General features: G+C 73.3%; 50 protein-coding genes and 1 pseudogene (2 of these 51 only partly in view). 27 read left to right on the forward strand and 24 right to left on the reverse strand.

All coding sequences use genetic code 11. The features are described 5' to 3' along the window. Positions 1-203 carry the 3' portion of an SPFH domain-containing protein gene (locus ABZ937_RS06980; protein WP_361686653.1) on the forward strand. It extends 1,285 nt beyond the left edge of the window, so the window shows 203 of its 1,488 coding nt (coding positions 1,286-1,488); its start codon lies beyond the left edge, outside the window; its stop codon occupies positions 201-203. A gap of 30 nt (positions 204-233) precedes the next feature. On the opposite strand, the gene ABZ937_RS06985 is transcribed toward ABZ937_RS06980, so the two are convergent. The 3 genes from ABZ937_RS06985 to ABZ937_RS06995 form a co-directional block, all read right to left on the reverse strand. Then, positions 234-1,814: a hypothetical protein gene (locus ABZ937_RS06985; RefSeq protein ID WP_361686656.1), complete on the reverse strand. Its 1,581-nt coding sequence runs from the start codon at positions 1,812-1,814 to the stop codon at positions 234-236. A 62-nt stretch (positions 1,815-1,876) separates the two neighbouring features. Next, entirely contained in the window at positions 1,877-2,305 is a 429-nt protein-coding gene (locus ABZ937_RS06990; RefSeq protein ID WP_361686659.1) for a hypothetical protein, read from the reverse strand. Positions 2,306-2,365: 60 nt separating this feature from the next. Next, positions 2,366-3,037, reverse strand: a complete 672-nt coding sequence (locus ABZ937_RS06995) for a helix-turn-helix domain-containing protein (RefSeq protein WP_361686662.1) — start codon at positions 3,035-3,037, stop codon at positions 2,366-2,368. Positions 3,038-3,155: 118 nt separating this feature from the next. Here ABZ937_RS06995 and ABZ937_RS07000 point away from each other — a divergent pair, with 118 nt between their 5' ends. Then, the gene (locus ABZ937_RS07000) at positions 3,156-3,602 is read left to right on the forward strand and encodes a hypothetical protein (protein ID WP_361686665.1); all 447 of its coding nucleotides are present in this window, start codon (positions 3,156-3,158) and stop codon (positions 3,600-3,602) included. A 48-nt stretch (positions 3,603-3,650) separates the two neighbouring features. Then, on the forward strand, positions 3,651-4,097 hold the full coding sequence (locus ABZ937_RS07005; RefSeq protein WP_361686668.1) for a type II toxin-antitoxin system PemK/MazF family toxin: 447 nt from the start codon (positions 3,651-3,653) through the stop codon (positions 4,095-4,097). Here ABZ937_RS07005 and ABZ937_RS07010 read toward each other — a convergent pair. Beyond that, a complete protein-coding gene (locus tag ABZ937_RS07010; RefSeq protein WP_361686671.1) occupies positions 4,082-4,927 on the reverse strand; it encodes a TIGR02452 family protein in 846 nt (281 codons plus the stop codon). The two genes, ABZ937_RS07005 and ABZ937_RS07010, sit on opposite strands and share 16 nt — an antisense overlap. A gap of 270 nt (positions 4,928-5,197) precedes the next feature. Here ABZ937_RS07010 and egtA point away from each other — a divergent pair, with 270 nt between their 5' ends. From egtA to egtD, 4 genes are read left to right on the forward strand one after another with little or no spacing between them, the layout of a single operon-like run. Then, positions 5,198-6,541, forward strand: a complete 1,344-nt coding sequence (gene egtA / locus ABZ937_RS07015; RefSeq protein WP_361686674.1) for an ergothioneine biosynthesis glutamate--cysteine ligase EgtA — start codon at positions 5,198-5,200, stop codon at positions 6,539-6,541. Continuing rightward, positions 6,538-7,872, forward strand: coding sequence for an ergothioneine biosynthesis protein EgtB (egtB, locus tag ABZ937_RS07020; RefSeq protein ID WP_361686677.1), 1,335 nt, complete (start codon positions 6,538-6,540; stop codon positions 7,870-7,872). Before egtA ends, egtB begins: the two co-directional genes overlap by 4 nt. Then, positions 7,872-8,651 (forward strand): ergothioneine biosynthesis protein EgtC, encoded by a 780-nt coding sequence (egtC, locus tag ABZ937_RS07025; RefSeq protein ID WP_361686680.1) that lies wholly within the window; start codon positions 7,872-7,874, stop codon positions 8,649-8,651. The genes egtB and egtC overlap by 1 nt, the downstream gene beginning before the upstream one ends. Further along, positions 8,648-9,610 carry an L-histidine N(alpha)-methyltransferase gene (gene egtD / locus ABZ937_RS07030; protein WP_361686683.1) on the forward strand — a complete coding sequence of 321 codons (963 nt, stop codon included), beginning with the start codon at positions 8,648-8,650 and terminating at the stop codon, positions 9,608-9,610. The genes egtC and egtD overlap by 4 nt, the downstream gene beginning before the upstream one ends. Before the next feature lie 15 nt (positions 9,611-9,625). Here egtD and ABZ937_RS07035 read toward each other — a convergent pair whose 3' ends face one another. Beyond that, on the reverse strand, positions 9,626-10,882 hold the full coding sequence (locus ABZ937_RS07035; protein ID WP_361686686.1) for an extracellular solute-binding protein: 1,257 nt from the start codon (positions 10,880-10,882) through the stop codon (positions 9,626-9,628). A 210-nt stretch (positions 10,883-11,092) separates the two neighbouring features. Between ABZ937_RS07035 and ABZ937_RS07040 the strand changes: the two genes are divergently transcribed. After that, complete coding sequence (locus tag ABZ937_RS07040) at positions 11,093-11,308, forward strand: dodecin (RefSeq protein ID WP_361686689.1); 216 nt, start codon at positions 11,093-11,095, stop codon at positions 11,306-11,308. Positions 11,309-11,320: 12 nt separating this feature from the next. Here the strand turns inward: ABZ937_RS07040 and ABZ937_RS07045 are convergent, their stop codons facing one another. After that, positions 11,321-11,812 carry a hypothetical protein gene (locus tag ABZ937_RS07045; protein ID WP_361686692.1) on the reverse strand — a complete coding sequence of 164 codons (492 nt, stop codon included), beginning with the start codon at positions 11,810-11,812 and terminating at the stop codon, positions 11,321-11,323. A 228-nt stretch (positions 11,813-12,040) separates the two neighbouring features. Here ABZ937_RS07045 and ABZ937_RS07050 point away from each other — a divergent pair, with 228 nt between their 5' ends. The 7 genes from ABZ937_RS07050 to ABZ937_RS07080 all read left to right on the forward strand — a co-directional run bounded on the left by ABZ937_RS07050 (position 12,041) and on the right by ABZ937_RS07080 (position 22,610). Beyond that, on the forward strand, positions 12,041-13,042 hold the full coding sequence (locus ABZ937_RS07050; protein WP_361686695.1) for an LLM class flavin-dependent oxidoreductase: 1,002 nt from the start codon (positions 12,041-12,043) through the stop codon (positions 13,040-13,042). 74 nt (positions 13,043-13,116) lie between these two features. After that, positions 13,117-13,314 (forward strand): antitoxin, encoded by a 198-nt coding sequence (locus ABZ937_RS07055; protein ID WP_361686698.1) that lies wholly within the window; start codon positions 13,117-13,119, stop codon positions 13,312-13,314. 29 nt (positions 13,315-13,343) lie between these two features. Next, a complete protein-coding gene (locus ABZ937_RS07060) occupies positions 13,344-15,674 on the forward strand; it encodes an excinuclease ABC subunit UvrA (protein WP_361686701.1) in 2,331 nt (776 codons plus the stop codon). 95 nt (positions 15,675-15,769) lie between these two features. Then, positions 15,770-16,165, forward strand: a complete 396-nt coding sequence (locus ABZ937_RS07065; protein ID WP_361686704.1) for a CU044_2847 family protein — start codon at positions 15,770-15,772, stop codon at positions 16,163-16,165. A gap of 3 nt (positions 16,166-16,168) precedes the next feature. Beyond that, on the forward strand, positions 16,169-18,319 hold the full coding sequence (locus ABZ937_RS07070; RefSeq protein WP_361686707.1) for a trypsin-like peptidase domain-containing protein: 2,151 nt from the start codon (positions 16,169-16,171) through the stop codon (positions 18,317-18,319). Further along, complete coding sequence (locus ABZ937_RS07075; RefSeq protein ID WP_361686710.1) at positions 18,316-19,266, forward strand: MoxR family ATPase; 951 nt, start codon at positions 18,316-18,318, stop codon at positions 19,264-19,266. Before ABZ937_RS07070 ends, ABZ937_RS07075 begins: the two co-directional genes overlap by 4 nt. After that, positions 19,263-22,610 carry an SAV_2336 N-terminal domain-related protein gene (locus ABZ937_RS07080; RefSeq protein WP_361686712.1) on the forward strand — a complete coding sequence of 1,116 codons (3,348 nt, stop codon included), beginning with the start codon at positions 19,263-19,265 and terminating at the stop codon, positions 22,608-22,610. Before ABZ937_RS07075 ends, ABZ937_RS07080 begins: the two co-directional genes overlap by 4 nt. Here ABZ937_RS07080 and ABZ937_RS07085 read toward each other — a convergent pair. The 6 genes from ABZ937_RS07085 to ABZ937_RS07110 all read right to left on the reverse strand — a co-directional run bounded on the left by ABZ937_RS07085 (position 22,524) and on the right by ABZ937_RS07110 (position 28,826). After that, entirely contained in the window at positions 22,524-23,420 is an 897-nt protein-coding gene (locus ABZ937_RS07085) for a lysophospholipid acyltransferase family protein (RefSeq protein ID WP_361686715.1), read from the reverse strand. The genes ABZ937_RS07080 and ABZ937_RS07085 overlap by 87 nt on opposite strands. Next, a complete protein-coding gene (locus tag ABZ937_RS07090; RefSeq protein ID WP_361686718.1) occupies positions 23,420-24,190 on the reverse strand; it encodes a GNAT family N-acyltransferase in 771 nt (256 codons plus the stop codon). Before ABZ937_RS07090 ends, ABZ937_RS07085 begins: the two co-directional genes overlap by 1 nt. 141 nt (positions 24,191-24,331) lie before the next feature. Next, positions 24,332-25,360: a hypothetical protein gene (locus ABZ937_RS07095; protein WP_361686721.1), complete on the reverse strand. Its 1,029-nt coding sequence runs from the start codon at positions 25,358-25,360 to the stop codon at positions 24,332-24,334. A 97-nt stretch (positions 25,361-25,457) separates the two neighbouring features. Beyond that, on the reverse strand, positions 25,458-26,207 hold the full coding sequence (locus tag ABZ937_RS07100) for a succinate dehydrogenase/fumarate reductase iron-sulfur subunit (RefSeq protein WP_361686724.1): 750 nt from the start codon (positions 26,205-26,207) through the stop codon (positions 25,458-25,460). Beyond that, the gene (locus ABZ937_RS07105; RefSeq protein WP_361686727.1) at positions 26,204-28,153 is read right to left on the reverse strand and encodes a fumarate reductase/succinate dehydrogenase flavoprotein subunit; all 1,950 of its coding nucleotides are present in this window, start codon (positions 28,151-28,153) and stop codon (positions 26,204-26,206) included. Before ABZ937_RS07105 ends, ABZ937_RS07100 begins: the two co-directional genes overlap by 4 nt. A 1-nt stretch (position 28,154) precedes the next feature. Then, positions 28,155-28,826, reverse strand: a complete 672-nt coding sequence (locus tag ABZ937_RS07110; protein ID WP_361687045.1) for a succinate dehydrogenase — start codon at positions 28,824-28,826, stop codon at positions 28,155-28,157. A gap of 120 nt (positions 28,827-28,946) precedes the next feature. On the opposite strand from ABZ937_RS07110, the gene ABZ937_RS07115 reads away from it, so the two are divergent. Beyond that, entirely contained in the window at positions 28,947-29,828 is an 882-nt protein-coding gene (locus ABZ937_RS07115) for a LysR substrate-binding domain-containing protein (RefSeq protein ID WP_361686730.1), read from the forward strand. A gap of 123 nt (positions 29,829-29,951) precedes the next feature. Here the strand turns inward: ABZ937_RS07115 and ABZ937_RS07120 are convergent, their stop codons facing one another. The 4 genes from ABZ937_RS07120 to ABZ937_RS07135 all read right to left on the reverse strand — a co-directional run bounded on the left by ABZ937_RS07120 (position 29,952) and on the right by ABZ937_RS07135 (position 34,835). After that, positions 29,952-32,096: an EAL domain-containing protein gene (locus ABZ937_RS07120; protein WP_361686733.1), complete on the reverse strand. Its 2,145-nt coding sequence runs from the start codon at positions 32,094-32,096 to the stop codon at positions 29,952-29,954. Continuing rightward, positions 32,093-32,905: an SAM-dependent methyltransferase gene (locus ABZ937_RS07125; RefSeq protein WP_361686735.1), complete on the reverse strand. Its 813-nt coding sequence runs from the start codon at positions 32,903-32,905 to the stop codon at positions 32,093-32,095. The genes ABZ937_RS07120 and ABZ937_RS07125 overlap by 4 nt, the downstream gene beginning before the upstream one ends. A 273-nt stretch (positions 32,906-33,178) precedes the next feature. After that, a complete protein-coding gene (locus ABZ937_RS07130; protein WP_361687048.1) occupies positions 33,179-34,144 on the reverse strand; it encodes an SCO0930 family lipoprotein in 966 nt (321 codons plus the stop codon). Positions 34,145-34,574: 430 nt separating this feature from the next. Continuing rightward, on the reverse strand, positions 34,575-34,835 hold the full coding sequence (locus ABZ937_RS07135) for a hypothetical protein (protein WP_361686738.1): 261 nt from the start codon (positions 34,833-34,835) through the stop codon (positions 34,575-34,577). 64 nt (positions 34,836-34,899) lie between these two features. On the opposite strand from ABZ937_RS07135, the gene ABZ937_RS07140 reads away from it, so the two are divergent. Then, on the forward strand, positions 34,900-35,028 hold the full coding sequence (locus ABZ937_RS07140) for a hypothetical protein (protein ID WP_361687060.1): 129 nt from the start codon (positions 34,900-34,902) through the stop codon (positions 35,026-35,028). Positions 35,029-35,060: 32 nt separating this feature from the next. Further along, positions 35,061-35,825 carry a hypothetical protein gene (locus ABZ937_RS07145; protein WP_361686741.1) on the forward strand — a complete coding sequence of 255 codons (765 nt, stop codon included), beginning with the start codon at positions 35,061-35,063 and terminating at the stop codon, positions 35,823-35,825. A gap of 147 nt (positions 35,826-35,972) precedes the next feature. Here ABZ937_RS07145 and ABZ937_RS07150 read toward each other — a convergent pair whose 3' ends face one another. Continuing rightward, complete coding sequence (locus tag ABZ937_RS07150; RefSeq protein ID WP_361686744.1) at positions 35,973-36,866, reverse strand: hypothetical protein; 894 nt, start codon at positions 36,864-36,866, stop codon at positions 35,973-35,975. Between the two features lie 332 nt (positions 36,867-37,198). Here ABZ937_RS07150 and ABZ937_RS07155 point away from each other — a divergent pair, with 332 nt between their 5' ends. After that, a complete protein-coding gene (locus ABZ937_RS07155) occupies positions 37,199-37,870 on the forward strand; it encodes a class F sortase (RefSeq protein WP_361686747.1) in 672 nt (223 codons plus the stop codon). A gap of 66 nt (positions 37,871-37,936) precedes the next feature. On the opposite strand, the gene ABZ937_RS07160 is transcribed toward ABZ937_RS07155, so the two are convergent. After that, positions 37,937-38,773 (reverse strand): polysaccharide deacetylase family protein, encoded by an 837-nt coding sequence (locus ABZ937_RS07160; RefSeq protein WP_361686750.1) that lies wholly within the window; start codon positions 38,771-38,773, stop codon positions 37,937-37,939. A 91-nt stretch (positions 38,774-38,864) separates the two neighbouring features. Then, positions 38,865-42,143, reverse strand: a complete 3,279-nt coding sequence (gene lysX, locus ABZ937_RS07165) for a bifunctional lysylphosphatidylglycerol synthetase/lysine--tRNA ligase LysX (RefSeq protein WP_361686753.1) — start codon at positions 42,141-42,143, stop codon at positions 38,865-38,867. Between the two features lie 88 nt (positions 42,144-42,231). On the opposite strand from lysX, the gene ABZ937_RS07170 reads away from it, so the two are divergent. Beyond that, positions 42,232-42,708, forward strand: a complete 477-nt coding sequence (locus tag ABZ937_RS07170; protein WP_361686756.1) for a universal stress protein — start codon at positions 42,232-42,234, stop codon at positions 42,706-42,708. On the opposite strand, the gene ABZ937_RS07175 is transcribed toward ABZ937_RS07170, so the two are convergent. Beyond that, a complete protein-coding gene (locus ABZ937_RS07175; protein WP_361686759.1) occupies positions 42,644-43,888 on the reverse strand; it encodes an MFS transporter in 1,245 nt (414 codons plus the stop codon). The genes ABZ937_RS07170 and ABZ937_RS07175 overlap by 65 nt on opposite strands. Positions 43,889-43,980: 92 nt before the next feature. Between ABZ937_RS07175 and ABZ937_RS07180 the strand changes: the two are divergent. Beyond that, positions 43,981-44,820: pseudogene (locus tag ABZ937_RS07180) on the forward strand (LysR family transcriptional regulator); the annotation flags it as partial. 51 nt (positions 44,821-44,871) lie between these two features. After that, positions 44,872-46,296 (forward strand): amino acid permease, encoded by a 1,425-nt coding sequence (locus ABZ937_RS07185; protein WP_361686762.1) that lies wholly within the window; start codon positions 44,872-44,874, stop codon positions 46,294-46,296. A gap of 11 nt (positions 46,297-46,307) precedes the next feature. On the opposite strand, the gene ABZ937_RS07190 is transcribed toward ABZ937_RS07185, so the two are convergent. After that, entirely contained in the window at positions 46,308-47,462 is a 1,155-nt protein-coding gene (locus ABZ937_RS07190; RefSeq protein ID WP_361686765.1) for a CapA family protein, read from the reverse strand. A 216-nt stretch (positions 47,463-47,678) separates the two neighbouring features. Between ABZ937_RS07190 and ABZ937_RS07195 the strand changes: the two genes are divergently transcribed. From ABZ937_RS07195 to ABZ937_RS07210, 4 genes are all read left to right on the forward strand, one after another. Further along, positions 47,679-48,227: a sigma-70 family RNA polymerase sigma factor gene (locus tag ABZ937_RS07195; protein ID WP_361686768.1), complete on the forward strand. Its 549-nt coding sequence runs from the start codon at positions 47,679-47,681 to the stop codon at positions 48,225-48,227. Positions 48,228-48,371: 144 nt separating this feature from the next. Then, complete coding sequence (locus ABZ937_RS07200) at positions 48,372-48,887, forward strand: hypothetical protein (RefSeq protein WP_361686771.1); 516 nt, start codon at positions 48,372-48,374, stop codon at positions 48,885-48,887. 151 nt (positions 48,888-49,038) lie between these two features. Then, positions 49,039-49,692 (forward strand): zf-HC2 domain-containing protein, encoded by a 654-nt coding sequence (locus tag ABZ937_RS07205; protein ID WP_361686774.1) that lies wholly within the window; start codon positions 49,039-49,041, stop codon positions 49,690-49,692. Between the two features lie 78 nt (positions 49,693-49,770). Then, complete coding sequence (locus ABZ937_RS07210) at positions 49,771-50,349, forward strand: hypothetical protein (protein ID WP_361686777.1); 579 nt, start codon at positions 49,771-49,773, stop codon at positions 50,347-50,349. A gap of 9 nt (positions 50,350-50,358) precedes the next feature. Here ABZ937_RS07210 and ABZ937_RS07215 read toward each other — a convergent pair whose 3' ends face one another. From ABZ937_RS07215 to ABZ937_RS07225, 3 genes are all read right to left on the reverse strand, one after another. Next, positions 50,359-51,222: a DNA-formamidopyrimidine glycosylase family protein gene (locus tag ABZ937_RS07215; RefSeq protein WP_361686780.1), complete on the reverse strand. Its 864-nt coding sequence runs from the start codon at positions 51,220-51,222 to the stop codon at positions 50,359-50,361. Between the two features lie 49 nt (positions 51,223-51,271). Next, complete coding sequence (locus tag ABZ937_RS07220) at positions 51,272-53,335, reverse strand: SpoIIE family protein phosphatase (protein ID WP_361686783.1); 2,064 nt, start codon at positions 53,333-53,335, stop codon at positions 51,272-51,274. 76 nt (positions 53,336-53,411) lie between these two features. Continuing rightward, on the reverse strand, positions 53,412-54,953 hold the full coding sequence (locus ABZ937_RS07225; RefSeq protein ID WP_361686786.1) for a DUF6777 domain-containing protein: 1,542 nt from the start codon (positions 54,951-54,953) through the stop codon (positions 53,412-53,414). Positions 54,954-55,080: 127 nt separating this feature from the next. Between ABZ937_RS07225 and ABZ937_RS07230 the strand changes: the two genes are divergently transcribed. Beyond that, positions 55,081-56,227, forward strand: partial view of a lipase maturation factor family protein gene (locus ABZ937_RS07230; protein ID WP_361687051.1) — the 5' portion only. It continues 275 nt past the right edge of the window; 1,147 of the gene's 1,422 nt are visible here — the first part of the coding sequence; the start codon lies at positions 55,081-55,083; the stop codon falls past the right edge of the window.

Genomic DNA, 56,227 nt, shown 5'->3' on the forward strand with positions numbered 1-56,227 from the left:
ACATGGTGCTCCTCAACGGTGCCGACGGCATGGGCGAGTTGTTCGCCAAGGCGCTCACCATGGGCGGCACGGGCCTGGGCCTCGCCCGCAAGCTGCTCGCCACGACGGGAGACAACGGGCAGGCACTGAACGGCACTTCACCCTCCCCGAACGGGGTGGCGGCTCCGCCGCCGCAGAAGGTGACGGTGGATCAGGAGAGCTGACAGCGACCGGTTCCGTGCGGCCGGGGTCCCTCACCAGGGACCCCGGCCGTGCGTCCGCACGAGCCGGTCGACCGTGCCCCGCTCCAGCGCCGGGTTCGCGGCGGCGGCGTGGGCGAGTTCCGGGTCGGCGAGGAGTTCCGCCAGCCGGGGCGCGGGGAGGTTCGGGTGGCGGGCCAGGGCCGCCCGGACCTCGGGGTCGGGGTCCCTGGTGAGCCGCTCGACGACGGCCGGCCCGGTCTCCGGGTCCCGTGCGGTCAGGGCGCGGACCCGGGGGTCGGCGTGCGCGGCGAGGCGGGCGAGCCCGGTGCGCGGGAAGTCGGGCCGGGTGGGCAGGCGGTCGCGTTCGTCGCCGGTGTACTCCAGGAAGCAGCGCAGGAGGAGTGCCGCCGGGGCGTCCGGGTGGTTGTGGGCGAGCAGGACGCGGACGCCGAGGTCGTCGTCCTCCGCCAGGCGGGCCACCAGGTCGGCCGGAAGCGTGTGCTCCCGCGCGGCTCGCCGGCGCAGCATCGGGTGCCCGGAGAGCGCGTCCCGGCGGACGTCGGCGGGGTCGCGGGGCTCCTGGGGCGCCGGGCGGAAGCCGAACCGGCCGTCCGGCGGCACCCGGTAGTCGATGCGGGCGCGTTCCTCCTCGCTGAACGCGGGGTGGACGGAGACGGCCAGCCGTACCTGCGGGTCGGGGTCCGTCGCGAGGGTACGGCGCTCGTCGGGACCGAGGTCCGGGTGGCGGGCCACCGCCCGGCGCACGTGCGGTTCGGGGTCGGCGACGAGGGCTCGGCGCTCGGCCGGCCGCAGGTCGGCGCGGCCCGCGATCCGCTCGCGTGTCCTGGGGTCCGGGTCGGCGGCGAGGAGGACCACCGCGTCGGGCGGGAGTGTGGGGTTGAGGGCGATCGTCGCCCTCTCGTCCGGGTGGGCCGGTGCGGTGAGGACGCCCTCCACGACGGCTTCGCTGAGGGCCCGGTTGAGCAGGATGTCGGTGCGGCCGTGGCAGGGCCGCGGGGGCAGCTGGGTCTCCACCCACGCCGGGTCCTCCCACCGCGCCAGCTCCTGGGCCCGCTCGCGCACGCTCGTGTCCGGGTCCGCCAGCAGCGCGGCCCTCCGCTCGGCGGGGAGCGAGCCCCAGGAGCCGACGCCCCAGCGGCGTACCGCGGCGACCGGGTGCGTGGGCATCGACCGGATCAGCTGCCAGGACATCTGCTGCCAGAAGCCGGTCGAGCCGAGCGGCTCCTCACCGTCGTACGTGGTGATCATGCGGACGACGGTGTCGTCGGGCAGTGGCCTGGGCCGGTGCGGGAGGGGCACGCGGGGGCCTTCGGTGAGGTGGCACCGGACGATCCAGTCGGGATCGTCGACCAGCCGGGCCCGCTGGGCGGGGTCGACATGGGGGTTGACGGCGAGGAAGCCGCGGGTGCGCGCGTCGGGATGCGCGACCACGGCGTCCACCACGGCGGCCGGCAGATCGCGGTCCCGGCACAGCACCATGCGTACGGCGAGCGGGGCCTCGGCGAGCAGCCGCAGCAGGATGTCCTGAGTCACGGCCGGGTTGAGCGCGAGTCCGGCCAGCCGGCGTGTCGGCAGGTCGGCTTCCTCCCAGATCTGTGCGGGTGTCGGCATGTCCCGTGATCCCCCCGTGTGCGAACCGCCCTCGCGGCCCCCCGGGGGCCGACCTTAAGGGATCACACCGTGAGCAGGCGGGTTCCCAGGGCGATCAGGGTGCCGGCCTTGAGGATCTCCAGCGCCACGTACCACAGATGGCCGCGCGAGCGGGGCAGGTCCTCGCCCGCGAGGACGCGGTCCGACCTGCGGTTGAGGGCGGGGCGGACGACAATCAGCTGGGTGAGGAGGAGCACCGCCACCGCGGCGGTCGGCGCGGCGATCCCGGCCGGGGCGTCCCCCAGGGCGACCGCGGTGACCACGGCGACGGCCAGGACGGCCTCGACGGTGTTCAGCGCGCGGAACACCAGCCGCCCGATGCCCAGGCCGAGGGGGATCGTCACGCCCGGGGCGCGGAACTTCAGCGGGGCCTCCAGGAAGGAGATCGCCAGCACCATCCCGAGCCAGACGAAGGTGACCGCCGTGGCGGTGGCGGCGGAGGTGGCGTTCATCGACGCGGCCCTTTCTCCGCCGGGGCGGCGGATTCGTATCCGCTGACGGATCCAGGCGGTTCAGCCGGCCGCTGCGCCGGCCAGGTGGGCGACGCAGGAGTCGGGTGTGGCGAACGGTTCCAGTTCCGTGGCCGTCAGCGGCGCGCCCAGCTTCGCCAACGCGCCCTGGATCAGGCCCAGGTGGAGGGAGCACACCAAGGTGCCCTGCTCCTCGGCGAGTTCGAGGAAGGGGCAGTGCCGCAGCCGGATCCGCTCCGGCGGCCGGCCGGGCTCGCCGGCGCCTTCCGGCCTCGGTTCGAAGCCCAGGCCGTCGAGCAGGGCGAGCAGCCCGGCCACCGACCGCTCGGGCGTCGCCGGCTCGTACGGCGGGAGCGGGTCCACCAGGAAGCGCCCCCAGGCACGGCCCGTCTCCCGGGCCTCCGCCCGCGCCTCGGCCGGGTCGGCGGCGGCCCACCGGCTGAGCAGCATGCGGGCGAGCAGCCGGTAGTCGCGCAGGCCGCCGCGGTCCATGCCGGGACGGACGCTGTAGACGGTGCGGGGCCGGCCGGGTCCCGAGGGTGCCTCGGCCCGGCGCTCCACCAGGCCGTCGGCGACCAGGGCGTCCAGATGGAAGCGCACGGTGTTGGGATGGAGTCCCATCCGCTCGGCAGCCTCGGCGACCCCGAGCGGCGAGGGCGCGGCACGCAGCGCGTCCAGCACCTCCCGGCGGCGCGGACTCTCCCGCGTGGTCACGTCCGGCACACCTGACCCCCTCCCGAACGGTCCCATTTTCACGAATCCTACATGTACTAATTGTAAACTGGGTGGGCACTGTGGGGCTTGCAACGCATGAGCCGAGGGGGAACACCAGATGACGTCGCCGTCCGCGACCGACACCGGACCGGCCGACCGCGCGGCGGGAGGCCCGCGCGTCCTGTGCGACACGCGCGCGCTCGCCGAGGCACCGCGGGTGCCGGGCGGGGTGCTGTGGAAGCTGGCCGAGAGCGGACGCCAACTCGACGCGAACGTCGTGCGGGTGGCCCCGGGCGGGCGGATCCCGGCCCACACCGAGGCCCAGTTGGACGTGCTGGTGCCCGTCGTCGCCGGGGACGGCACGCTCGGCGAGGGCTCCTCGGGCGCGGTGGAGCCGCTCGCGGAGGGCTCCCTGGTCTGGCTGCCGCACGGCGCGCCCCGCAGCATCACCGCCGGTGCGGCGGGCCTGACGTACCTGACCGTGCACGGCCGGCGCCCCGGCATGCGGATCGGCGCGCACCCGGACACCGCGCCCGGCCGGCACCCCGGCGGGACGCCGGAGTAACGCACCCGTACGGGACGCGGGTTGCGCGGACCACTAGGGTGTGCCCCCGTGATCACGTCCACCGAAGAGAACGTCCCCGGCCGACAGGGCCCCCACGCCACCACCGAGGCCGACCCGCGCGAGGTCGGCCGGGTGCGCACCGAGTACTCCCCTGCCCACGACGGCGACCCGGACCCCGGGGAGATCGTGTGGACCTGGGTGCCGTTCGAGGAGAACGACGGCCGGGGCAAGGACCGCCCGGTGCTGGTCGTGGCCCGGGAGGCGGCCGGCACCTTCCTCGCCGTGCAGCTCTCCAGCAAGCGGCACGCCGGCGACCGGGACTGGGTGGCGATCGGCAGCGGACCGTGGGACCGGTCGGGCCGGGACTCCTGGGTGGACGTGGACCGTGTGCTGCGCCTGCACGAGCAGGGCATGCGCCGGGAGGCGTGCGCGCTGGACCGCATGCGGTTCAACCTGGTCCGGCAGCGGCTGCACGAACGCTACGGCTGGACCTGACCGGCCCCCGCCGCCGCGGACTCGGGGAACGCCCGTACGAACGCCTGCCGCACCACGGCTCCCGGTGTCCGGTCCAGCACCCCGAACACCACGTGCTCGAACGATCCCGCGAACCTGCCGCCGGGTCCCAGCAACGCCCGGAAGGCGCCCGCGACCTGCGCCGGGTCGTTCTGGAAGACACCGCAGCCCCAGGCGCCGAGCACCAGTCGCCGGTAGCCGTGGGCCGCGGCCGTCTCCAGCACCCGCTCGGCCCGTACCGCCAGGGCGCCGGGCAGGCCGGCGGCCCGCTCCGGTGCCGTACGCCGGACCACGCCCGCGTTCGGGGCGGCGGCCGTCAGGAAGCCCGCGAGGTACGGCTCGGCGAGCAGCCGGCCCCGGTCGTCGCGGAAGACGGGGACGGCCGGGGAATGGATGACCCGGTCGGTGTAGAACGGGTCGCGTTCGGCGCGGTGGTGGTCGTAGAAGGCGCGGGCCGCCAGCAGGCAGGTGTGCAGCGCGGAGGCGCGGCACAGGGCCTCCTCCTGGGCCTGCGCGCCGTTCAGGTATCCGCCGCCCGGGTTCCGGGCCGAGGCGAAGTTCAGGACGGCGACGGGGGCGTTCGCCAGCCGGCGGGCCGCCTCCAGGCTGCTCTCGCCGGTGACCTCGAAGACCGTGTCCGCCTCCGGCACCGGCTCCACCGGCACCGGCGCGGGACCGAACATCCGGGTGCCCGCCCGGGCGGCCTCGGTCGCTGCCGCGATCGACACCTCCCGGCCGTCCGGCGTCCGGTACCGGCCCGCGGCCACGATCCGTTCCGTCTCCGCGGCAACACCGCGCAGGCGCGCGCTCACGGCGCCACCCCCGTGGGCGCCATGACCGCGCCCCGCGCGGTCTCCCCCGTCGTGCTCATGGACGCATCCTGGGTGATGCTGGTGATGCGGTGCAACGGAGTTTCCCGCGCCCGGAACGGTCCGGAAACGCACAACGAAACGGAAGTGACGGATCCGGAACGTCCGGATGGGGACCCTTGTGCGAATCGGCCCGAGGGTCTTGGGTGGGACGAGTGCCTCCGGCCCTCACACCGGGGCGGTGGCACGGTGGAACTTCAGGAGGATCCCGAAATGTCCGATACGCAGAGCGACGGTGGCGACTGTACGGAGCACCGCACAGCCGTCACCGAAGCCGAGGTGGAGGCCCTGGTCCGGGGCATCTGCTTCAAGACCGGACCGCCCCGCACGCTCGGTGTCGAGCTGGAGTGGCTCGTCCACTCGCTGGAGATGCCGCAGCTCCCGGTCACACCCGAACGACTCGAAGCGGCCTACGCCACGTTGCGGGCCGTACCCCTGGCCTCGGCGCTCACCGTCGAGCCCGGCGGCCAGCTGGAGCTGAGTTCACCGCCCGCCGCCTCCCTGATGGAGTGCGTCGACACCGTCTCCGCCGACCTGGACACCGTCCGGGACGTGCTGGCCGAGGACGGTCTCGGACTCGCCGGCATCGGCCACGACCCCTGGCACGCGCCCCGCAGATTCCTGCACGAGCCGCGCTACGACGCCATGGAGACCTGCCTGGACCGCAACGGTCCGGCCGGCCGCCACATGATGTGCGCCTCGGCCTCCGTCCAGGTCTGTGTGGACGCCGGCCACGAGGAGCCCGGCCCGCTGGGGCACGTCCGGCGCTGGTGGCTGGCGCACCAGCTGGGCGCGGTCCTGGTGGCCGCGTTCGCCAACTCGCCGCTGCTGGGCCGGCGGCCCACGGGCTGGCAGTCCACCCGCCAGCTGATGTGGATGGAGATCGGTGCCGGCCGGGCCGGCGCTCCCCCGCTGGACGACGCACCGCGGGCCGCCTGGGCCCGGCACGTGCTGGACGCGCCGGTGATGTGCGTCCGCCGGGACAGCGGCCCCTGGGAGGTGCCCGAGGGGCTCACCTTCCGGGAGTGGACCCGCTCCGGTTCACCCCGGCCGCCCACCCGGGCGGACCTCGACTACCACCTGACCACGCTGTTCCCGCCGATCCGGCCGCGCGGCCATCTGGAACTGCGCATGATCGACGCGCAGCCCGGCGAGAACGGATGGCTCGTGCCGCTCGCGGTGACGGCGGCGCTGTTCGACGACCCGGAGGCCGCCGAGACCGCCTACCGGACCGTGAAGCCGCTCGCCGAGCGGTCCCTGAACCTGCCCGCCCCGCACAACCCGCTGTGGGTGGACGCGGCCCGGCACGGGCTCGCCGACCCGGAGCTGCGCGAGGCGGCCGACAGCTGCTTCGCGGCGGCCCTGCGGGCGCTGCCCCGGCGCGGCGCCACCGCCCGGGTCATCGACGCCGTGGCGGCGTACCGGGACCGCTATGTCGCCCGGGGCCGCTGCCCGGCCGACGATCTGCTGGACGCGCTGCCCGCCATGGATCCGCCCCAGCCCGGCCCGGCCGGGGGCACCCCCACCGCCCACGGGAGGAAGGACATCCGCACATGACCGCCCCCGAGACCGACATCGAGACCGCGACGGACACCGAGGCGCTGCGGAAGCGCGCGCTGGCCTCCCTCACCACCGCCCGTGACCGCACCACGCTGCTGACCTCCTGCGTCGACGAGCCCGACCTCACCGCACAGCACTCCCCGCTGATGTCCCCGCTGGTCTGGGACCTCGCCCACATCGGCAACCAGGAGGAGCTGTGGCTGCTGCGGGCGGTCGGCGGCCGGGAGGCGATGCGGCCCGAGATAGACAGCCTGTACGACGCCTTCGAGCACCCGCGGGCCGAGCGCCCCTCGCTGCCGCTGCTGCCGCCCGCCGAGGCCCGCCGGTACGCGGCCGAGGTGCGCGGCCGGGCGCTGGACCTGCTGGAGACGGCGGACTTCCACGGCACCCGGCTGACCGAGGCCGGCTTCGCCTTCGGAATGATCGCCCAGCACGAACAGCAGCACGACGAGACCATGCTGATCACCCATCAGCTGCGCAAGGGGCCCAGGGTCCTGACGGCACCGGACCCGGAGCCGGCCCCGCCGTTCACCGGCCCGGCCGAAGTCCTGGTCCCCGGCGGCCCGTTCACGATGGGCACCTCCGACGAGCCCTGGGCGCTGGACAACGAACGCCCGGCGCACCCGCGGGAGGTGGCGCCGTTCTGGATCGACACGACCCCGGTGACGAACGCGGCGTACCAGGCGTTCATCGAGGACGGGGGCTACGACACCGAACGCTGGTGGACGCCGGAGGGCTGGGCGCACATCCGGCAGCACGGCATCACCGCCCCGCTGTTCTGGCGGCGGGACGGCGGCCAGTGGCTCAGGCGCCGGTTCGGGATCACGGAGCCGGTCGCGCCGGACGAGCCGGTGCTGCACGTGTGCTGGTACGAGGCGGACGCCTACGCCCGCTGGGCCGGGCGGCGGCTGCCCACCGAGACGGAGTGGGAGAAGGCGGCCCGCTTCGACCCGGCCACCGGCCGCTCGCGGCGCTACCCGTGGGGTGACGCCGACCCGGCGCCCGAGCACGCCAACCTGGGCCAGCGGCACCTCGGGCCCGCCCCCGCCGGCAGCTACCCGGCCGGTGAGTCGCCGCTCGGCGTACGCCAGTTGATCGGTGACGTGTGGGAGTGGACGGCGAGCGACTTCCTGCCGTACCCGGGCTTCCGGGCGTTCCCGTACAAGGAGTACTCGGAGGTGTTCTTCGGGCCCGAGCACAAGGTGCTGCGCGGCGGTTCGTTCGCCGTGGACCCGGTGGCCTGCCGGGGCACGTTCCGCAACTGGGACTACCCGGTCCGCCGGCAGATCTTCTCCGGGTTCCGCACCGCCCGCCCGGAGGCGGTCTGATGTGTCGTCATCTCGCCTACCTGGGGCCCGAGGTGCCGCTCGGCCGCGTGCTCATGGAACCCCCGCACAGTCTGTTCCGCCAGTCGTGGGCGCCGCGCCGGCAGCGGTACGGGACGGTCAACGCCGACGGCTTCGGGGTGGGCTGGTACGCGCCCGGGGATCCCGTCCCGGCCCGCTACCGGCGGGCCGGGCCGATCTGGGCCGACCTGTCCTTCGCCGACCTGTCCCGGGTGGTGCGCTCGGGTGCCGTACTCGCGGCCGTCCGGGACGCGACCTTCGCGGGCGCGGACGCCGAGGCCGCGGCGGCGCCGTTCGCGGCCGGGCGGTGGCTGTTCAGCCACAACGGCGCGGTCGCGGGCTGGCCGGACGCGGCGGCCCCCCTGGTGTCCGCGCTGCCCCCGGTCGAGCTGCTGTCGCTCCAGGCCCGTAACGACTCGGCGTTCATCTGGGCACTGGTCCTGCACCGCCTGCGGTCCGGCGACGAACCGGACCAGGCCCTGGGCGAAACCGTCCGCCGGTTCGCCGGGGCGGCCCCCGCCTCCCGCCTCAACCTGCTGCTGACCGACGGGGACACGATCGCCGCCACCGCCTGGGGTGACTCGCTCTGGTACCGCGCGGAGCCCGGCCACGGAACGGTCGTCGCCTCCGAGCCGTACGACGACGACCCGCTCTGGCAGGAGGTCCCCGACCGCACCGTGCTCACCGCGAGCCGCGCCGGCGTGCTGCTCGCCCCGCTGGAGGATCCGGCGGCCGTACCCCCGAAGGAGCCCTGCCGTTGAGCCCCCTGCACGTCACCCGTACCCTCCCCGAGGACGCGACGGACGCCGCGCTGCGCGCCGACGTCCTGACCGGCCTCACCGTCACGCCCAAGCGGCTGCCGCCCAAGTGGTTCTACGACGCCCGCGGCAGCGAGCTGTTCGAGCAGATCACCGAACTGCCCGAGTACTACCCCACGCGCGCCGAGCGGGAGATCCTCGCCGCCCGGTCCGGTGAGATCGCCGCCGCCAGCGGCGCCCGCACCCTGGTCGAACTGGGCTCGGGCTCCTCGGAGAAGACCCGCTATCTGATCGAGGCGCTCACCTCGCTCGCCGCCTATGTCCCGGTGGACGTCAGCGAGAGCGCCCTCACCCAGGCCGGCGAGGCCCTGATCGCGGAACGCCCCGGCCTCGAAGTCCACGCGCTGATCGCCGACTTCACCGCTCCGCTGGCCCTGCCCGAGACGCCCGGCCCCCGGCTGGTGGCGTTCCTCGGCGGCACGATCGGCAATCTGCTGCCCGCCGAACGGGCGGAGTTCCTGGCCTCCGTGCGCTCGCTGCTCGCCCCGGGCGACGGGCTCCTGCTCGGCACGGACCTGGTCAAGGACGAGCGGGTGCTGGTCCGGGCGTACGACGACGCGGCCGGGGTGACGGCCGCGTTCAACAAGAACGTGCTGGCTGTCGTCGACCGCGAGCTGGGCGCCGACTTCGACCCGGACACGTTCGACCATGTGGCCCTGTGGGACGCCGAGCGGGAGTGGATCGAGATGCGGCTGCGCTCCCGTACCGCACAGACCGTGAAGGTGCCCGCGCTGGACCTCGCCGTGGACTTCGCCGCCGGTGAGGAGCTGCGCACCGAGGTGTCGGCCAAGTTCCGGAAGGAGGGCGTGACCGCCGAACTGGCCGTGGCAGGGCTTGAGCTGACCCACTGGTGGACGGACGGGCAGGGCCGCTTCGCGCTGTCGCTGAGCGTGGCGCGATGAGCCGGGTCCGACGGTTCAGCCGACGTCGGGGGCGAGCGCCTCGGTGATCTTCCGTGAGGCGCGGCGGGCCTCGACCGCGGGGTCCGCGCCGCCCAGCACCCGGGTCATGTACCGCTTGATCGGGTTGTCGGCCTCGACGTCGGCCCACTGAGGGGTGTGGGGGGTCGCCCGGCCGTGTGCCGCGCCCGCGGCCATGGCGGCGACCCCCTCCTCGCTCGCGACCGCGCCGGCCAGCGTGGTCTTGTTCGGCACGTAGTTCATGGTGCGGGCGAGTTCGGTGTCCCACTTGGCGCCGGTGAGCGCCGCGACGACCGCCGTCGCGGCGAACTGGTCGTCGGTGTTCTGCGGGATGACCAGGTCCGAGCCGCCGGTGAAGACGGTGCCGGGCCGCCCGGCCGTTCTGCCGGGCACGGGGAAGAAGCCGAGCTCGTCCTCCAGTCGCGGGTTCTCCCGGACGATGGAGCGGGCGAGTCCGGGTACGGCGATGATCTGCGCGACCTTGCCGCCGGCGAACACCCCGGCCTGGGGCGGGTGCTCCTCGTCGGCGTCCGCGGGCCCCTCGCCCAGCGCCTGGAGCCGCCGGTAGAAGTCCATGCCGCGCAGCGCGGCCGGGCTGTCCAGGGTGCCCTGCCACTCGTAGTCCTTCTCCTCGGCGAGATCGCCGCCCTCGTCCCAGATGAAGCCGGAGAGGGTGTACCAGTCCTGCCCGGCGAGGTAGATGCCCTGGTTGCCACCGGAGTTGAGCTTCTCGGTGTCGGCGAGCCAGGCGTCGCGGGTCTTGGGCGGGCTGGTGATGCCGGCCTGCTCGAACAGGTCCTTGCGGTAGATGACGACGCGGTTGGCCGCGTACCAGGGGATGCCGTACTGCTTGTTGCCGTCCTTGCCGGGCTGGGCGAGACCGGGCAGCCACTTCTCCTTGCCCCAGTCCCGCATCGACTCCAGGGTGAGGTCCACGAGCCGGCCGCCGTCGGCGTACAGCGGCACCTGGGTGTTGCCGACCTCGATGACGTCCGGGCCGTCGCCGGAGCCGGCCTTGAGCGCGGTGCGGACCTTCTCGACGATGCCGGTCCACTCCTGGATGCGGATGTCCAGGCGCAGGTCCTCGTGGCTGCGCTCGAAGTCCTCGGTGAACCGCTCCAGGAACTCCTTCGAAGCACTGTCCTTCATCAGCCACACGGTGACGGTCTTCGGCTCCTTGTCGCCGGGGAGCATCCCGCAGCCGCTGACGAGGGAGCCGGTGACACAGATGAGGGCGAGCGCACGACGTCTCACGAGGGGTCCTGTTCTGTCTGGCAGGAGTGCTGGGACAGGGGTGGGGGGCCCGACGTGGGGGACGAGCGCGCGGGCTCGTACGGGTGTGCTGGATTTTGGTATGGACCAATGCGGAGGTCAAGCGCTACCGCCGGTACACCGCGGACGCCGTGCGGACGGAGCGGGGATGCGGCACGGTGGAGTACGGCGTGACACGAGAGGAGCACCCGCATGACGAACCACACCTACCGGGTCACCGAGATCGTCGGCACCTCGCACGAAGGCGTCGACCAGGCCATCCGCAACGGCATCGCCCGCGCCGACCAGACGCTGCGCAACCTGGACTGGTTCGAGGTGACGCAGATCCGCGGCCAGATCGAGAACGGGCGGATCGAGCACTACCAGGTGGGCCTGAAGGTCGGTTTCCGCATCGAGGACGGCGCCTGAGCGATACCGGCGTCAGGTGCGCCCCTCCCGTTCCTGCGCCTCCTCCAGCGCGGCCGACTTCGTTGCCCAGCGGGCCCGTACGACGGTGAACCCGGCGCGCTCGGCGTCGTCGCACACCAACTCGTCGTCGTCCACGAGCATCCGGACCTCCCGGTCCCGGGCGAGCCGGCGCAGGACCTCCAGCTTGGTGAACCGCGCGGGCCTGCGGTCGGCATTACTCCGCATGTACACCCGCCCCTCGGGCAGCCCTTGGGCCGCGAGCCACTCCAGCGTGTCCCGGCGGTACCGCTCGGGGCGGCCGGTGAGGTAGACGACCTCGCACGCGCGGGCGCTCTCCGCGACCAGGGCCAGCCCCTCGGCGAGCGGCGGGTCCTGGGGCGCGGCGGCGAAGAACGCGCCCCATTTCCGCGGCCGGGCCTCCAGGAAGTGCTGGCGGTGCGCGGTGTCGGCCAGCGTGTTGTCGAGGTCGAACACGGCGAGCGGTGGCTTACTGCTGTCGGTCACGCCGGCCACCCTAGCGCTCAGAATCACACATGGGATCCATTTTCATATAGCGTCCTCGCTGCTTTCCCCAGCACCGAGGTGACGGTCGACGGCGCCCGACACCTCGTACCGCAGCGGCTGGTCTTGCCCGCTCGCCCCGGCGAGAGCGCGCCGGCGCGCGACCCGCACCCGTGCCACGACCGGGCGTGGCCGTGGGAATCCCTGGCCCCTGAGGGTGTTGAAGTGTGTGTGAGCAGCACAGTGATCAGCCGGGCCCGGTTCTCCGTCCTCGACCGTTCCCGTACCCGCGAGGGCCACCCGCCCGCGGAGGCCCTGCGGGACACCGTCGCGCTGGCCCGGGAGGCGGAGGCGCTCGGCTACCACCGGTTCTGGGTGTCCGAGCACCACGGCGTGCCCGGGGTGGCCGGCTCCGCGCCGGCCGTGCTCGCCGCCGCGGTCGCCGCGGCCACCCGCACCATCCGCGTCGGCACCGGCGGGGTCATGCTGCCCAACCACCGAACCCTCGTCGTCGCCGAGCAGTTCGGGGTGCTGGAGGCGCTGTTCCCGGGGCGTATCGACATGGGGCTGGGCCGCTCCGTGGGCTTCACCGACGGGGTGCGCCGGGCGCTCGGCCGGGACAAGGATGACGCCGAGGACTTCGCGGCGCAGCTCGGGGAACTCCTGGGCTGGTTCACCGGCAGCTCGCCGAGCGGTGTGCACGCCCGCCCGGCGGAGGGACTGACCGTGCCGCCGTTCGTGCTGGCCATGGGCGAGGGCGCGCGGATCGCGGCCCTCGGGGGCCTGCCGATGGTCATCGGTGACCTGCGCGGCCGCGAGAAGATGCTCATCGACCAGTACCGCTCCCTGTTCCGCCCGTCACCCTGGGCGGCCGAGCCGTACGTGGTGATCTCCGGGACGATCGCGGTCGCCGGCACCGAGGCCGAGGCGCACCGGCTGCTGGTCCCCGAGGCCTGGTCGATGGCGTACTCCCGCACCCACGGCACCTTCCCGCCGCTCGCCCCCGCCGAGTCGGTCGAGGCCCGCACGATGACCGCGCGGGAACGGGACTTCTTCGAGTCCGGTCTCGCCGGGCACATCGCCGGCACTGGGGAGCAGGTCGCGCACGAGCTGGAGACGGTGCTGAAGGAGACGGGCGCCGAGGAGGTTCTCGTCACCACCAGCACCTACGACCGTACGGCCCTGCGGGACTCCTACCGGCGGCTCGCCGCGCTCTTCGCGCCGGGCCGGTGACCCGTTCGAGGTGCGGAGCGGGGCCCGCCCGGCGACCCTGGGAGAGCAAGCCTCAAGCGACTAGGAGGGCTGCCATGTCCTTCATGGACAAGATCAAGAGCATGCTCAAGGGCCACGAGAGCACGGCCGACAAGGGCATCGACAAGGGCGGCGACTACCTCGACCAGCGCACCGGGAACAAGTACCAGTCGCAGGTCGACACCGCGCAGGACAAGCTGAGGGACGAGTTCGGCACCCGGCCGCAGGACCGGGGCAACCCTCCGCGGTCATGACGCACGGGGGTGGCTAGAGTTTCCCCCTGATGCACAGCCCCCATGATCCGTACGTCCGCGTCCGCGGTGCCCGTGAGCACAATCTCAAGGGTGTCGACGTGGACATCCCCCGGGACGTCCTGGCCGTGTTCACGGGTGTCTCCGGCTCGGGCAAGTCGTCCCTGGCGTTCGGCACGGTCTACGCCGAGGCCCAGCGGCGGTACTTCGAGTCGGTCGCGCCGTACGCGCGCAGGCTGATCCACCAGGTCGGGGCGCCCAAGGTCGGTGAGATCACCGGGCTGCCGCCCGCGGTCTCGCTGCAGCAGCGCCGCGCGGCGCCCACCTCGCGCTCCTCGGTGGGCACGGTCACCACTCTCTCCAACTCGCTGCGCATGCTGTTCTCGCGCGCCGGCACCTACCCGCCCGGCGCCGAGCGGCTCGACTCCGACGCGTTCTCGCCGAACACGGCCGCCGGTGCCTGCCCCGCGTGCCACGGCCTCGGGCAGGTGCACGAGACCACCGAGGAACTGCTGGTCCCGGACCCCTCGCTGTCCGTGCGCGAGGGCGCGATCGCCGCCTGGCCGGGCGCCTGGCAGGGCAAGAACCTACGGGACATCCTGGACACGCTCGGCCACGACGTGGACCGGCCCTGGCGTGAACTGCCCGCCGAGCAGCGCGAGTGGATCCTGTTCACCGACGAGCAGCCGGTCGTCACCGTCCACCCGGTCCGGGACGCGGACCGCATCCAACGGCCGTACCAGGGCACGTACATGAGCGCCCGCCGGTACGTGCTGAAGACGTTCTCCGACACCAGGTCGGCCACCCTGCGGGCGAAGGCGGAACGGTTCCTGACCAGTGCGCCCTGCCCGGTCTGCGGGGGCAGCCGGCTGCGTCCCGAGGCGCTCGCGGTGACCTTCGGCGGCCGGACCGTCGCCGAGCTGGCCGCGCTGCCGCTGACCGACCTCGCGGGGCTGCTCGACGGCGGCGACGAGACGGCCAAGGTACTCACGGAGGACCTGAAGTCCCGGATCGCGCCCGTGGTCGAGCTGGGGCTGGGCTATCTCAGCCTGGACCGGGCGACCCCCACCCTCTCGGCGGGCGAGCTGCAACGGCTGCGGCTCGCCACCCAGTTGCGCTCCGGGCTGTTCGGCGTGGTGTACGTGCTGGACGAGCCGTCCGCCGGACTGCACCCGGCGGACACCGAGGCGCTGCTGACCGTCCTGGACCGGCTGAAGGCCGCGGGCAACTCGGTGTTCGTCGTGGAGCACCACCTGGAGGTGGTGCGGGGCGCGGACTGGCTGGTGGACGTGGGTCCGGGCGCGGGCGAGCACGGCGGGCGGGTGCTGTACAGCGGGCCGGTCGCCGAGCTGGCCTCGGTGGAGGAGTCGGCGACGGCCGTGTACCTCTTCGACGAGTCGCCCGGGCCGGCGCGTGCCGTGCGGGAGCCGCGCGGCTGGCTGACGGTGGGCCCGGTGACCCGGCACAACCTGCACGGGGTGACGGCCGGGTTCCCGATCGGCGCGTTCAGTGCCGTCACCGGCGTCTCCGGCTCCGGAAAGTCCACGCTGATCGGCGAGTTGACGGAGGACGTGGCGGGGGTCGAGCGGCTGGTCCGGGTGGACCAGAAGCCGATCGGGCGCACTCCGCGGTCCAACCTCGCCACCTACACGGGCCTGTTCGACGTCGTACGGAAGGTGTTCGCCGGCACCGAGGAGGCGCGGGCGCGCGGGTACGGCGTCGGGCGGTTCTCCTTCAACGTGGCGGGAGGGCGCTGCGAGACCTGTCAGGGCGAGGGCTTCGTCAGCGTGGAGCTGCTGTTCCTGCCGAGCACGTACGCGCCCTGCCCGGACTGCGGGGGCGCCCGCTACAACCCCGGGACGCTCGAAGTGACGTACCGGGGGCGGACCATCGCCGACGTGCTCGATCTGACCGTGGAGGCCGCCGCGGAGTTCTTCGCGGACATCCCCGCCGCCGCCCGCAGCCTGGGCACCCTGCTCGACGTGGGCCTCGGCTATCTGCGGCTCGGCCAGCCGGCGACCGAGCTGTCCGGCGGCGAGGCGCAGCGGATCAAGCTGGCGAGCGAACTCCAGCGCGGGCGCCGGGGGCACACCGTGTACCTGCTGGACGAGCCGACGACCGGACTGCACCCGGCCGATGTGGAGGTCCTGATGGACCGGCTGCACCGGCTGGTGGACGCCGGGCACACGGTCGTCGTGGTCGAGCACGACATGACGGTGGTCGCGGGCGCCGACTGGGTGATCGACCTGGGTCCGGGCGGCGGCGACCTTGGCGGCCGGATCGTGGCGGCCGGCCCGCCGGAGCGGGTGGCCCGGGCGGAGGGCAGCGCCACGGCGCCGTATCTGGCGCGGGTCATACCCTGAGCGACGGGCGGCCCACCGGTGCACAAGGCATCGATGTGGTAACCGAGTTGGGCAAGTACGGCGGCCCGCGGGTGCCTGCCGCCCATAATGCGGTCGTGTCCACTTCACCCGACTTCGCACTCTCGGACGGCACTCCGGTCCGGTTCCTGCTCACGCCCGGCCCCGGAGCGGCCCCGGCCCCGCCGGACGACGACCTGCCGGAGGGCATGGGCCGCGCCGTACCGGTCGGCGCGGGCGGCCGGGCCGTGGCGAACTTCGCGGCCGAGGCGCTCCGCGGCGCCCTGCGGCCGATCGGCCCGCTGCTGCACGAGGTCCACGCCGCAGCCAGGGCGGTGCCCGAGCCGCCCACCGAACTGACCGTGACCTTCGGGGTGCAGGTCGGCCAGGATCTCAAGTTCGGGATCGTCGGCGCGGCCGGGCAGGCGCATCTCACCGTCACCGCCAGCTGGAAGCCCGCCCCGGACACCGGTACGACACCCACCGCGGGCTGACCCGTGGGGTGGTTCCGGAATCGGTGGGACGGCTCCGACGATCCCTCCCGGTACGTCGTGTGCGTCCGGCGCACCGACGACGGCAAGGCCGCGGGGGCGGGCTTCGTGCTCGGCCCCGACACGGTGCTGACCTGCGCGCACGTCGTCAACGCCGCGCTGGGCCGGGACATGCTCGACGCGCGGCCACCGGGCGTCGTCGAAGTGCCCGTCGAGGTGCCCGACGCGGAGAGCCGGTACGACAGCCGGCGGTACCCGGCCCGGGTGGCCCACTGGATCCCGCCCCGCGCCCCGGACGGCGGAGCGGTGGGCGCGGGCAGCGCCGAGTGGCTCGGCGACCTCGCCGTGCTGCGCGTGGACGGCCCGGCCGGAGGTCTGCCGCCCGGCCCCCCTCCGGCCGCCATGACGGCCGGCCACAAGGTGGACGCCTGGCACGGCGGCGGGCGAGCCTCCACCATCGCCCGGCTCACCGTCGCCGCGCTGCACGGCCCCCTGGCCTACCTGGACGGTGAGCCCACCGGCATGGCGGTCGGCCCCGGCTACAGCGGCAGCCCGCTGTGGTGCCGGGCGGAGCAGGCCGTGGTCGGGCTGGTCGTCGGGCACTTCCTGCCGGACGGCGGCGCGGGAGCCTCGCTCGCGCTCGGTTTCCAGAGCGTCATCCGGCGCAGCTGGGCCGTCCCCTGGCAGGCTGTCGAGGCCGAGCTGCGCCCGCTCGGTGTGCTGGACGGCGTCCGGCCCGCGCCGGTGGAGCCCGACGACCCGGCCTTCGAGCTGCTGGTGGAGGCGATCGAGGACGCGCTGCCCTCGGGCAGCGGGCGGGGCGACTGCGCCCGCCGGCTGGCCCGGCTGTGCGGTGTCGAGCCGGGCAGCGACGTCGTCCCGCCCTCGCCCGAGGAGTTCGCCGCGTTCGTGCTGACGCATCCGCGCGCCCTGGCGGCGCTGACCGGGATCCTGCGCCGGGACAACCCGCGGGCGGCCGACCGGGTCCTGGCCGCGGGCGCCCTGTCGCGCACGCCCCGGCTGCTGTCCGCGGCCGAGTACACGGATCTGCGCGGGCTGCTGCGCACCATCCCCGCGGCCGTGCTGGGCCGGTTCCCTGAGGCGGTCCGGGCGGCGTTACCGCACCTCGCGGCCCGGCCGGGCGGCGACACCGTGGACGCGCTGCTCGACCATCTGGAGGGCCTGCCGGGTGACGGCCACGCGAGCGGCGACGAGCGCCGGGTGCCGGCCCTGCTGCGGGTGATGGAGTACGTCGGCGCGCTGTGCCCCGACACCCAGCGGGCGCGGCTGCGGATCTGGGCGGACGGGGTGGCCCGGCGCCTCGGCATCGAGCGGTCGGCGCTGGGCGAACGCCGTTACGACGCGCAGGAGTGGGCGCGGTCGGCCCGCGGGCGTGCCACGCGGATCCGCGTCCTGGTGCAGGTGGCCAAGGCCGGACGCGGCCGGCACCGGCTGCGGATCTGGTGCGACGAGGGGACCGGGCCCCGGCAGGTCTCCACCGAGAGCGTCAAGTCGTACTCGGCGTCGGAGGCGGCGCGCGAGGTGCTGCGTGTCCTGGACTCGCTCACTCCCCCGGCCGAGGACGAGCGCCCGCCCCTGGTGGAGGTGCTGGTGGACCGCGGCGGCCTCAACCTGCCCGTGGACGAGTGGGCGGCCCGCGACCCGGCCGAGCTGGTGCCGGGCGTGCTCGGGGTGGAGTTCCCGCTGGTCGTGCACTGCCCCGAACTGCTGCGCCGGAACGGGCGGTTCGTGGCCCGGTGGCGCACCCGGTGGAGCCGGCTGGACTCCGGCAAGGCCCTGGTGGTGTCCGAACCCACGGACCGGGACGCGCTCTACTCGCGGCTCGTCAACCAAGTCGACACCGTGCGCGTCTCCGTGGACGTACCCCCCGGTCCTCCCCGGGACCGCATCGTGCAGACCTGCCTGGCGCTGGGCATACCTGTGGTGATGTGGGACCGGCGCGAGGAAGGCTCCTCGCACAGCGTCCGGCACATGGCGCAGGTCGCCACCCGGGAGCTGCCCGACGGTGTCCACAGCTACCGGGCCAATGCCCAGGCCAATCCACCCGAGTTCCCCGGCCGGCCGGTCCTGGCCTGGGCCGACGCCGACCGTACCGTCCCTCGTCTGCATCTGTCCGAACCCCAGGAGGGCCCATGACATCCGCCGCCGACGCCGACTGGCGCCTGTTCCGAGGCGACGGCGTGCCCCGGGCCGTCGGTCTCCCGGCCGCGCCGCCCTGGCGGCGCTTCACCCCGGCCCGCGCGAGACGCACCGAGCTGCCGTACGTGATCGACCCGCGGCACGCCGACATCGTCAACGCGGCGCTGCACCTGCGCCGTCCGCTGCTGGTGACCGGGCCCGCCGGCACCGGCAAGTCGTCCCTCGCCCGGGCGGTGGCGCACGAGCTGTGCCTGGGCGACCTGCTGCGCTGGTCGGTCACCAGCCGCTCCACCGTGCCGGACGCGCTGTACGTGTACGACGCCATCGGCCGGCTGCGGGAGACGACGCTCAGCCGGGACCGCGGCGAGGGCGAGCCGTCCATCGGCCAGTTCATCCGGCTCGGGCCGCTCGGTACGGCGCTGGTGGCGTCGGCCGCGCCGCGCTGTCTGCTCGTCGACGAGATGGACAAGGGCGACGTGGACCTGCCCAACGACCTGCTCACCGTGTTCGAGGAGGGCTACTTCGAGATCAAGGAGCTGGTCCGGCTGCCGGAGGGCACGGCCGACGTGGAGGTGCAGACCTCCGACCACCGGGGCACCGTCCGGGTGCACCAGGGGCTCGTGCAGTGCGCCGAGTTCCCCGTGGTGATCATCACCAGCAACGGGGAGCGGGACTTCCCGCCCGCGTTCCTGCGCCGCTGTCTCCGCCTTGAGCTGCCGGTGCCGGACGAGGAGCGGCTGCGCACCATCGTCGCCGCGCACCTGGGCGAGGAGGCGCTGCGGGAGGCGGACGATCTGATCGACGCCTTCCTGCGCCGCCGCGCCCTGGGCGAGCTGGCCACCGACCAGCTGCTGAACGCCGTGTTCCTGCGCACCGGAGGCGTCGACCTGAACGCGGACGGCCTGCTGGACGCCGTGCTGCACCAGCTCACCGGGGCGATGTGACCGTGGCGGCGGGCGGGGGCGAGCGGCTGGCCGAGGTGCTGCGGGTGCTGTCGGCCTGCGGGCACGAGCTGGACGCGGACCAGGTCCTCGACGTGCTGTGGCTCGCCCGCCGGCTGCCCGCGGACGCCGGCGCGCCGCTGCTGCGCGAGCCGACGCCCCCGCCGCCCGGCGCCACGCCGGAGGCCGCCCCCGAGCCCGGCCGGAGCGCCCCGCAGCAGCCGGCGCCGGAACCCGACGACCCGGACCTGCCCGACCTGACCGCCCCCTCCCTGTACGCGGCGGCCCGGCAGACGCCGGTGCCGGAGGTACGGCTCGCCCCGGCCGCGCCCGAGCCGCGGCGGGCGCTGCCGGTGCGGGTGCCCGAGGACAAGGCCCTCGCCGACGAACTCGAACTGGGCCGGGCGCTCAGGCCGTTGCGCCGCCGTCTGGACAGCCGGTACCGCACGGAGATCGACGAGGAGCGCACCGCCGACCAGCTCGCCGAGACCAGCCTGCCCGACGTGGTGGAGCGGCCGGTGCGGGAGCGCTGGCTGAATCTGGCGCTGCTCGTCGACGACGGTCTGTCGATGCTGCTGTGGCACCGGCTCGGCGCCGAGCTGCGCACGCTGCTGGAGCGGCTGGGCGCGTTCGCCACCACCCGCGTCCTCGGCCTGGACACCCGCAGTGCCCGCGAACCCGCCCTGCGCGCCCGGCCGTTCCGGCCGGAGAGCGGCATGCTGCCGCTCAGCACGGTCAACGACCCCTCGGGCCGCACCCTCGTCCTCGTGGTCAGCGACGGCATGGGCGCCGCCTGGCGGTCGGGCACCCTGCACCGGCTGCTGGCGGAGTGGGCGTGCCGCGGGCCGGTCGCGGTGCTGCAGACGCTGCCGCCGGACATGTGGGAGGCGTCCGGTATCGCCGCGGAGCGCTGGCAGGCCACGACCCGGCGGATCGGTGGCGCGAACGCGGCCTGGGAGGTGCGGGATCCGGTGCTGCCGCCGGAGGTGTCCCCCTTCGAGGGGGTGCCGGTGCCCGTCCTGGAGCCGACAGCGGAGTCGCTGCGGGACTGGGCGCGGCTGCTGGCGTCCCCCGGCACCACCGTGGAGCTGCCGCTGCTGGCCCGGCCCGACCCGTACGCCAGCGTGGCCGCCGCCCGGGACCTGACCAGCGCCCAGCACTTCCGGGACGCGGCGACCCCGGAGGCGTACCGGCTGGCGGCTCATCTGGCGGCGGTCTCCCCGCTGTCGGTGCCGGTGATGCGGCTGGTGCAGTCGGCGGTGCCGTGGCCGGCGACGACCTCGCATCTGGCGGAGGTGTTCCTGGGCGGCCTGGTCCGGCCGCATCCGGCGCCGGTGCCGGGCCCGCTGCCCGCCAAGCACCGGGTGTTCGACTTCGCCGAGGAGTCCAAGGCGGTGCTGCTGGACTCGGTGCCGCAGGCCGAGCTGCTGCGCACCAGCAGGCGGATCGGCCGCCATCTGGAGGAACTCGCGGGCAACTCGCCCGACTTCCCGGCCTGGCTGGCCCATCCGGACGGTTCCGCCCAGCTGCTCGGCTCGCACCAGCCGTTCACCAGCGTCGAACGCCGGCTGCTGGCCCGGTTCGGGGTGTCGTTCGACCGGGTGCCCGGCCTGCCCCGCTCGGAGCCGGACCGCACCGCCGAGCCCACCGACGACTGGGAGCCGCTGACCGACGCCGACCCGGTGCGGCTCGGCGCGTACACGCTGCGCGACCGGCGCCGGGGCCGCCGTACGGTGCTGTACCGGGGGGTGGACGGGCAGGGTACCGAGGCGGTGCTGCGCACGCCCCGGCCCGATCTGCCCGCGGCCAACGCCCAGCTGATCGCCGTGGAGGCGGAGGTGCTGGCCCGGCTGCAGTCCCAGTACGCGCCGGCGCTGTTCGCCACCGCGCTGGACGCGACCCCGCCGTGGCTGGCGATGGCGCCGGTCCGCGACCGGGACACCCCGGACGGGCAGCCACCCCGCCTTTCGGAGGTGTTCGCCCGTTCCCTGGACCACGGCACCGCGCCGTTCGACCTGGTGCGCGGCCTTCTGCTGTCCTGGCACCTGGCGAACGCGCTCGCCCTGTGCCACGCCGCCGGTCTGGTGCCCGCCGACTTCGGCATGGACAACGTGTACGTGCTGCGCCGCACCATCGTGCTCGGCGACCTGTCGGACTACGCCGTGGACGGCCAGTACCTGGGTGCCGGGCCCGCTCCGACCGTCGCGGACAGCATGCGGGCGCTGGGCTCGATGCTCCAGCTCATCAGCAGCAAGGCGGGCGTGGAGGTGCCGAACCTGCCGGAGGGCATGCACCTGTGGCAGGGGGACGGCTGGGAGCAGCTGCGGCGCCTGGTGCTGCGCTGCCTGGACGACGACCCGGCCCGCCGGCCCACCGCCAGCGAGGTCGCCGACGCCCTCGCCAGGTACATCGCCCTGGCCCGGCTGCGGCACGACGACGAGCCCCGGTCGCCGGCTCCGCCGACGGCGGGCCGGTCGGCGGAGCCGGTGCCGCTGACCCCGCCGGCCCCGCCCGAGCCGGTCCCGTCGGCCGACCGGCTGCCGCGCCCGCGCTTCCGCCCGGCCCGCGCCGAGTTCCGGCGCCGGCTGGACGGGCTGCGCGTCAGGCTGCCGCACAGCAGGCGGGTGACGCTGGTCAGCGCCTTCCACTACAGCGGCCGGGCCACCACGACGGTCGCCCTGGGCTCCCTGCTGGCCGCCGTACGGGCCGAACCCGTCCTCGCCCTCGACGGGGCCTCGACCGCGGGCGCCCTCGGCTCCTTCCTGCCGCCGGACCGCAACCAGGCGGTCCCGCGGGATCTGGCCGCGCTGCCGCTCGGCCCGTCGTACGAGGAGGTCCGTGCCCTCACCACCCGGCTGCCTTCGGGCCTGGAGGTGATCGCGCACCGCTCGGGGCACTTCGGGCCCAACTCCGCGCACGCGCAGGAGTATCTCCGGGTGCTGGCGCACACGGCGCCGTACTACTCCTTCGTGCTGACCGACTGGGCGCCGGTGCGGCTGGACCGGACGACGGACGTGGTCCTCGACCACACGGACCAGTTGATCGTGTGCTGCGGCACCGCCGACTGGTTCCTCGACGCCGCGGGGCGCACGCTCGACCGGATCCGGGAGGGCGGGCGGCACGGCCTGGCGGACCGGGCGGTCGTGGTGACCACCCGGACCGACGGCTCGCACCGCCGCGGTCTCCCCGACGATCTGCACTGGACGCTGGGCATCCAGCGCGATCAGGTGGTGCAGGTGCCGTTCGACACCGTGCTGCAGTCAGCTCGCTGGGAGCTGAAGGATCTGCGTCCGGCCACCGTGCACGCCTATCTGCGGCTGGCCGAACTGGTCCTGCGGCCCGCTTAGCGCGCCGGCCACCAGGGCGGCGTGGGTCCAGGCGGGCGCGGGGACGGCCGGCTGGGCGGCGTGGGCAAGGGCGCGGCGGTGGGCGTGGACGCCAGGCGGGATCACCGGCCGGACCTCCACCTCGGCGACCAGGCCCCGGGCCCGGGCCACCCGCCACAGGGAGGCCAGCAGGCTGTCCTCGCCGACGAAGGCCGCCGCGGTGCCGGGCCCGCCGTCCCGCTGCCGGTAGCGCAGTCGGACCGGCTGGACGGGCACGCCCGCGTCGAGCGCGGCCTGGAAGACGGCCCGGCGGAAGCGGCCCTGGGCGCGCCCGCACCAGGTGCTGCCCTCGGGGAAGGCGGTCACGGCCGCGCCGTCGCGCAGCGCGCCGGCGATCCGGGCGACCGTGCCGGGCAGGGCGCGCAGCCGGTCCCGTTCGATGAACAGGCAGCCGCCGCGTGCGGCCAGCGCGCCCGCCACGGGCCACTGCCGGACCTCGGTCTTGGCGAGCATCCTGGCCGGGCGTACGGCAGCGAGCAGCGGGATGTCCAGCCACGAGACGTGGTTGGCGACCAGCAGCAGACCGCCGGCCGGTGCGGCGGCGCCGGTGATGCGGACCTGGACCCCGATGGCCCGCACGATCGTCCGGCACCACCGCCTGACCCACTCGGCGGGGATCCTCCCGCCGAGCGGGGACAGCACGATCCCGGCCAGCACCAAGGCCGCGACCGCGGCCAGCCGCAGCACGGCGCGGGGTACGGCCGCGGCGGCCCGGGCCGGCTCCACGCAGGCGCCCGGGGTGCAGGGCGCCGTGGGCAGCCAGACGCTCATCAGGCCGGGACGAGGGAGAGGAAGTGCCGCAGATAGCGCGGGTTGACCCGGCTCATCGACAGCAGGACGTACAGGTCGGCGACCCCGAAGTCGGGGTCGTGCGCGGGCTCGCCGCACACCCAGGCGCCGAGCCGCAGATAGCCGCGGAGCAGGGCGGGAAGCTCCTGGCGGACGGTCGGGGCCTCGGCGTTCGGGAGCCACGGCAGCAGCGGCCGGACCCGGAACTCCTCGGGTGCCAGGTGCTTGGCGCGGACCCGCTCCCAGGTGCCGGTGGCGAGGGCGCCGCCGTCGGCGAGCGGCACGGAGCAGCAGCCCGCCAGCCACTCGTGGCCCCGGTCGGTCATGTAGCGCGCTATCCCGGCCCAGATCAGGCCGATGACGGCGCCGTCGCGGTGGTCGGGGTGCACGCAGGAGCGGCCGACCTCGACCAGTCCGGGCCGGATCGCGTCGAGCGCGCCCAGGTCGAACTCGCCCTCGGAGTAGAGCCGGCCGGCGACCGCGGCCCGCTCGGGCGGCAGCAGCCGGTAGGTGCCGACGACCTGCCCGGTGACCGTGTCCCGCACGAGGAGGTGGTCGCAGTGGGCGTCGAAGGCGTCGACGTCGTACCCCGGCTCGGCGGTGGTCAGCAGGGCACCCAGCTCGCCGGCGAAGACCTCGTGCCGCAGCCGCTGTGCGGCGCGCACGTCGGCCTCGTCGCGGGCGAGGGTGACGGTGTAGCGGGTGGGTGCCGCGGGCTGCGGGGGACGGTCGAGGGTGGAAACGCCGGTCATGGCTCTCTCCTGGTCATGGGCCGGTTCGGCGAGGGCGGCGGGCCCGGTGCGTACGGCCCGCCGCTCCAGTTCTTCCGACGCCGGTTGGCCGGTGCGTGACCTGTGCCAGGAGAGCGGATGTGGGGATGCTGAACGGCGGGGTCAGCCGTCCTTGGTCACGCATCCGGCGAGCAGCCGCCCGGCCTCCTCCGGGCCGAGCACGCGCTCCAGGACGAGGTCGCCGGTCATGTGCGGGAAGAACCGGCCGGAGGGCCAGCTGCGCTCGTACGGCGGTGGGTCCAGGACGAGCAGCCGTACGCCGTCCACGACCGGGATGTCGGAGGGGGTGCCCTCGTTCCACACCCACTCGCCCGTCGGGGTGACCAGGTTGAAGGAGCCGGTGGTGTGCACCTGGCCGGGCTGGTCCCGGCAGACGGCCGCCTCCTCGGCGGACGGGGCGCGGCCGGGCACGTGGCCGCCGCCGACGAGGACGTCGGCGAGCAGGGTGTGCAGCTGGAAGTTGTCGCCGATACCGGTCATGCGCAGCGCGTAGCCGGTGCCGGTGGGGCGGTGCAGGACGACCAGCGGCTCGTCGTCGAGGACGAGCAGGGCGTAGGCCAGGCACTTGAAGTCGTGCCCGGATGCCTCCTCCACCGAGCGCAGCGTCCGGAACAGGCGGGCGCGCGTGCCGGCGTCCAGGTCGGTGCGGACGGCGGCGTGGTTGAGCATGGCGACGGAGGCCATCTCCCACTGGTGCAGGGTGAGCCAGGCCACGGCCGCGTCCGGCCCGACCCTCTCGAAGAGGTCCGGGTGCGGTTCCTCGGCCTGCGGGTCGGGGAGGTCGCCGCCGCCGGTCGCCGCCCAGCGCTCGCAGCATTCCCGGGCGCCGTCGAGCGTCTCGGCGAGCCCGGCGAGGATGCGGGGCCCGCAGGCCGAGGCGTCGGCGCCGCGCTCGACGCAGGCGCCGACGATCACGGCGACGGTGGCGCGGGGACCGGGTGGCACCTCGTCCAGGATCGCGGCCAGCCGCGGTCCGGCCTGCCGGAACTCCTGGTCGCCGGCCTTGCCGAAGAAGCGGTGCAGGTCCTGGAAGTACTGCTGTGACCGGTCGGTGTCCCGCTCGCGGACAGCGGCCTCGAAACCGGCTACGGCATCGAGGAACCGCTCGCTCCCCTTGTTTCCGAAGATCATGCGCGGAGCCTACAAGGGCCCCGAGATCCAGACGGGGCCGGGGATGAGCACCTACCCCGGCCCCGCCCGCCCGCCTCGGTCCGGCGAACGTTCTCCGCTACCGCTTCCCCGCCTTCCGGGTCGCCCGCAGCCACTCCTTGTTCATGCTCGTGATCGACACGAGCGGAATCCCCTTCGGGCAGGCGGTCGCGCACTCACCGGTGAGCGTGCACCCGCCGAAGCCCTCCTCGTCCATCTGCGCCACCATGTCCAGCACCCGCGTCTCCCGCTCGGGCGCGCCCTGCGGCAGGACGTTGAGGTGGTTGACCTTCGCCGAGGTGAACAGCATGGCCGCCCCGTTGGGGCACGCGGCCACACACGCCCCGCATCCGATGCACTCCGCGTGTTCGAACGCGAAGTCGGCGTCGGCCTTCGGCACCGGCGTGGCGTGGGCCTCCGGCGCGGACCCGGTCGGCGCGGTGATGTAGCCGCCGGCCTGGATGATCCGGTCGAACGCCGACCGGTCCACCACCAGGTCCTTGATCACGGGGAACGCGGACGCCCGCCACGGCTCGATGTCGATCGTGTCGCCGTCCTGGAAGGACCGCATGTGCAGCTGGCAGGTGGTGGTGCGCTCCGGTCCGTGCGCGTCGCCGTTGATGACCAGCGAGCAGGCGCCGCAGATGCCCTCGCGGCAGTCGTGGTCGAAGGCGACCGGCTCCTGTCCGGCGAGGATGAGCTGTTCGTTGAGGACGTCCAGCATCTCCAGGAAGGACATGTCGGGCGAGATGTCGTCCACGTCGTAGGTGGACATCGCTCCTTCGGCGTCGGTGTTCTGCTGCCGCCAGACGCGCAGGGTGAGCTTCATGCGTAGCTCCGCTGGGTGGGGTGGACGTACTCGAAGACCAGGTCTTCCTTGTGCAGGACGGGCGCCTCGCCGGTGCCGGTGAACTCCCAGGCGGCGGCGTAGGAGAACACGTCGTCCTTGCGCGCCGCCTCTCCGTCCGGGGTCTGGGACTCCTCGCGGAAGTGGCCGCCGCAGGACTCGGCGCGGTGCAGCGCGTCGAGGCACATCAGCTCGGCGAGTTCCAGGTAGTCGACGATCCGGTTGGCCTTCTCCAGCGACTGGTTGAACTCCTCGCCGGTGCCGGGCACCTTGATCCGCCGCCAGAACTCCTCGCGGATCTGCGGGATGCGCTCCAGGGCCTTGCGCAGGCCCGTGTCGGTGCGGGCCATGCCGCAGAACTCCCACATGAGTTCGCCGAGTTCCCGGTGGAAGGAGTCCGGGGTGCGGTCGCCGTCCACCGCGAGCAGCAGGTTGATCCGGTCCTCGGTCTCGGCAAGCACCTCCTGGACGACGGGGTGTCCGGCGGTGACCGGCTCCTGGTGCGGGTTGCGGGCCAGGTAGTCGTTGATGGTGGCGGGCAGCACGAAGTAGCCGTCGGCGAGGCCCTGCATCAGCGCGGACGCGCCGAGCCGGTTGGCGCCGTGGTCGGAGAAGTTGGCCTCGCCGATCGCGAACAGTCCGGGGACGGTGGTCTGCAGGTCGTAGTCGACCCACAGGCCGCCCATCGTGTAGTGCACGGCCGGGTAGATCCGCATCGGCACCTCGTACGGATCCTCGTCGGTGATCCGCTGGTACATGTCGAAGAGGTTGCCGTACTTGGCCTCGACGGCTCCCCGTCCCATGCGCTTGATGGCGTCGGCGAAGTCCAGGTAGACGCCCTGGCCGCCGGGGCCCACTCCCCTGCCCTCGTCGCAGACGTTCTTCGCGGCGCGGGAGGCGATGTCTCGCGGGACCAGGTTGCCGAAGGAGGGGTAGATGCGCTCCAGGTAGTAGTCGCGCTCGTCCTCGGGGATCTCGTTCGGCGGGCGGGTGTCGCCCTGCGCCTTGGGCACCCAGATCCGGCCGTCGTTGCGCAGCGACTCGCTCATCAGCGTCAGCTTGGACTGGTGGTCGCCGGTGCGCGGGATGCAGGTCGGGTGGATCTGGGTGAAGCAGGGGTTGGCGAAGTGGGCGCCGCGCCGGTGCGCCCGCCAGATCGCGGTCGCGTTGGAGTTCATGGCGTTGGTCGACAGGTAGAAGACGTTGCCGTAGCCGCCGGAGGCGAGGACGACGGCGTCCGCGAAGTACGTGTCGATCTTCCCGGTGATCAGGTCCCGCGCGACGATGCCGCGGGCCCGTCCGTCGACGACGATCAGGTCGAGCATCTCGGTGCGCGGATGCATCTCCACGTTGCCCGCGGCGATCTGCCTGCTGAGGGCCTGGTAGGCGCCCAGCAGCAGCTGCTGGCCCGTCTGGCCGCGGGCGTAGAAGGTGCGGGAGACCTGGACGCCGCCGAAGGAGCGGGTGTCGAGCAGGCCGCCGTACTCGCGGGCGAAGGGCACGCCCTGGGCCACGCACTGGTCGATGATCTCCACGGAGATCTGCGCGAGCCGGTGCACATTGGACTCGCGGGCCCGGAAGTCGCCGCCCTTGACGGTGTCGTAGAACAGCCGGTGGACGGAGTCGCCGTCGTTGCGGTAGTTCTTCGCCGCGTTGATGCCGCCCTGCGCGGCGATCGAGTGGGCGCGGCGCGGGGAGTCCTGGTAGCAGAACTGGACGACGTGGTAGCCCTGTTCGGCCAGCGTGGCGCCCGCGGAGCCGCCGGCCAGGCCGGTGCCGACGACGATGATCGTGTGCTTGCGGCGGTTGGCGGGGTTGACCAGCTTCGCCTCGAAGCGGCGGGTGTCCCAGCGCTCGTGGACGGGGCCGGAGGGAGCCTTGGTGTCGACGGCCGGTGCGCCGGTCGTGTAGTTCACGTAGTCGGTCATGTCAGCTCACCACTCCGGTCATGACGCCCACGGGTACGGCGATGAAGCCGGCCGTGAGCAGCAGCGCGAGGACGTTCGCGATGGTCTTCAGGGCGCGGTCGCGGGTGCGGCTGCCGACGCCGAGGGTCTGGGCGGCGCTCCAGAAGCCGTGGCGGATGTGCAGGCCGAGCGCGAGCATCGCGACGATGTAGATGACGTTGCCGTACCAGGTGGAGAACGTGTCCACCACGTTCTGGTACGGGTGGCCCTCCTGGAAGCCGCCGGGGTGCACGGTGCCGGTGGTCAGGTCGAGGACGTGCCAGACGATGAACAGGCCGAGGATCACGCCGCCCCAGCGCATGGTGCGGGTGGCGTAGCTCGCTCTGGGCTTCTTGTGCACGTACTTGCTGGGCCGTGCCTTGATGTCGCGGCGGCTGAGCTGGTAGGCGGACGTGGCGTGGGCGACCACGGCGACGACGAGAACGATCCGGATGAGCCAGAGCGTCCACTCGTAGTGCATGAAGGGTTCGCCGACGGTACGCAACCAGTGCCCGTAGTGGTTGAACTCCCCCGCGCCGAAGAAGATCTTCAGGTTGCCGATGACGTGGGCGACCAGGTACAGCAGCATGATCACGCCGCTGACGGCCATCACCGTCTTCTTGCCGACGGAGGAGTCCCACATCGTGCGCGCCATGGACGGCCGTCGGTCCGTCCGCGTTGCCAGAGCCATGGCACAAGACGCTAGGGCCGAACGGGCCAATCGGTCCAAGACATGGTACGGCTGGATTCCATAGGCCAAAGCTATCGTGACACCATGCAGTTCCAGCAGCTTCAGTATTTCGTCGCCGTCGCCGAGACCCGGCACTTCACCCGGGCCGCCGAGCTGGTCCATGTCGCCCAGCCGTCGCTGTCGCAGCAGATCAAGGCGCTGGAGCGGGAGCTGGGCGCGGATCTCTTCCTGCGCGCCCGGGGCAACATCACGCTGACCGACGCCGGCGAGGCGCTGCTGCCGCTGGCCCGGCGGATCCTCGCGGACGCGGACACCGCCCGGCACGAGGTGCAGGAGCTGGTGCAGCTGCGGCGGGGGCGGGTGCGGCTGGGGGCGACGCCGAGTCTGTGCACGGGACTGCTGCCGGATGTGCTGCGTGCCTTCCACGACCGGTATCCGGGGATCCGCCTGTTGATCGAGGAGGGCGGCTCGCACGACCTGGTCCGGGAACTGGCGCGGGGAGCGCTGGACCTCGCGCTGGTCGTGCTGCCCCTGCCGACGCCGGCGCCCGCGCTGACGACGGTGGAGCTGCTGCGGGAGGACCTGGTGGTGGTGTCCTCACCGGAGGCGCCCGAGCCCGGCCGGGGCGGACGGGTCGAGATCTCCGATCTGGAGGGGGAACGGCTGGTGATGTTCCGGCACGGGTACGACCTGCGGGAGCTGACCGTCGCCGCGTGTCGCTCCGCCGGGTTCGAGCCGGATTTCGCTGTGGAGGGGGGTGAGATGGACGCGGTGCTGGGGTTCGTGCGGGCCGGGCTCGGTCTTGCCGTGGTTCCGCGGATGGTGGCCGCCCGGGCGGGGCGGGGGCTGAGGGTCACTCCGCTCGCCCGGCCGGGGTTGCACCGGACCATTGCGCTGGCGCATCGCAGTGATGTGGCTCCGCCTCGGGCCGCGCGGGAGCTTCAGCGGATGCTGTTGGAGCGGTGAGGGGGGTGTGATCGGTCGCGCCCGCCGGGTGCTCGCCGCTTCGGGGCGCGGGTGGTGTGTGGTTGCTCGCGCCCGCGCGGCGGAGCCGCATATCCCATACAGCCCGCGCCCCTTCGGGGCGCTTCAGCCGGTGGCGTCCACCAGAGCCAGCTCGTGCAGCCGCTCCGGTGGGCCAGGCCGCGCGTAGTACCAGCCCTGGGCCGTGTCGCAGCCCAGTATGCGCAGCTGCTCGGCCTGGGCGCCGGTCTCCACGCCCTCGACCGTGACCGCCAGGTCGAGGCTGTGCGCCAGGGAGACGATGCCCTCGACGATCTTCAGGTCGACGGGGTCGGCGGGGAACTGCTGCATGCCCTGGGTGAAGGAGCGGTCGAGCTTGAGGATGCTCACCGGGAGGCGGCGCAGGTTGGCGAGGTTGGAGTAGCCGGTGCCGAAGTCGTCCAGGGCGATGTCGACGCCCATGTCGGCGAGCCGGCGCAGCGGCTTGAGCAGGTCGTCGTCGGCGCCGATGAGCGCGGACTCGGTGACCTCCAGGCACAGGGCGTCCGGGGCGACGCCCGCGCGTTCGAGGATCTCGACCGTGTCCTGGACCAGCCCGGGATGGCTGAGCTGGCAGGGCGAGAGGTTGACGTTGATGCGCAGCGGGCCGGCGCCGGCCTGCTCGCCGTGGTGTTCCCGCCAGGCGCGGGCCTGGCGGATGGACTCCTCCAGGACCCAGCGGCCCAGCGGGACGATCAGGCCCGTGTGCTCGGCGAGCGGGATGAAGCGGTCGGGGCCGAGGACGCCGTGCTGCGGATGCAGCCAGCGCACCAGCGCCTCGGCGCCGCGCACGCTGCCGTCACCGAGGTGCACCAGGGGCTGGTACTCGATGAAGAACTCACCGCGTTCCAGGGCGGTGGGCAGGGCCGTGGTCAGGCCGTGCCGGGTGATCGCGCGGGCGTCGGCCTCCGGGTCGGCGAGTTCGGAGCGGTTGCCGCCGGCCGACTTGGCCCGGTACATCGTGATGTCGGCGCTGCGCAGCACCTCCGCCGCGGTGCGTTCGCCCGCGGGGCCCTCGACGATGCCGAGGCTGCCGCGGACCAGCAGGTCGCGGCCGTCGATGCTGATGGGGGTCACGAGCGCGCTCATGATCCGCTCGGCGAGTTCGTCCACCTTGCGCTCGGTGCCGGGGCCGGTGGTCAGGGCCACGAACTCGTCGCCGCCGAGCCGGGCGACCATCTCGCCGGGCGCGGTCGCGCAGGACTGCAGCCGGTCGGCGACCTCCACCAGCAGCCGGTCGCCGGCCGCGTGGCCGAGGCTGTCGTTGACGGTCTTGAAGCCGTCCAGGTCCAGGTAGCACAGGCCGAAGCGCTGGCCCTCGCCCGCGTTCAGGGCCTTCTCCAGGCGTTCGAAGAACAGGGAGCGGTTGGGCAGGCCGGTGAGGGCGTCGTGGGTGGCCTCGTAGCGCAGCCGGAGGTTGAGCAGCCGGCGCTCGGTGGTGTCCTCCATGAGCGCGAGCTGGTACTGCGGCGATCCGTCGGCGTCCCGCAGCAGGGAGACCGTCAGGTTGGTCCACAGGACCGTGCCGTCGGGGCGGTTGAAGGCCTTCTCCATGTGGTAGTGCTCGCGTTCGCCGCGCACGAGTTCGTCGTAGAGCCGCCAGGTCTGCGGGGCGTCCTCGGGGTGCACCCAGTCCTGGACGCGCCGGCCGCGCAGGGTCTGTTCGGAGAGGCCGAACATGCGCAGCAGCGCCTCGTTGACCTGGAGGACGTTTCCGTCGAGGTCGGCGATGCCGATCCCTATCGCGGCGCCCTCGAAGACCGCGCGGAAGCGGGCCTCGCTCGCGTGCAGCGCCTGGGCCACCACGCCCTGGGCCCGCAACGCGGCCTGGGCGATGGCCTCCTGCTCGGCGAGGGTGCGCTCGCGCAGCGCCTGGGCGTAGCCGGCGGCCATGGCGTGCTGCAACCGGGAGGAGCGCATGCGCAGTTCGTCCTGGGGGCGGTCCTGGCCGCAGTACAGGACCAGGTAGGCGTCGACGCAGTCCAGGGTGCGGGTGAGCGCCTCGGGGTCGGTGCAGTGCGCCCCGACCAGGGCGGCGCCGACGGCCTTCGCCGCATCCGCGTCGAAGCTGCGGGCGCACAGCAGCTCGCTCAACCGGCGTGCGAGCGGAAGCAGTTGTTCCTCGAACTCGGCGCGGGTCAGCGACGTCGAGGTCACCGGGAAGACCGCCCGGCTCCAGATCGTCGTCAGCCGGCGCAGTCTGCCCTCCGGCCCGTCCGGCTCCGCGATCACGCCGTACGCCCCACGCCGGCGAACCCGGAGAAGGCATAGGGGTCCTCGTCCTCCGGCGCCGAGTCCGGGCGCCAGTGCGGCATCTGCACCAGTCCGGGTTCCACCATGTCGTACCCCTCGAAGAACCGCGCGATCTCGTCGCGCGAGCGCATGATCAGCGGGTTGCGAATGTCCTTGTATACGTCCACCGCGCCCTCGGCCCGCTCGGCGGGCAGCGGTATTCCCTCGTACGAGGCATGGGTGAGGATCAGCAGGCTGCCGGGCGCGAGCGCCTCGCGCAGCTCGGCCACCGCACCGTACGGGTCGTCCGCGTCTTCCACGAAGTGCAGTATGGCAACGAGCAGGAGCGCCACTGGCCGATTCAGGTCGATCAGCGCCTGCAGTCGGGGGCTGGCGAGGATCTCGTGGGGCTTGCGGAGGTCGGCCGCGACCACGTCCGCGCCGTCGTTGCCCGCCAGTACCGCCTCGCTGTGGGCGACGGCCACCGGGTCGTGGTCGACGTAGACCACGCGGGCGCCCGGTACGGCCGCCTGGGCCACCTCGTGGACATTGCCGAACGTCGGGATGCCGGAGCCGATGTCGAGGAACTGGGTGATGCCCTCCCCGGCCGCGAACCGCACGGCCCGGCGCATGAACGCCCGGTTGGCCTGCATGATCTTCGGCAGGCCCGGCATGAACTCCATGGCCTTGCGGGCCGCTTCCCGGTCGACCTCGAAGTTGTGCGAACCGCCCAGGTAGTAGTCGTAGATCCGCGAGACGCTCGGCACCGAGATGTCGATGCTCCGTGGGGCCCAGGCGGGACGCTCCATGTATGTCTCCAAGACGTGGACAGGTGTAGGCGATCCGGTGTTCGAGCTGAGGCTACTGATCGCCCGCCAAAGGAGCGACCCGAACCGGAAATTGACCATCCGTTCCCGGTCACTGCCTGCGGCAAGTGCCCGTATGACCCCGCTGTGTGACAGCTGTACGGCATCCCGTGCTTTCTCCGGACACAACGATCCGCCCCCTCCGTGCGGTGCGGAGGGGGCGGATCTGCGGTCGCGCGCCGGGTCGGGCGGGGCGATCGACCCTGGGGAGGTGATCTAGTTGCCCGGCGCGCCGACCGGCTTGCCGTCGGGCGAGACGGCGTACCATGTGCCGCCCACGCCCTGACCGTTGGTGTCGCCCGGGGCCTTGTCCCCGGAGAAGGTGTAGATCGGCCAGCAGTTGACCGTCATCTGCTTGACGCCGTCGGGGCGCGAGAAGGACATCAGGCCCTTCTTCTTCACGCCCTCCGTGTCGTCGGCGTTCACCGGGCCGACGGCCGGCCACTTCTCCAGGCAGGCCCCGGTGCAGTTGGAGACCGGCTTCGGCCAGGCCTCGTCCTTCATGAAGCGGTAGACCGTCCGGCCGTTCTTGTCGACGACGATGTCGCCCAGCTTGGGGTCCTTGCGGACGGACAGACCGGGCAGGTCGGACAGCTTGGCCTTCTTGCCGTCGGGGGCGAGCGCGAACCACTTGCCGCCCACACCTTGGCCGTTGACGTCACCGGCGTTGACGTCCTTGGCATAGCGGTAGGCGGGCCAGCCGCCGATGGTGAGCTGCTTGGAGCCGTCGCCGCGGGTGACCTCGCCGAGCAGCGCCTTGTCGATGCCGGCGCCCGCGGTGGCGTCGTCGGCGGGGACCGGCGGCCAGGTGGTGGCGCAGTCGCCGTCGCAGTTGGACTTGGGCGGGTTGGCGGTGTCCTTGTCGAACCGGTAGAGGGTGAGCCCGGAGCCGTCGGTGAGCACATTGCCCAGGTCGGGGTTGGTGGCCACGGTGAGCTTGCCCGCGGGGGTGACCGGGGCCGGGGAGGCGGAACTCTTGCTGCCGTCGGCGCCGTAGCCGTTGCCCGCGCCGGTCGTGGCCGCGCTGCCCGGGTTGCCGTAGTCGCCGGCCGCCGCGGTGGCCCCGACGTTCTGGGCCGCCGAAGCGGGAGTGGCGGCGTTGTCCTGACCGCACGCCGTCGTGAGCGCCAGCACCGAAGCGGCTGTGGCCACCAGTGAGGCGGTCCGCCAGGAGGTATTCATCGTCAACTCCCCATTATCGCCTGGATTTTGCAGCGCCTGCTGTGCCGCCGCACGGCCATGGGTACGCACGGCGGGGGCCACTGTGTTCAACGGCGGCCGGAAATTCTTTCCGGATCCTGCGACGCGCCCGGGGCCGGCGGTGCGCACCTGGGGACGTATGACGCGTATTCAGGCTCTTCCGCTCGTCAAACCATTGATCGCACCATCTCCCTCTTTCGGAGCAATCTCGTCGCACTACGGCGTACAGCCGCGCTCCGCACCTCATGCTCTCCGTCGTGCATGGACCCGAAGTGACCCGACGCGCGCCCACCGCACGGGTGTTGGCCCTGTTGACGCTGACCTGGGCCCTGGTGGGCTGCCCGGCCGGTACCGCGTCGGCCGACGCCTGCGCGTACGCCTCGACGGGCCCGGACGGCACGGCGGCGGTGGCCTACGCCGGCGGCCACCACTGGCCGCCCCCGCCCTGCCCGACTCCGACCCCGCCGCCGTGTCCGCCCACGCCGACGCCGACTCCGCCGCCGAAGCCGCCGCCCGAGCCCAAGCCGACGCCCACGAAGCGTCCGGCGCCGAAGCCGACGCCCAGGCCGACGCCGAAGCCGCCACCCGAGCCCACCCCGAAACCGGCGCCGGAGCCGCCCACCCGGCCCGCTCCGGCGCCCCCGGCACCCCCGGCGCCCCGGCCGGCGCCCACGCCGAAGCCGGCACCCACCCCGAAGCCGACGCCCAGGCGTCTCCCGCGGCCCTCCGTGACCCCGGTGAGCTACCCGGCGTACCACCCCCATGCCGTCCGTCACCCCGCGCGCGGTCACACCTCGCCCGTCACCTATGTCCTGCTCATCACCGTTCCCGCGATCGTCGCCGTCGCGGCGCTGCGCCCGCGCTGACGCGCCGGCTCCCTCGCCTCTGGAGGCATCACTTGTCGGATTGGCTTGTTCTCGTCCTCGCGATGCTGGGGGCCTGTGCCGTGGTGGTCGTCATCACCCTGGTGCGGCACCGGACTGCGTCCGAGGACGAGGATCCCAGCGAGACCCCGGACGTCATCGAGTACATGACGATGTGGATCGGCGTCATCTACGCCATCGTCCTGGGTCTGGCCATCGCGGGCGTGTGGGAGGCCCGCAACTCCGCCCAGGACCATGTGCAGGCCGAGGCCCAGGCGCTGCACGAGATCTCCGAGCGGGTCCGGGTGTACCCGCCGGACGTCCGTGACCGTATCCGGGACGACGTGGACACCTACGTCGGTTACGTCGTCCACACCGAGTGGCGGAGGATGGCGGACGACGAGCAGGTCACGGACCGTGGCACCGAGCTGCTGGGGAAGGTCCGGGCGGACGTCACCGACTACCGGCCGAAGAACGATTTCGAGGCGCAGGCCTACCAGCCGCTCCTGGACCAGCTGGCCGCCGCCGACCAGGCGCGCAACGCGCGTGCCGACTCCACCGGGCCGACCATGCCGCCGGTCGTGTGGTGGGGGCTGATCACCGGCGGGCTGGTCACCATCGGGATGGTGTTCGCGCTGCAGATCCGGCGCACCAGACGGGAACTGCTCCTGGCCGGTCTGTTCTCCGCGACCATCGCCTTCATGCTGTTCCTCATCTGGGACTTCGACGCGCCGTTCAGCCGGGGCATCGCGGTGAACGCGGAGCCGTTCCTCAGTCTGTTCCCGGGCGTCACCGGATAGTTCCCCGACCGCCTGCCCCTCCGGGCCGGCGGCCATGGCAGGCCTTCGCCTCCGCTTCCGCACGGGACCGGGGCGAGGGCCTGTCGTCGTCGTGCGGTGCCCGGTCGCGAGGACGGATCCGGCGGACTCGGTGGCGGGCCCAGGGGTTCAGACACGCTTCTCGTTCCGGCGACGCAGCCAGAAGACACCTCCCCCGATCACGGCCGCGGCCACCAGGCTGCCGCCGATGACCATGTCGGTGGGCGTGGCGCCGCCGGTCCTGCTGCCGCCGATACCGCCGTTGACGCCGCCGAGCACGGTGAAGGCGTCCCGGCGGGTCAGGGTGCGGCCGTCGCAGCGGACGGTGACGTCGTACCGGCCGCGGCGGGCGTCGCGGTCGACGATGGCGACACCCCGGGCGGTGTCGTCACGGAACGGCTCCAGCGGGATGGTGCCGAAGGCGTCGGAACTCGCCGTGCCGCTTCGGCAGCCGTTGACGATGACGGTGAGGCGGCCTCCGGCGGAGACGACGTCGGGCGTGACGAAGATGTCGCGGCTGTTGCCGAAGTGGTCCCCACGGCCCTCGCCTCCGAAGTCGTCCCCGCGACCGAAGTCGTTGCCTCGGTTTCCTTCGCCCCCACGGCCGTTGCCCTCGCCCCCACGACCGTTGCCCTCGCCCCCACGGCCGTTCCCGAAGCCTTCACCGCCGCGGCCGTTCCCGTTGCCCTCGCCCCCACGGCCGTTGTTGAAGCCGTCGCCCCCACGGCCGTTCCCGTTCCCGTTGAAGTTGCCGTTCCCGTTGCCGGGGAAGCGGCCGTTGCCGTTGAAGTTGCCATTGCCGTTGCCGTTGAAGTTGCCATTGCCGTTGAAGTTGCCGTTGCCGGGGAAGACACCGTTCCCGCTGAAGGTGCCGATGTTGCCGGTACCGGGGACGATGACTGTGGTGTCGGTGTTGCTCGGACCGCCCCCATTGCCCATGCCGTCCGCGACGGCCACGGGGGCGGCGAGCCCGAGCACGGCGACCGTGGTGCAGGCCGCCGCCAGGGCACGTTGGTTGCGCATGTGATCCTCCGCGGGAGGTCACCGGGTCCCGTCCCCGGTGGATCGGCGAGGAAACACCTCCCGGAACGACCCTCAGACTCGCGGAACACGCCCGCATGTCGAGAATGGTCCGTCCTGGTGATCCGACACGCCGACAGAAAACCACACAATCGGATATTGCCGCAGGTCACGGACCGTCAGAAAATTCCTGGGAACGGCAACTCGGATGGCGCACCGAACGGTCGTCGGGCCACCCGTTCGCCGATCACCCCGTCGCCCTTCGCGCGCGCGGGATTTAGCGTTTTCCCATGCGCGATGGACGTGGCGACGACCGCGTCGAAAGGGGAAGGCGAATGTCTGCGTCCAAGCTGGCCGAGCTTGCCGAGGAGGAGGAGCGGCGGAGGAAGCGCGCGCCGTGGGGCGTGATAGCGCTCGTTCTGCTGACCGGTCTGGCGCTCATCCGGAACGGTTCGGGGGAGTTCGACGTCGGCCCGCCGCAGCCCGCCTCGGCCGCGGCCCCGGACGCCCGCGCCACCCTGGGCAGCTTCGCGCCCGCGCCCGCCTCGCTGCCGTTCTCCCCCGTGGCCCGGGTCCGGATCCCCGCGATCCAGGTGGACGCGCCCGTCGTGCCGGTCGGCCTGGACACGGACGGCTGGGTCGCCGCGCCGCCACCGGACAACCCCAACCTGGCCGGCTGGTTCACCGGCGCCGTCTCCCCTGGCGAGAAGGGCACCGCGGTCGTCGTCGGCCATGTCGACAACAAGCAGGGCCCCGCCGTGTTCTACGGCCTCGGCGCGCTGAAGAAGGGAAACCAGGTCGAGGTCTCGCGCCAGGACGGAAAGACCGCGGTGTTCGAGATCTACGGCATCGAGGTCTTCGAGAAGAACAATTTCCCCGGCGACCGGGTGTACGGCTCGAAGGGCACACCGGAACTCCGGGTCATCACCTGCGGCGGCGGTTTCTCGAAGCAGAACGGCTACGAAGGGAATGTCGTCGTCTTCGCCCGCCTGGTCGGGGTCATGTGAACCTCCGTGGCCCGGCGGGCGAAGGACGGGGAACGGCCGGGAACGCGCGGGAACGGGCGGGAATCGTCACACTCGGCGGCGCGGCACGGTGAGGTGATATCCGGAGTCGAGCAGATACGGGAGCCATTCCCGGATCGCGCGGACGGTCTGCGAGCGGTCGCCCCCGGCGTCGTGGGAGAGCACCACGACGCCGGGGGCGGCTCCGTTCTCCACCTGGTCGATGATGGTGCGGGTGCCGGGCTCCATCCAGTCGGTGGTGTCCACGGTCCAGGCCAGCGGCTCCATGCCCATCTCGGCGCCCAGCTGGAACGTGGCGCGGTTCCAGGCGCCGTAGGGGGCGCGGAACCACTGGGGGCGCTCGCCGTAGGCGTCCTGGATGACATCGCTGGTGCGCTCCATCTCGGAGCGGATCTCCTTGCGGCGCAGGGTCGTCAGCAGCGGGTGCGTCCAGGTGTGGTTGCCGACGACATGACCCGCGTCGGCCATGCGGGCCAGCAGTTCCCTGTTGTCGGCGACGCACTCCCCGCACACGAAGAACATCGCCCGGACGTCGTACCTGGCGAGGGTGTCCAGGATGTGCGGGGTGTAGTCCGGGTGGGGGCCGTCGTCGAAGGTCAGCACCATCCGCCGGCCGCGTCCGGAGATCTGCAGGATGGGCTCCTCGCGCACCTTGAGCTTGCGGGGCGCGGCGCGCGGCGGCCCGTATCCGGTGAGCGGCTGGAGCCGGAAGGAGGAGGGCTTGAGAGCCTGGCGGGCCTGCGGGCCTGCGGCGGGTGCCGCGGCGGTTCGGGGGGTCTCCTCGCCGACCTCCGCAAGGACGGCGCCGGCGGTGCCCGCGGCTCCCAGGGCGGCGGCACCGGAGAGGAGCATCCGGCGCCGCGTGAACAACTGATCCTTCTGCATGACTCATCAGTCGCCCCGGCAGGCTCCGGCGCACCACAACGGCACCGTGCGGCGGCGGGAATGCACCCGGACAGCGGAGTGACGGGATCTCTCAGCGGCGGCGCACGAGCGGGAACGGGAGCGTCTCGCGGATCGTCAGGCCGGTGAGGAACATGACGATCCGGTCGACGCCGAGGCCGAGGCCGCCGGTCGGGGGCATGGCGTAGGCGAGGGCCTGGAGGAAGTCCTCGTCCAGTTCCATGGCCTCCGGGTCGCCGCCGGCGGCCAGCAGCGACTGCTCGGTGAGCCGGCGGCGCTGTTCGACGGGGTCGGTCAGCTCCGAGTAGGCGGTGCCGAGTTCGGTGCCGAAGGCGACGAGGTCCCAGCGTTCGGCGAGCCGCGGGTCGGTGCGGTGCTGCCGGGTCAGCGGGGAGACGTCGGTCGGGAAGTCCTTGTAGAAGGTCGGCGGTCCGGTCCGGTGCTCGACCAGCCGCTCGTACATCTCCAGCACGACGTCACCGGGCCCGTCGTCGGCGATGTACGGCACTCCGGTGCGGTCGCACAGCCGGTGCAGCCGCAGCAGTTCGGTGCCGGGGCCGATCTCCTCCCCGAGCACCTCGGAGAGCGCCCCGTACACGGTCTTCACCGGCCAGGTCCCGGAGATGTCGTACTCCACCGCGTCCTTGCGGGCCACCGGGGAGCCGAAGACGGCGGTGGCGGCGCCCTGGATCAGCTCGCGGGCGAGGTCGAGCATGACGTCGTAGTCGGCGTGCGCCTGGTAGGCCTCCAGCATCGTGAACTCGGGGTTGTGCTTGTAGGAGACGCCCTCGTTGCGGAAGGTGCGGCCCAGCTCGAAGACCTTCTCCAGGCCGCCGACGCACAGCCGCTTCAGATACAGCTCGGGGGCGATGCGCAGGTAGAGGTCGAGGTCGTAGGCGTTGATGTGGGTGGTGAAGGGGCGGGCGTTGGCGCCGCCGTGGATCTGCTGGAGCATCGGGGTCTCGACCTCCAGGTAGCCGCGGTCCAGCAGGCCCTGGCGCAGGGCCTGTACGGCGGTGGAGCGGGCGCGGACGACGGCGCGGGCGTCGGGGCCGGTGATCAGGTCCAGGTGGCGGCGGCGGACCTTGGCCTCGGGGTCGGTGAGGCCGCGGCGCTTGTCGGGCAGGGGGTGCAGGCATTTGCCGGTGAGCTGCCAGGAGGTGACGAAGACGGTGGGTTCGCCCCGGTCGCTCGGCCGGGCGTGGCCGGTGACGGTGATGTGGTCGCCGATGTCCGTGTCGGCGGTGAACCGGTCGAGTGCCGGGCCGGAGCCGTCTCGGGTGAGGGCGATCTGGTGGTCGCCGGACCAGTCGCGCAGCACGGCGAAGACGATGCCGCCGAAGTCGCGGACCAGCATGACGCGTCCGGCCACCGTGACGTGCTCGCCGGGCGGGATGTCGGCGAGCGCATGGGTGGGCGCGGGGACGCCCACGGGGTAGGGGTCGGTGCCGGTGGCGCGCAGCCGGTCGAGGGTGCGGTAGCGGACGCGGACCTGGTCGGGCAGGCCCGCGTCCGGGGCGGCCGGCCCGGCCTCCTCCCCTCCGCCGAGGCCGGGCACCGGCACGGACGGCGGGCCCGCCGTGGCGGCGGGCCGCTGTCCGGTCCTCGGGTGCCCCTTTCCCCAGAGTTTGCGCAACGACGGTACGGAGACGAAGCCTTCGGCGATGCCGGAGGCGAGGCCGATGCGGGCGAGGGAGGCGGCGTCGCCGTAGCAGATGAAGCGCGGGTACCACTCGGGGTGGTACTTGGCGTTGGAGCGGTACAGGGCCTCCAGCTGCCACCAGCGGGAGAAGAACAGCAGCAGCCGGCGCCAGAGCCGGAGGACCGGCCCCGCGCCGATGCGGGCGCCCTCCTCGAAGACGGAGCGGAAGACGGCGAAGTTGAGGGAGATCCGGCGCACGCCCAGCTTGGGCGCGGCGGCGCACAGTTCGGCGGCCATGAACTCCATCACGCCGTTGGGGGCGGCCCGGTCACGGCGCATCAGGTCCAGGGAGATGCCGTCGCCGCCCCAGGGCACGAAGGAGAGCAGCGCGAGCAGCCGGCCGTCGTCGCCGAGGGCCTCCACGAGGAGGCAGTCGCCGTCGGCGGGGTCGCCGAGCCGGTCCAGGGCCATGGAGAAGCCGCGCTCGGTCTCGGTGTCCCGCCAGGCGTCGGCCTTGTCGACGATCTCCTCCATCTCCCGTTCGGTGAGGGCGGCGTGCCGGCGGATCCGGCAGACGGCCCCGGTGCGGCGGACCCGGTTGACGGCCTGCCGGGTGACGCGCATGTCCCGGCCGCCCAGGTCGAAGGAGGCCACATGCACGATGGCCTCGTCGCCGAGCTGGAGGGCGCCGAGGCCGGCGCGGGCGTAGGCGCGGGCGCCGGCCTCGGAGGCGCCCATCACGGCGGGTGCCCAGGCGTACCGGCGGGCCATGTCCAGCCATGTGTCGACGGCGTGCGGCCAGGCCTCGGGGTCGCCGACGGGGTCGCCGCTGGCCAGGCACACGCCGGCCTCGACGCGGTAGGTGACGGCCGCCTTGCCGCTGGGCGAGAAGACGACGGCCTTGTCGCGCCGGGTGGCGAAGTAGCCGAGGGAGTCCCGCTCGCCGTACGTCTTGAGCAGGGCGCGGATGCGGGCCTCCTCGTCGCCGTGCAGGGCGGCTTCCAGGCGCTGCGAACGGAAGAGGGCGGCGGCGGCGTTGAGCAGGGCGAGCGCGCCGAGCAGGCCGAGCACGAAGGTGACCTGGCGCGGTGGGAGGCCGTCGAAGGAGCGGGCCGAGACCAGCCCGCCGCACACCCGGTCGGCCGCCCAGGCCAGGTGCTGGCCGGCCGGGAGCGTGCCCGGGAAGAGCTGCAGCAGGCCCCAGCCGAGCAGGATCGCCACGGCCAGCCCGGCCAGCAGCACGGCGAGGGCCCGCCACACGGCCCCGCGGCGGGAGGCGGCGTAGAACTCCCCGCGGGCCACGATCAGCAGGAGCAGCAGCAGGGCGCACAGCACCAGGGACGGCAGCGACGCGGCGTACAGGCCGACGGCCACGCCGAGCGCGTCGGTGAGGACGAGCAGGCCGAGGTAGACGACGACCAGCCACCAGGCGATCTTCTTGCGGGCGGCGGTGGCGCCGGCCAGCAGGAACAGGAAGACGGCGTAGGCGAGGTTGGCGCTGACGGGGACCAGCAGCAGGTCGAGGGCGCGGGCGACCGGGCGGAGCGGGCGGCGCAGCGGGGCGATGACCGCCAGCAGGGCGCACAGCAGGCCGAGCGCGGCGAAGAGAGCGGCGAAGGCCTCCGGGACCCAGCCGAGGCGCCCGCCGGCGGGCGGGCGTATCGAAGCCGTGGTGTCCTTCCGTGCGGCGGGCTCCGCGGTGCCGGTCATGGTTCCGACTGTAGGAAGGGGCCGGGCGGCCCGCCCGTCGAGCGGGCCGCCCGCCGGACGGAGCCGCCGCTTCCGATAGCCTCGGGCCGTGACGGAACAGCACGAGGACGCCTCGCACTCGCACCAGTTCGAGCTGGGCACGGACGGCCCGAAGGTCATCGTGGTCGGTGTGGACGGCTCCGACTCCTCGATGCGTGCCGCCGCCTACGCGGGCGGTCTGGCCCGGCGGCAGCGGGCGCTGCTGGCCGTGGTGTACGTGCAGCCGGTGCTCGCGGCCGGTGCGGCGCTCGGGGCGCCGGTGGCGGAGACGACCGACGAGATCGCCGCGGACCTGCTCGCGCAGATCCGGGAGGCCGCCGAGCGGGTCAAGGGGATGTTCGAGGTGCGCTGGGAGTTCCACACCTTCCGCGGCGATCCCTACAACGGGCTGGTGAAGGCGGCGGACGAGCTGAAGGCGGACGCGGTGGTGGTGGGTGCGTCGGAGCAGGCCGGGCACCGGATCATCGGCTCGGTCGCGATCCGGCTGGTGAAGGCGGGGCGCTGGCCGGTGACCGTCGTACCGTAGGCCGCCACAGCAGCACCGGGGTCGCAAGCAGCAGCACCCCGGCCACGGCGAGCGCGGTGCGCGGGCCGGTGAGGGCGGCCAGCAGGCCCCACAGCGCGGTCACCACGGCGGTGACCGCCTTTCCGGTGACCGACCAGGCGGCGAGGGTACGGGCCACCCGGTCGGCCGGGGTCAGTTCGAGGCGCTCGGCGGCGAGGACGGAGCTGTACATGCCCGCGCAGGTGATCAGGCCGGCTTCGACCGCCATCACCAGCAGCAGGCCGGGGACGCCGGGGCGGACGAAGGCGAGCCCGACGGGCCAGCAGGCGCGCAGCACACCGGTCGTCAGCAGCACCCGGCGGCGGCCGTGGCGGGCGGCCAGCGGGCGGGCCAGCCGGGAGCCGAGCAGGCCGCCGAGGCAGGGCACCGCGAAGGCGAGGCCGTACTGCCAGGGCGCGAAGCCGAGCGGGCCGAGCATGAACACCGCGAGCACCGGCGAGCCGGCCATGATCAGGGCGTTGACCAGCATCCCGTTGAGGAACAGCGGGCCCAGGGCGGGGCTGGTGAGCAGGTGCCGCCAGCCGTCGAGCAGGTCACCGGCGCGGAAGGCGGCGGGGCGGCGGGCGGGGCGGGGTTCGTCGGTGCCGATGGCCCGGATGCCGAGGGCGGACAGCAGATAGCTGAGGGCGTCGGCGGCCACCGTCGTCAGCGGCCCGAGCAGGCCGACCGCGGCGCCGCCGAGCGGGGGCCCGAGCACGGTGGCGGTCCAGGTGGTGGACTCGAACCTGCTGGTGGCGGTGAGCAGTCCGGCGGGCGGCACGAGTGCCTTGAGGTGGGCGCCGGAGGCGGCGGTGAAGGTGATGTCGGCCGCCGCGACGACCACGGAGACGGCCAGCAGCTGCCCGAAGCCGAGCATGCCGAGCGCGTAGGCGGCCGGCAGGGTGAGCAGCGCGGCGCAGCGCACCAGGTCGGCCGCGATCATCACCGGCCGCTTGCGGCGGAACTCGATCCAGGGTCCGAGGGGGACGGCGGCCACGGCGCCGACGGCCGGTCCGGTGGAGGCGAGCAGCGCCACCTCGGCGGATCCGGCGTGCAGCACGAGGACGGCGATCAGCGCGAAGGCGTCGAAGGCCAGCCAGGTGCCGACGGCACTGACGGAGTACGCGGCCCACAGCCATCCGAACTGCCGCCCCAGCTTCACTGCCGCCCCCGTTTCCCGCACAACCGTCTGTCGACCCCGGACATGAAAGCCAGCGGGCGGGGCTCGGCGCAAACAACCGAAAGACCACCGGCCAGGCGTCGGCCGTCCTCGGCATCACCCAGCAGGCCGTGTCCAAGCGGATCGCGGCCCTGGAGAAGGACCTCGGGGCGCGGCTGTTCACCCGGACCGCGCGGGGGGGGGGCGGAGCCGACCATCGACGGGCAGGCGTTCCTGCCGCACGCGCGGGAGCTGCTGGCGGCGTGCTCGGGGCCCGGCTGGCGCCCGCGGCCCTGCTGCGCTCCTTCCATGAGGCGCAGCCCGGCACGGCGCTCGACGTGGTGACGCTCTTCGACGCGAGCACGGCCGTGGCCGCGGTGCGGGCGGGCACGATCGACGCGACCTTCCGCGCGGTCACCACCCGGCTTCCCGCGGGGCTGCGGGCCGCCCGGGTGCTGGACGAGCCGGTGCAGCTGGTCACCGGCCCCCGGCATCCCCTCGCCGGGGCCCGGTCGGTGACGCCGGCGCGGCTGGCCGGGCACCGGATCTGGATGCCGGGCATCGTGGACGGCACCGAGTGGGCGGCCTACTACGCGGCCCTCGCCGCCGAGTTCGGGCTGACCATCGACTCGGCCGGCCCCGACTTCGGCACGGAGCCGCTCCTCGACGCGATCGCCGGCTCCTCCTCGCTCGCCACCTTCGTCGGCGAGCAGACCCGGCTCGTCCGGCCCGCCGGGCACGATCTGCGGCGCATCCCGCTCACCGACCCGACGCCGGTGTACCCGCACTCCCTGGTCTGGGCCGCGGCCAACGCCCATCCGGGGCTCGCCGCGCTGCACGCCCATCTCGCCGCCCGGCGGCCGGCCCGGCCGGCCGCCCGGACATGGACACCGGCCTGGGCCGTGCGTGGCGTCTTCCCTGAGGCACCGCGCTGAGCCATCATGATCCGCCGTCAGCCGTTTGCCGCCGGTGAAGAGGTGAGGCGCATGAACAGGCTCCGCGCGGGTGAGGGGATTCTCCGCCGCAAACCCATCGAGCACATCGAGGAGACGGAGGTCACCGAGGGCACCCGGCTGGACAGATCGCTGGGGCTCTGGCAGCTGACCGCGATCGGCGTGGGCGGCATCATCGGCGCCGGCATCTTCACGCTGGCCGGCACGGTGGCGAACGGCACGGCCGGGCCCGCGGTGCTGGTGTCCTTCCTGATCGCCGGTGTCGCGAGCGCGTGCGCGGCGCTGTCGTACGCCGAGTTCGCGGGGATGATCCCGAAGGCGGGGTCGGCCTACACGTACGGGTACGCGGTGCTCGGGGAGTTCGCCGGCTGGTTCATCGGCTGGGACCTGCTGCTGGAGTACACCGCGATCGTGGCCGTGGTGGCCATCGGCATCTCGGGCTACTTCGGCTTCCTGGTCGAGGCGATGGGCGCCCGTCTGCCGCAGTGGATGCTGGGGGCGCCCGGCACCGGGAGCGGGCACCGGGTCGATCTGTTCGCGGCCGTGCTCTGCCTGCTGATCGCCTGGCTGCTGAACCTGGGCATGCGCAGCGCGGCCCGCTTCGAGACGTTCGTGGTCGCCCTGAAGGTGCTGGTGGTGCTGCTGGTGATCGGGGTGGGTGTGTTCCACATCAGCACCGCGAACTACCACCCGTTCTTCCCGTACGGGGTCAGCGGGGCGTTCACGGGTGCCGCGACGGTGTTCTTCGCGGTGTTCGGCTACGACGCGATGTCGACGGCGGCCGAGGAGTCGAAGGACGCCCAGCGGCACATGCCGAAGGCGATCATCTACTCGCTGGCGATCTCCATGGTGCTGTACGTGGCGGCCTGTCTGGTGCTGACGGGCATGCAGAACTACAAGGACATCGACAAGGAGAGCGGCTTCTCCACGGCGTTCAAGTCGGTGGGCCTCGACGCGCTGGCGGACGTGATCGCGGTCGGTGCGATCATCGGCATCCTCACGGTGATGTTCACGTTCATGCTGGGCGTGACCCGGGTGTGGTTCTCGATGTCCCGTGACGGGCTGTTGCCCAGGTGGTTCGCCAAGACGCACCCGACGCGGCACGTGCCGACCCGGGTGACCTGGATCGTCGGTGTGGCGTCCGCGGTGATCGCCGGGTTCATCCCGATCGCCGAGGCGGCCGAGCTGACCAACATCGGCATCCTGCTGGCGTTCGTGGTGGTGTGCGCGGCGGTGATCGTGCTGCGCTACCGGCAGCCCGAGCTGCCGCGCACCTTCCGGACGCCGGGGATGCCGGTCGTGCCCGCGCTGGGTGTCGTCTTCTCGGTCTGGCTGATCACGTTCCTGCAGTGGCAGACCTGGGTGCGGTTCGCGGTGTGGTTCGCGATCGGCTGTGCGATCTACTTCGGCTACTCCTACAAGCGGTCCGTCCTGGCCGAACGGCGGCCCGCCGAGTGATCACGCGCTGATCACTCCCCCATGACCAGGCCGTCCTGGGCGGCGCCGCGGCTGAGGACCACCTTCTGGATCCGGTCGCGCACCGCCTCCAGCGCGGCGCCCTCGGCGATGGCGTGGTTGAGGTTGAGCACCCGCCCGGCGTCGAGGTCGTACAGCTGCGGGATGAACTCGGCCTTGCTCACCCGCCAGGGATCGCCCGGACGGGCGGGCGGGTCGAAGGTGAAGCGGCCGAGGGTGGACTGGTTGCCGCGCGGGTCCTGGACGCCCTCGCCGTTGTACATCTGGCCGGCGATCTGGTCGCCCATCCCGTAGATCACCCAGGTGCCGTTGACCTTCTCGTACGCCTGCGGGATGTGGGCGTGGGTGCCGAGGATCAGGTCGATGTCCGGGTGGCCGTTCGTGGCCGAGGCGGTGAGCTGCTGGGCGAGGGTGAGCTGCATCCGGTCGGGTTCGTCCTGCCATTCGGTGCCCCAGTGCACGGAGACCACGACGACGTCGGCACCGCCCTGCCGGGCCGCGCGGGCGTCGGCGATCATCCGGTCGGCGTCGATGAGGTTGACCGCCCAGGGCTGTCCGGCGGGCAGCGGGATGTCGTTGGTGCCGTAGGTGTACGCCAGGTGGGCGATCTTGGCCTGGCCCGCCCGGAGGAGGGTGACCGAGCGGGCCTCGGCCTCGCTGCGGGCGGTTCCGGCGTGCCGCAGGCCGGCCTTGTCCATGGCGTCCAGGGTGCGCCGGATGCCGGCGGCGCCGTCGTCCAGGGCGTGGTTGGAGGCGGTGGAGCAGCCGTCGTAGCCGGTCGCGACGAGGGCGTCGGCGATCTGCGGCGGGGACTTGAAGACGGGGTAGCCGGAGTAGTCGCCGTCGGCGCCGTAGACGGTCTCCATGTGACACAGGGCCAGGTCGGCGCGGGAGACGACCGGTTGGACCCCGGCGAGCATGGGACGGAAGTCGTGGCCGACGCCGCCGGCGTCGTAGGAGGCCCGTTCGATGACGGAGGTGTGCGGCAGGACGTCTCCGGAGGCGATGAGGGTGAAGCCGCCGCCGGCGGACGGCGCCGGGTTGCCCTGTGCGCCGGACTCCTCTTTCCGGTTCTGGTTCTGGCAGGCGGCCCCGGCCGCGAGGACGGCGGTCAGGACGAGGGCCACCTGCTGTCTGCGTCCGATCATCAACTCACCCCAGGATTGTCGTATATACACACAAAGCCGTGACGGGCATATGGGTATGAATCTGATGAACCGAATAAACAACCCGGGTGGCGTCATTAGCCCGTCCGGTGCCCCGGCGTACCGCTCGTCCGACCGTTCGCCGACGCGATCGACCGTCCGTCGCACAGCCCGGTCCGCGCCCTGTCCCCCGGCCGCGCCCTGCGCTGCCATACGGCCATGACGGCCGGAACCTCACTCACCCCCGGGACGACGACCGCCGAGCACGAGCTGGCCACGCTCCAGCGCGAGCACGGCGGCCCCCTGTTCGCCCTGCTGCTCAGGCTCTGCGACGGCGACCGGCAGCGCGCCGAGGATCTCGTCCAGGAGACCCTGGTGCGCGCCTGGCAGCACCCCGAGGCACTGCACGCCGATGACTTCGACTCCGTACGGCCCTGGCTGCTCACCGTGGCCCGGCGGCTCGCGATCGACGCCCAGCGGGCCCGGCAGGCCCGGCCGCCCGAGGTCGGCGCCGAGGTCCCCGAGAACGCGCGGGTGACCGCCGATCACGCCGAGCGGGCCGCGGCGATGCTCGACGTCCGGGAGGCTGTGAAGACACTCACGCCCGAGCACCGTGACGTGCTGATACTCGTGTATTTCCTTGGGGCCAGTGTGGCGGAAGCGGCGCAGACCCTGGGGATTCCACCCGGTACCGTGAAATCCCGCGCGTACTACGCGCTGCGCGCCCTGCGCCGGGTCCTTCCGGGTTATACGGCCGACCTGCGGTGAAACCGGAAGCCGGGTCAAACCTCGGTAAAGCGCCTTGCTGTAGCCCCCGTTCGGGCAATGGGCTGTCCTCATCCGCGTTCCGGGCGAGGGCGGTGCCCGGGGGTACGGGCGACGCGCACGCACCGGAGGAAGGGCAGGGAAGGGATGCTGCACAGAGGGCACGAGAGCACGGACGGCACCGACGGCGGTGAATTGTCCGTCCCCATGGCCTGGTTGTACGCCGAGTACATCGCCGACGAGCTGCTGCGCACCGGCGATCTGATGCCGCCGACGTCCTTCGAGTTCCGGGCCGGCCGGGACGCGCTGGCGCTGACCGTCTTCCTGTCCGACACCGACGGGGAGCTGTCCGGCATCCGGGTGATCTCCCAGCTGGAGAACTGGCTGTCGCTGACCGCCTACGACCAGCCGTGGCAGGACTGGGTGCGGGCCCGGATGGCCGAGCTGACCGAGCGGGCGGCCTCCTCCGGCGCCCCCTCTCCCGACCTTTCGCTTGCGGCCGAGGCCTGGCGCTGGCTGGAGGAGACGGAGCTGCTCGCGCCGGACCTGGACGCGGTGCCGGGCGGCGGGGCGGTGCTCGGGGAGGACGACGGGCCGAAGGTGTGGACACCGGCCTGGCGGCTCGGGCTGCCGCTCGGGCACCTCGCGATCCACCTCTTCTGAATCTTCTGGAATTCACACCAATCCGCGAGCCGGGCCGCTCCGAATCTCTTGTCCGCGATTCTGCGCGCGGCTTGAGTGATTCGGCGGTCGGCTGCGTACGGGTGGGAGCAAGGAGTAACCCCACCCGCACCCATCGGCACGAGGATTCGGCATGAGGTCCCTGGAACGGCATCGCGACGTCGGCGCGTACGCGCTCGGCGTGCTGAACGAGGCGGAGGCATTCCGCTTCGAGGACCACCTCATGGAGTGCCCTCAGTGCGCGGCACACGTGACCGAATTCGGGCCCACGACCCGGCAGTTGATGCTGTACCGCCGGGCCACGCCGCGCTTTGTGCACCCCATGACACAGCCCGGTCCCCGGCTGCTGGACCGGCTGCTCGGCGAGCTGGCGCACCGGCACCGGGCACGGCGCCGCAGGCTGCTGTACGGCCTGGCCGCCTCCGTGGTGCTGGCCGTGGCCGGCCCCGGGATCGTGGCCTCCGCCGGCCATACGGACCCGGCCGCGCACGTCACCACGGCGACCGATCCGCACACCGGGGTGTGGGCTCGGGTCACCTCCGCGGACGCGGAGTGGGGCAGCGACCTGCGGCTGGAGGTCAAGGACGGCTCCGGGGCGCACACCTGCCGGCTGGTCGCGGTCGGCAGCGACGGCACGGAGCAGGTCGTCGCGGGCTGGACCAGCGCCGGCGACGGCACCCGGCCCACCACCGCGATGGGCGCCGCCGCGCTGCACCCGGACCAGATCGACCGGTACGAGGTGCGCACGGACGGCGGAAAGCGGCTGGTCACGGTAGAGGCACGGTAACGCCTCCAGGACTTGACCCAAGATTCACATTAGGTAAGCCTTGCCTGAGTTTTTCTGTGAATCCTCTAGGAGCAGTCCGTGTCCGTGCACCCCGAGCCCCCCGTGTCCCCGCAGGCCGCCTCCATGTCACGGCTCGGCCTGTACGACACCTGGTGGACGGTGACGGCCGCCGCGGTGGGCGTCTGTCTGAGCCTCTCGGCCTGTGCCTGGATCTCGCTGCACCTCCGGGTGGACGCCACCCTGCACACCGCGGCGCTCTTCGTGCACCTGGCCTCCCTGGTGCTCGGCTTCGGCGCCGTCCTGGCCGCCGACTACCACGCCCTGCTGTGGCTGACCGGCCGGGCCTCCCTGGCGGACGCGCTCAGCGGAGCCGGCCGGCTGCACGCGCCGATCTGGGCCGGGCTGGCCGGGCTGGTGGCCAGCGGCGTCCTGCTCCACCCCGACCTCGGCGCCCCCCTCACCCGGATCAAGCTCGGCCTGGTCCTCGCGCTCACCCTCAACGGACTGCAGGCCGGACTGCTCACCCGGCGGATACGGGCACAGCGCACCGGGTCCGTCCCGCCGCGCCTGCTCGCCTGGGGCGCCGGCACGGCACTGGTGTCCCAGGTGTGCTGGTGGGGAGCGGTGGTCATCGGGTTCCGCAACAGTCAGCGCTGAGTCCGGGGCTCACTTCAGCAGGCGGGACAGCCGACGGTCGGCCAGGGGTCTGCCGCCCGTCTGGCAGGTCGGGCAGTACTGGAGCGAGGAGTCGCTGAAGGAGACCTCGCGGATGGTGTCGCCGCACACCGGGCAGGGTTCGCCGGTGCGGCCGTGGACGCGCAGGCCGGTCTTCTTCTCCGCCTTCAGCCGGCCGGCCGCCACGCCCCGGGAGCGTTCCACCGCCTCGGTGAGCGTGCCGCGCAGCGCCTCGTACAGACGGTGGGTCTCCTCCGGGGTGAGCGTCGCGGCGAGCTTGAACGGGGACATCTTCGCGGCGTGCAGGATCTCGTCGCTGTAGGCGTTGCCGACGCCCGCGATCAGCGACTGGTCGCGCAGGGCGCCCTTCAGCTGCCGCCGCTCGTCCGCCAGCAGGGCGGTGAAGCGGTCCTCGTCGAAGTCGTCGGCGAGCGGATCCGGGCCGAGGCGGGCGATGCCCGGCACCTCCCGGGGGTCGCGGACGACGTACACGGCGAGGCGCTTCTGGGTGCCGGCCTCGGTCAGGTCGAAGCCCTCGCCGGTCTCCAGCGCCACGCGCAGCGCCAGCGGGCCCTTGCCGGGCTTCGGCGGGCCGTCCGGCAGCCGGTCCCTCCACTGGAGCCAGCCCGCGCGGGCCAGATGGGTCACCAGGTGCAGCCCGCCGTCGGTCTCGATGTCCAGGAACTTGCCGTACCGCCGCACGGCCGTCACCTCGGCGCCCTCCAGGGTGGTGACCGGCGGGTCGTACGTCTTCAGGACGCTGATCGCCACGGGCAGCACCCGCACCACCCGCAGTCCGACCAGGTGCTCGGCGAGGAAGTCCGTCAGCGCTTCTACCTCGGGCAGTTCCGGCATACGTCCAGAGTGCCATCCGGTACCGACGACGCCCCGCCGGTGCCGCCGCCTACGGCAGCCGGAACTCGCACCACACCGCCTTGCCGCTGCCCCGCGCCTCCACGCCCCAGGTGTCGGCGAGCCGGTCCACGAGGAGCAGACCGCGGCCGGACACTCCGCTCGTCCCCGCGTCACGGCGCCGGGGCAGGGCGCTGGAGGAGTCCTCGACCTCGATGCGCAGTCTGCGGTGGGTGCTCTCCAGGGCCCGCAGGGTGACGATCGCGGCGCCCTCGGTGTGGATGAGGGCGTTGGTGATCAGCTCGTCCGCGACCAGCTCGATCTCGTCGGCCTGGTCGCGGGCGCCCCAGCCGCGGACCGCGGCGCGGATCATGTGCCGGGCCTGGATGAGGGCCTCCGGGTCGCCGGGGGCCACATGCTGCTGGAGCCGGCCGCCGACCCGCGTGGCCTCCCGGGCACGGCGGCGCAGCAGGAGCAGGGCCACGTCGTCGTCGCCGCCCCGCTCCTCGGCCAGCTGGATCAGCCGGTCGGCGAGGTCGCGCACCTCGGCGGGGCCCTGGCGGACGACCGTCACGAGGCCGCGCATGCCGTCGTCCAGATCGATGCCGGGCTGCTCGACCAGCCCGTCGGTGCACAGCAGCAGGGTGGTGCCGGGGTCGAGTTCGAGGGTGGCGACGGGGTACTCCAGGCGGCCGAACTCGGCGGACAGGCCGAGCGGCAGCCCGCCCTCGACGGGGACCCGGGCGCACCTGCCGTCGCCGTACCGGATCAGGGGGTCGATGTGCCCGGCGCGCACCACCTGGACGACTCCGGTGGACAGGTCGGCCTCGGCGTACAGGCAGGTGGCGAACCGGTCGGTGTCGAGTTCGTGGAGGAAGACCGAGGCGCGGGCCATCACGGTGGCCGGGGTGTGACCTTCGGCGGCGTAGGCGCGCAGCACGATCCGCAGCTGGCCCATGACGGCCGCCGCGTGCGTGTCGTGGCCCTGGACGTCCCCGATGACCGCGCCGACCCGGCCGCCGGGCAGCGGGATCAGGTCGTACCAGTCGCCGCCGATGTCCCGGCCCAGGGCGGCCGAGCGGTAGCGGACCGCGATGTCGGCGCCGCGCACGCTGGGGATGGTCCGGGGCAGCATGGCCTGCTGGAGGCCCTGCGCCAGGTCCTTCTCCTGCTCGTAGAGCATGGCCCGCTGCAGGCTCTGGGCGATGCTGCTGCCGAGCGCGACCAGCACGGCGCGCTCCTCGGCGGAGAAGCCGCGCCGGTCGTCGTAGAGCAGGCCCATCGCGCCGATCGGGCGGGCCTGGGCGATCAGGGGGAGGTAGGCGGCCGAGGTGATGTGCAGGTCGGTGATGTACGGCCAGAGGATCGGGTAGCCGGCGGCGAACTCCTCCGCGGACTCGATGAACCGGGGGCTGAGCGTGCGCACGACCTCGCTCATCGGGTACGGCTCGTCGATCCGGGTGACGCGGGTCCCGGGCACGAAGCTGCCCGCGGGGCCCTCGGCCACCAGCCGGATCCGGCCCGCCTCCACCAGGCCCATCACCAGACTGGCCGCGCCCAGATGGCGGATGCCGTGGGTGTCCTTGAGGACGTCGATGACGTCCTGGACGCTGCGGGCGTGCGCGAGGGCGGCGGAGATGACCTGGACGACGCTGGTCTGCTGCCGGAAGGCCTCGTCCTGCGCGGCCCGGAGGCTGCGGGCCGTGCTGTCGGCGAGCTCCTCGGTGGCGTCGCGGACGATGCCGACGACCCGGCGCGGGCGGCCGGACTCGTCGCGCCGGATGTAGCCCTGGCTGTGCGTCCAGCGCAGGGTGCCGTCGCGGCGGCGGACGCGGAAGTAGGCGCCGTAGTTCTCGCTGCCGTCCTTGATGGCCCGGGCGACCACCGAGTCGAGCCGGGCGGCCTCCGGCGGCGGTACCCGCAGGGTCAGGGATTCCGGGCGCCCGTCGAACTCCTCGGGGAGCAGGTCGAACACCTCGAAGGCCTGGGCGTCCATGTCCATCAGTCCGGCGTCCAGGTCCCAGTCGAAGCTGCCCATGTGGTTGAGCGCGAGGATCGGGTCCGGGTGTGCGGGCCAGTCCTCCGGGAGTGACACGCTCGCTCCCCGATCGGCCATGGGGCCCACCTTGCCAGGATCCGGCGGATTCTTCGACTTGCTCGGCGGCCGCCCGGTCGCGGTGACCGGCCCCGGCTCAGCCGCTGGACTCACCGGCCGGGGTGCCGGGCCTGGAGGCGGCCCGGTCAGGGGGCGTGAGAGGGGCGGGGTCGTCCCGGACGACGGGCGAGTCGACCGGGACCGGGCCGACGCCGTCCGGAAGGCCCGGGGTCCCGGCCACGCCGGACGGGTCCCGGACGGGATCACGCGACGGCGACTCGGCCGCGGCGGTCACACCGCTCCCGTCCGGGAGGCCCGTGACGCCGCCCTCCCCGGGATCGCTCCGACGGTCCGGCACGGCGGGCGTACCGGCCCGGACGGCAGGCGAATCGGCCGGGACCGGGCCGGCGCCGTCCAGGAGGCCCGGAGGCTCGGACACCCCCGACGGGTCCCGGACAGGATCACGCGACGGCGACTCGGCCGCAGCGGTCACACCGGTCCCGTCCGTGAGGCCCGTGACGCCGCCCTCCCCGGGATCGATCCGACGGTCCGGCACGGCGGGCGTACCGGCCCGGACAGCAGGCGAATCGGCCGGGACCGGGCCGGCGCCGTCCAGGAGGCCCGGGGGCTCGGACACGCCCGACGGGTCCCGGACGGGATCACGCGACGGCGACTCGGCCGCAGCGGTCACACCGGTCCCGTCCCTGGGGCCCGTGACGCCGTCCAGAAGATCGCTGCGACGGTCCGGTACGGCGGGCGACGTGTCGGTCCGGCCCGGGGCGGCCGCCGACCGGCTCTCCTGCGGGCTCGGTAGCGAGCTGACCGGCGGCCCGGTGTCCGAGGGGGTCGGGTCGACGGCGGCCGATGCCGGCGGGGGCACCACATGGTCCCGGCGGACGTCGTGGCCGACCGGGCGCTCGATCCAGGTACGGGTCTCCGCGTCCACGATCGTGATGCTGGTGACGGCCCGGGGCGCCGGGGTCACCACGACCACCTGGTGCGGCTCGTAGCCGGACCAGGCGGCCCCGCGCGCACCGGCCCCGCCACGGGTCGGCGTGGGGGTGTCGAGCGGGTTGCCGCAGGCGCAGCGCATCCGGGGCATGCCCCGGTCGTCGACCAGGACGGCGGTGCCGGCCTGCAGGACGGCCTGGTACCGGGCCGCCCGCCGGTCCCGGTAGGCGTGGTTGGTGACGCGGGTGTCGGCGCCGAGCACGACCGGGGTCAGACCGCGCAGATAGCCGGGGAGCGCCGACCGGGTGACGCCGGCCGCCTCGGCGAAGGCATCGGCCTTGGCCTCGTCCGCCGCCAGATAGCCGATGTGCCGCTCGACGTCACAGCCGGCGACGTGCGGGGTGCCCCGGTACAGGCCGGGGGTCGCCCCGGACAGGGTGCGCGCCGCGCGCATGGGCGCCTCGGCGTCGCCGGACTGGACCCGGGCGGTGACCCGGGGGGACTCGGGCCTCGGGGTGTCCGTGACCGTGGAGTCGGTGAAGGGCTCGGGCCCCCGGTCGACGGCGGCCTGCAGGTAGACCGGCTCGCTCACCCGGGCCTGCTTGACGCCGGTGCCCGCGCAGCCGGCGGCGAGGAGCGCCGCCGAGAGCGCGCAGGCCGCGACCATGGTTCGGGTGGGTATCCGCACCGCACACTCCGCATCACTGTGGGTGATTACGCCCTATTGTTGGCATTGCCCAGGTTTGCCTGGCAACTCGGGAACTGTCGTGACGAGAGCGGCGCCGGTGCCGCCGCACGGGAAGGCGGGCACAGCCGTGGACTGGTTCACCTCACCCGCCGACTGGCTGAGCCGGCTGGTCCTCCAGCGGGCTCTGGCCGCCGTGTACCTGGTCGGGTTCCTGACGGCCGCCCTGCAGTTCCGGGCCCTGCTCGGCGAGCGCGGGATGCTGCCGATCCCCGAGTTCACGGCCCGGATACGGTTCCGGCGCGCCCCGAGCCTGTTCCAGCTGCACTACTCCGACCGCTTCTTCGCGGTCTGCGCCTGGGCCGGCTGCGCGGTCTCGGCGGCCCTGCTGGCCGGGGCAGACTCGGCGCTGCCGCTGTGGGCCGGGATCCTGCTGTGGCTGGTCCCGTGGGCGCTGTATCTGTCCATCGTCAACGTGGGCCAGACGTGGTACGCGTTCGGCTGGGAGTCGCTGCTCCTGGAGACGGGATTCCTCGCCGCGTTCCTCGGCAACGACGAGGTGGCGCCCCCGGTCGTCGTCCTGTTCCTGCTGCGCTGGATCCTGTTCCGGGTGGAGTTCGGTGCCGGGCTGATCAAGCTGCGCGGAGACGCCTGCTGGCGGAAGCTGACCTGCCTGGACTACCACCACGAGACCCAGCCGATGCCGGGCCCGCTGAGCTGGTTCTTCCACCATCTGCCGAGGCCGCTGCACCGGGTGGAGGTGGCCGCCAACCATGTCACCCAGCTGGTCGTACCGGTCCTGCTGTTCACCCCGCAGCCGATCGCCTCGGCCGCCGCCGCCCTGATGATCGTCACCCAGCTGTGGCTGGTGCTCTCCGGCAACTTCTCCTGGCTGAACTGGATCACCATCGTGCTGGCGCTGTCCGCGCTGCGGCTGCCGACGACGGCGCCCGCGGTGCCGCCCGCGCCGCTCTGGTACGAGGTGCTGGTGCTCGCGGTCGCCGCGCTGCTGGTCTGCCTGAGCTACCACCCGGTGCTGAACATGGTCTCCCGCCGCCAGGTGATGAACCGCTCCTTCGACCCGCTGCACCTGGTGAACACCTACGGCGCGTTCGGCAGCGTCAGCCGGGTCCGGTACGAGGTGGTGGTCGAGGGCACTCTGGACGACACCCCGCGCGCGGACTCGGACTGGCGGGAGTACGCGTTCAAGGGCAAGCCCGGCGATCCCCGGCACTGGCCGCGCCAGTTCGCCCCCTACCATCTGCGCCTGGACTGGC

The organism is Streptomyces sp. NPDC046727, from assembly GCF_040645635.1.
Lineage (GTDB): Bacteria > Actinomycetota > Actinomycetes > Streptomycetales > Streptomycetaceae > Streptomyces.

Bases quoted from the DNA above. Each gene is read 5' to 3' on its own strand.
- ABZ937_RS06985 (WP_361686656.1), bottom strand. From the start codon at position 1,814: ATGCCGACACCCGCACAGATCTGGGAGGAAGCCGACCTGCCGACACGC.
- ABZ937_RS06990 (WP_361686659.1), bottom strand. From the start codon at position 2,305: ATGAACGCCACCTCCGCCGCCACCGCCACGGCGGTCACCTTCGTCTGG.
- ABZ937_RS07000 (WP_361686665.1), top strand. From the start codon at position 3,156: ATGACGTCGCCGTCCGCGACCGACACCGGACCGGCCGACCGCGCGGCG.
- egtA (WP_361686674.1), top strand. From the start codon at position 5,198: ATGTCCGATACGCAGAGCGACGGTGGCGACTGTACGGAGCACCGCACA.
- egtB (WP_361686677.1), top strand. From the start codon at position 6,538: ATGACCGCCCCCGAGACCGACATCGAGACCGCGACGGACACCGAGGCG.
- egtC (WP_361686680.1), top strand. From the start codon at position 7,872: ATGTGTCGTCATCTCGCCTACCTGGGGCCCGAGGTGCCGCTCGGCCGC.
- ABZ937_RS07040 (WP_361686689.1), top strand. From the start codon at position 11,093: ATGACGAACCACACCTACCGGGTCACCGAGATCGTCGGCACCTCGCAC.
- ABZ937_RS07055 (WP_361686698.1), top strand. From the start codon at position 13,117: ATGTCCTTCATGGACAAGATCAAGAGCATGCTCAAGGGCCACGAGAGC.
- ABZ937_RS07060 (WP_361686701.1), top strand. From the start codon at position 13,344: ATGCACAGCCCCCATGATCCGTACGTCCGCGTCCGCGGTGCCCGTGAG.
- ABZ937_RS07075 (WP_361686710.1), top strand. From the start codon at position 18,316: ATGACATCCGCCGCCGACGCCGACTGGCGCCTGTTCCGAGGCGACGGC.
- ABZ937_RS07085 (WP_361686715.1), bottom strand. From the start codon at position 23,420: ATGAGCGTCTGGCTGCCCACGGCGCCCTGCACCCCGGGCGCCTGCGTG.
- ABZ937_RS07090 (WP_361686718.1), bottom strand. From the start codon at position 24,190: ATGACCGGCGTTTCCACCCTCGACCGTCCCCCGCAGCCCGCGGCACCC.
- ABZ937_RS07095 (WP_361686721.1), bottom strand. From the start codon at position 25,360: ATGATCTTCGGAAACAAGGGGAGCGAGCGGTTCCTCGATGCCGTAGCC.
- ABZ937_RS07100 (WP_361686724.1), bottom strand. From the start codon at position 26,207: ATGAAGCTCACCCTGCGCGTCTGGCGGCAGCAGAACACCGACGCCGAA.
- ABZ937_RS07105 (WP_361686727.1), bottom strand. From the start codon at position 28,153: ATGACCGACTACGTGAACTACACGACCGGCGCACCGGCCGTCGACACC.
- ABZ937_RS07110 (WP_361687045.1), bottom strand. From the start codon at position 28,826: ATGGCGCGCACGATGTGGGACTCCTCCGTCGGCAAGAAGACGGTGATG.
- ABZ937_RS07115 (WP_361686730.1), top strand. From the start codon at position 28,947: ATGCAGTTCCAGCAGCTTCAGTATTTCGTCGCCGTCGCCGAGACCCGG.
- ABZ937_RS07125 (WP_361686735.1), bottom strand. From the start codon at position 32,905: ATGGAGCGTCCCGCCTGGGCCCCACGGAGCATCGACATCTCGGTGCCG.
- ABZ937_RS07130 (WP_361687048.1), bottom strand. From the start codon at position 34,144: ATGAATACCTCCTGGCGGACCGCCTCACTGGTGGCCACAGCCGCTTCG.
- ABZ937_RS07150 (WP_361686744.1), bottom strand. From the start codon at position 36,866: ATGCGCAACCAACGTGCCCTGGCGGCGGCCTGCACCACGGTCGCCGTG.
- ABZ937_RS07155 (WP_361686747.1), top strand. From the start codon at position 37,199: ATGTCTGCGTCCAAGCTGGCCGAGCTTGCCGAGGAGGAGGAGCGGCGG.
- ABZ937_RS07160 (WP_361686750.1), bottom strand. From the start codon at position 38,773: ATGCAGAAGGATCAGTTGTTCACGCGGCGCCGGATGCTCCTCTCCGGT.
- lysX (WP_361686753.1), bottom strand. From the start codon at position 42,143: ATGACCGGCACCGCGGAGCCCGCCGCACGGAAGGACACCACGGCTTCG.
- ABZ937_RS07185 (WP_361686762.1), top strand. From the start codon at position 44,872: ATGAACAGGCTCCGCGCGGGTGAGGGGATTCTCCGCCGCAAACCCATC.
- ABZ937_RS07190 (WP_361686765.1), bottom strand. From the start codon at position 47,462: ATGATCGGACGCAGACAGCAGGTGGCCCTCGTCCTGACCGCCGTCCTC.
- ABZ937_RS07195 (WP_361686768.1), top strand. From the start codon at position 47,679: ATGACGGCCGGAACCTCACTCACCCCCGGGACGACGACCGCCGAGCAC.
- ABZ937_RS07200 (WP_361686771.1), top strand. From the start codon at position 48,372: ATGCTGCACAGAGGGCACGAGAGCACGGACGGCACCGACGGCGGTGAA.
- ABZ937_RS07205 (WP_361686774.1), top strand. From the start codon at position 49,039: ATGAGGTCCCTGGAACGGCATCGCGACGTCGGCGCGTACGCGCTCGGC.
- ABZ937_RS07215 (WP_361686780.1), bottom strand. From the start codon at position 51,222: ATGCCGGAACTGCCCGAGGTAGAAGCGCTGACGGACTTCCTCGCCGAG.
- ABZ937_RS07220 (WP_361686783.1), bottom strand. From the start codon at position 53,335: ATGGCCGATCGGGGAGCGAGCGTGTCACTCCCGGAGGACTGGCCCGCA.